The sequence below is a fragment of the Xanthomonas chitinilytica genome (assembly GCF_026107455.2).
GTDB lineage: Bacteria > Pseudomonadota > Gammaproteobacteria > Xanthomonadales > Xanthomonadaceae > Stenotrophomonas > Stenotrophomonas chitinilytica.
On the sequence record NZ_JAPCHY010000002.1, the window covers coordinates 340,846 to 398,516 of the forward strand.

Below are 57,671 nucleotides of genomic sequence, written 5' to 3' on the forward strand. Positions count from 1 at the left end.
CGCGGCTTCGGCCACATCTGCGTGTCGGTGCCGGACATCGAAGCGGCCTGCGCACGCTTCGAAGCCCTGGACGTGCCGTTCCAGAAGCGGCTGCAGGACGGGCGCATGAAGCACCTGGCCTTCATCAAGGACCCGGACGGCTACTGGGTGGAGATCATCTCCAACACCCCGCTGCGCTGAGGCTCCACCGCCATCGCCGCACGAAGCACGGAACGCCGGCACCCGCCGGCGTTTCCTTTTCCGGGACGCTTGCCTCTAGCGGTGCGCGTCATCGCTGGCCGCGCCCATCCCCAGGCCCATGCCGGCGCCCATGCCCATTCCGCCGCCGCCACCGCCCGCACCCCGGCCGCCACCCTGCTTCGCATCGCCCTTGCCGGCTCCTTCTCCCTTGCCCTTGCCGGTGGCCGGCCGCGCCGGCCCCTGCTTCGGGACCGGCAGGTCCGCCGGAATCGGCTCCAGGTCCAGCGCCTTGCGGATGAAATCGCGCAACGACACCACCAGCTCATCGGTATGGATCGGCCGGCCGGCGACAAGTTCGGTGGCCGCGCGGGTGGCCAGGCGCACCTGCTCTTCGGTGCCCAGCAGGATGATGTCCGACAGCGCCGCCTCGACCGTATCGCGGATGCGCCGGGCCCGGTCGCCGCCGGGGGTATCGCCGGCCACGTCCTGCTCGGCGGCCGCGGCGCGCTGCACCAGGTCGCGCAGGTGGGTGGGATCGACCGCAAGGTCGCCGGTGAACGATCCGCCCAGGGCCTTGTAGGCGGCGATGAGCGTGCGCAGGCGTTCGTTGATCTGGCGGTTCTCGCGTTCGCGCCGCTGCTGCAGCGTCTGCATCACCAGCAGGCGGATACCCACGCCGATCAGGGTGATCACCGCCAGGCCCACCAGCGTCGACAGCAGGGTTTGCCAGGAACTGAAATCCAGACCGCGCATCGAACGGCTCCCAGGAACGGACGCCGACGCTCCGGCGTACCTGTCCGCTCATCCTAGTGCCGGCCCCGGCATTTGTCGTGAGGCCGGCATGGCCGCGCCCCTCGTCGCGCGCCGGCCCCTTCCCGCCGGAAGCAGCGGCAACGTGGGAATGCGCGACATGCCGCTTCCTTCGCGCAACCGGACAGCCATCCGCCGGGGCGCTTCAGCAGATGCATGCGAGCGGGACGGTCGCGCGGTCGCACATCGCCGCGCGCGGATCAGCCGCCGCAACCGCCACAGCACTCGGAGGGAACCCGCTCCACCGCGTCCGCCGCGGCCGCCAAGCCGCCGCGTTCGAGCGATGCGACCAGATCGGGAACGTCCAGCAGGGTCGATACCCGCAGCACCCGGCCGCTTTCATCGACATCCAGCAGGCCGGCGGGATCGGCGTCGAGCAGCGCCTGCTCCAGCGCCGGCAGCGAGGGCGCCGTTTCCGGCAGGGGAATCCTGAATTGCATCTTCGATACGCTCCTGGAGCATCGCACCGGCCTCGGCGGCCTGCTCCCGGGCTGCCGCGGGGTACGGACCCATCCGTCCGTCGCGCCATGATGCGCACCCCGCGCCGCGGCCGCCCTGACCTGGGTCAAGCGCCGCCTGCCCGGCAACCCCCAATGCCCGGTGGACGGGCATCCCGGGCAATACCCTGGAACCCTGGCCGCAAGCGGAAGCTCAGTAGGCGAATTCGCGGAACACGCGATCGACGTCGCCGCGCCACTCGCCGTGGAACAGCGCCAGCTTGCGCTCGGCCGCGGTGACGCCGGAGTCGACGATTTCCTGCAGCACGTCCAGGAAGTGGCTCTCGTCCTGGCCGTCGACATTGCGCGCGGCGCGGCGCTGCAGGCCGGCCGTGGCGATCTTCAGCGCCTCGCGGGCCAGGTCGCGCACGCTGCCGCCGCGGAACGGCAGGTTCAGCGCCTGCTTCGGCACGCCGTCGCGCAGCGCGTGGCGCTCGGCCAGGCTGAAATCCTTGACCAGGTCCCAGGCCGCATCCAGCGCCGCGTCGTCGTACAGCAGGCCGACCCAGAACGCCGGCAGCGCGCAGATCCGGCTCCACGGGCCGCTGTCGGCACCGCGCATCTCCAGGTACTTCTTCAGCCGCACTTCCGGGAACGCGGTGGTCATGTGGTCGGACCAGTCGCGCAGGGTCGGCAACTGGCCGGGCAGGGCCGGCAGCCTGCCCTGCAGGAAATCGCGGAAGCTCTGCCCGCTGGCATCGACGTAGACGCCGTCGCGGTAGGAGAAGTACATCGGCACGTCGAGCAGGTAGTCGACGTAGCGCTCGTAGCCGAAGCCGTCCTCGAACACGAAGTCGAGCATGCCGGTGCGGTCGGCATCGGTGTCGGTCCAGATGTGCGAGCGGTAGCTGAGGTAGCCGTTGGGCTGCCCTTCGGTGAACGGCGAATCGGCGAACAACGCGGTGGCGATGGGCTGCAGCGCCAGCGACACGCGGAACTTCTTCGCCATGTCCGCCTCGGAGGCGTAGTCCAGGTTGACCTGCACCGTGCAGGTGCGGGTCATCATGTCCAGCCCGAGCGAGCCGACCCTGGGCATGTACTCGCGCATGATCCGGTAGCGGCCCTTGGGCATCCACGGCATCTCCTCGCGCTTCCACTTCGGCTGGAAGCCCATGCCGAGGAATCCCAGCTGCAGCTCGCCGGCCACCTGCGCCACCTCGTTGAGGTGGGTGCCGGTTTCCACGCAGGTCTGGTGGATGTCCTCCAGCGCCGCACCGGAAAGCTCCAGCTGCCCGGCCGGCTCCAGCGACACCGAGGCGCCGCCGCGCAGCAGCGCGATGGTGCGGCCCGGCCCCTGGTCGATGCTTTCCTGCACCGGCGCCCAGCCGAAACGGGTCAGGCCATCGAGCAGGGCCTCGATGCCGCGCTCGCCGTCGAAGGTCGGCGGACGCAGGTCGTCCAGGCGGAAGCCGAACTTCTCGTGTTCGGTACCGATGCGCCACTGCGACCGCGGCTTCTCGCCCGACGCCAGGGTTTCGACCAGTTGGGAACGCCCGGTGATCGGCGTATCGACAGCGTGGCTGGGGCTCGACAAGGGCAGGCTCGCAGGATTCTGGTCAGGGCGGGGGATGTGGGGCTGGGCCGTCCGCATCGCAAGTGCGCACTATATCGTGGCGCCCCCGGCCGTCATGCCACCGTGGCGGTTTTCAGCATCCCACCGACGCGGACTTGACCGCATCGCCCCGATTGCGGGTGCGAGTCATTTCCGCTTCGCCGCGGCGCGCGGCCTAGACTTCACGGCATGATCCGATCGCGCAATCCGGACGTCCATCGCGCCAACCGCGTCGGCTGGCTGCGCGCCGCGGTACTGGGCGCCAACGACGGCATCGTGTCCGTGGCCGGCCTGGTGGTCGGCGTCGCCGCCAGCGGCGCGCCCGCCGCGACCGTGCTGGCCACCGGGGTCGCCGGAACCGTCGCCGGGGCGATGTCGATGGCCGCCGGCGAGTACGTCTCGGTGCAATCGCAGGCCGATACCGAGCGGGCGGACCTGGCCGCGGAGAAGCGCGAGCTGCACGAGGATCCGCACAGCGAACTGGAGGAACTGGCCGCCATCTACCGCCAGCGCGGGCTCGACCCGGAACTGGCGCGGCAGGTGGCCGTGCAGTTGACCGCGCACGATGCCCTGGGCGCGCACGCACGCGACGAACTGGGCATCACCGACACCCTGCGCGCGCGGCCGCTGCAGGCGGCGATGGCGTCGGCCGGCGCATTCGTCGCCGGCGCGGCGCTGCCGGTGTCGACCGCGCTGCTGGCACCGCACGCGCAGGTCGTCCAGATCACGTCCGCGGTCACCCTGCTCGGATTGAGCGCGACCGGTGCGGCGGCAGCGCACGCCGGCGGCGCGCCACCCGTGCGCGGCGCATTGCGGGTGGCCTTCTGGGGGGCGCTGGCGATGGCGGCGGCGACGGCGATCGGACAGCTGTTCGATACCGCGATATGACGCCATGGACATCGCCCTTTCCCCTTGCTCCGCCCTGCCCGCCGAGCTGGCGACGTAGGCCGCAAGGGCGACGCCTGTGCGTGGGCAGCGGGCGCGTTCTCGCCGCGGCCGGCGGAACGCTAGACGCCTTCGGTCGGGACCTGCTGCGCCCGGGTCCCGGCGGCGTCCAGGCCCAGCCAGCCGCCGATCACCGCGCGCGCCTCGTCCACCCCCAGCCTGGACTCGCCGGAGAAGGTCTGCACGCTGACGGTGTCGCCGAATGCCGAGGACAGTTCCTTGCGCACCTTCTGCAGCGTCTGCATCTGCTGCCCGCGGCCGAGCTTGTCGGCCTTGGTCAGCAGCGCGTGCGCCGGCAGCCCGCGCTGGACCGCGTAGCCCAGCATCTGCCGGTCGTAGTCCTTGAGCGGATGGCGGATGTCCATCACCACCACCAGTCCCTTGAGCGCCTCGCGGCTGCGGAAATAGTGGTCGATGAAGGCCTGCCAGTGCGCCTGCAGTTCCTGCGGCACCTTGGCGTAGCCGTAGCCGGGCAGGTCGACCAGGTGGGTCTCGGGGGTGACCTGGAAGAACACCAGCTGCTGGGTGCGGCCGGGCGTCTTGGAGACCCGCGCCAGCGCGTTCTGGCGGGTCAGCGCGTTGAGGGCGCTGGACTTGCCGGCGTTGGAGCGCCCGGCGAAGGCGACTTCGCTGCCCACGTCGGGCGGCAATTGCCGGGCGTTGTGGGCGGAAAGCAGGTATTGGGCGCGTTCTAGGAGCTGTGACATGCGCCTAGGATCGCACGTCCGCGCCGCAGCGTCCGGCATGCGGCCGGTTTTGCTGCACTGTTCGTTGACCGCGGCGCGAAGGCGAAGGGATAATCCGTCGATCCGTCGCAGGCGCCTTCCGCTCCTGCCCGGCCAGGTCCACACGGAGCTTCAGCATGCGCCACGCTCGCGTTCTTGCCGTCACCGCTTTCGCAGTGCCCCTCCTGGCCGCGGTCGCCATCGCGCAGACCTCGGTGATCCCGATCCCGGACAACGCGCCGGTGCAGACCCTGCCGCTGGAGATCGACTTCTCCAAGACCCACTGGGGCGACGCCGAGGCCGGCCAGGCCAAGGCCGCCGCCTGCGCGGCCTGCCATTCGGCCGACGGCAACTCCACGGTGGAGATGTACCCGCGCATCGCCGGCCAGAGCGAACGCTACGCCGCCCGGCAGATGGCGCTGATCGCCAGCGGCCAGCGCAGCAGCGGCGCGGCGGCGGCGATGGTGCCGTTCGTGCAGAACCTCACCGCCCAGGACATGCGCGACATCGGCGCGTTCTTCGCCACCCAGAAGGCCGGCGCCGGCATCGCCGACGACAGCGTGGTGGCCGAAGGCCCCTACGAGGGCATGAAGTTCTACGAGATCGGGCAGAAGCTCTACCGCGGCGGCGACGCCAGCCGCGGCATACCGGCCTGCCTGGCCTGCCACGGCCCCACCGGCGCCGGCAACCCGGGTCCGGCCTACCCGCACATCGGCGGCCAGTACGCGGCCTACACCACCCAGCGGCTGCAGGAATACCAGGCCGGGACGACCCAGGAAGACGATCCGGCCCATTTCCAGATCATGGCGCAGGTGGCCAAGTCGCTGACCCCGGAAGAGATCCAGGCGCTGTCCAGCTACCTGCAGGGCCTGCACGACCGCGCCGACGACGTCGAAGCCGACACCGCCACGACCGCGACCGCCGCGATCGCGCCCAGCCGGTCCTAGTCCTGCCGGTCGCCGCGGCGACCCTGGCAGGCGCTGTTCCCGAGCACGCCGGCCCCCAGGCCGGCGTTGCTTTTCGCCCCACGGAGACTCCATGAAACTCGTTCACCGCCTGATGTTCCTGCTGCTGGCCCTGCTGCCGCTGACCGCCTGCGCCGCGGCCAATCCCTCCGCCCCGCCGGTGGCCGGGAAGGACTACGAAGAGATCGCCGATCCGCAGCCGTTCGCACCGCTCGACGGCAAGATCGAGGTGGTCGAGGTGTTCGGCTACACCTGCGGCCACTGCGCGCATTTCGAACCGATCCTGCAACCGTGGGTGACCAAGCTGCCCAGGGACGTGCGCTTCACCCTGGTGCCGGGCGCCTTCGGCGGCCACTGGGACGCCTTCGCCCGCGCCTACTACGCCGCCGAGCAACTGGGCGTGGCCCAGCGCAGCCACGCGGCGATGTTCGACGCCCTCCATGCGCGCGGCAGCCTGCCGATGCAGAACGTCTCGCCGCAGGAGCTGGCCACCTTCTATGCCGACTACGGCGTGGCGCCGGAGCGCTTCGTCCAGGCGCTGCGCGGCGAGCAGGTCGACCAGCGGCTCAAGGCCGCGCGCGAGTTCGCCCTGCGCAGCGGCGTGCGCGGGACGCCGACGCTGGTCGTCAATGGCAAGTACCTGGTCACCGGGCGCAGCTTCGAGGACACCCTGCGCATCGCCGATGCCCTGGTCGCCCGCGAGCGGGCGGCCGCCAAGCGCCGCTGAACCGGGGTCACGCCGTGTACCGGCGAGCCTCTCCATGATGTCATCATGAAACCCCGGCCCGGCGGCAGCACCGCCGGTCCCGCCTTTCGCCTTCCCGCTGGAGATCCGATCGATGAAGACCCGCTTCGCCCTGACCCTGATGGCCCTGCTGCCGATCCTGGTGGCCTGCAAGGCCCAGGACGGTTCCGCCGACACCACGGCGCCGGCCGCGCCGGCTCCGACCAGCGCCCCGGTCAGCGAAGCCCCGGCCGCCGACAGCGCACCGGCCACCGACGCCGACACCACCGAATCCGCCACTGAAACCGCCGGCGAAGACGCCGCCGCGGCGACCGAAGCCGCGCCGCAGGCCGCCGCGCCGGTCCCGGCACCGGCGCGTCCGGTCGGCCCCGAGCCGGTGGCCGGTACCGACTACGTGGTCATCGAAGGCGGCCAGCCGTTCCAGCCGGCTGCCGGCAAGATCGAAGTGGCCGAGATCTTCGGCTACGTCTGCCCGGCCTGCGCCCGCTTCCAGCCGCTGGTCGGTTCGTGGAAGGCCGGCCTGCCCTCGGACGTGAACTTCGTCTACGTGCCGGCGCTGTTCGGCGGCACCTGGGACGACTATGCCCGCGCGTTCTACGCCGCCGAGGCGCTGGGCCTGCAGGACAAGACCCACGACGCGCTGTACGCGGCCATCCACGTCGAGCAGACCCTGAAGGGCGAGCGCGGCCGCGACTCGGTACAGGACATCGCCGGCTTCTTCGCCAAGCATGGCGCCGACCCCAAGCAGTTCGCCGACACCATGGCCAGCTTCTCGGTCAGCGCCAAGACCAACCGCGCCAAGCAGTTCGCCACCCGCAGCAAAATCTCCGGCACCCCGTCGCTGATCGTCAACGGCAAGTACCTGGTCAAGGGCCGCAGCTTCGAGGACATGCTGCGCATCGCCGATCACCTGATCGCCAGCGAACGCGCCGCCAACGCGCGCTGATCCTGCAAGGCCACAACGGGCTGCCGTGAACTCCCCCACTTCCCGCACCCTGCGGCTGCTTACCGCGAACATCCAGGCAGGCTCCAGCACCCGCCGCTACAGCGACTATGTGACCCGCAGCTGGTCGCATGCGCTGCCGGCGGGCCGCAAGCGCTCCAGCCTGGATGCGATCGCCAAGCTGGCCAGCGGACACGACATCGTCGGCCTGCAGGAGGCCGACCCCGGCAGCCTGCGCTCGGGCTTCACCAACCAGACCCACTACCTGGCCCAGCGCGGCGGCTTCAACTACTGGAGCCACCAGCCGAACCGGCGCATGGGCGGGGTCGCCTCCAGCGCCAACGGCCTGCTCAGCCGGCTGGAGCCGGTGGAGGTGCAGGACCACGCCCTGCCCGGGCGCATCGGCGGCCGCGGCCTGCTGCTGGCCAAGTTCGGCGACGGCCGGGAGGGGCTGGCGGTGGCGGTGGCGCACCTGTCGCTGGGCGCCAACTCGCGCCAGTCGCAGCTGGCGTTCATCGCCGAGCTGCTGTCCGACCACCCCAACGCGATCCTGATGGGCGACTTCAACTGCGTGGCCGAGCGCCCGGAAATGCAGGTGCTGTACCGGCAGACCCGGCTGCAGCCGCCCGGCTGCCTGGTGCCCACTTTCCCCAGCTGGCGGCCGGAACGGGCGATCGACCACATCCTGATCAGCAGCGGCCTGAACATCCTCGACACCCGCGCGGTGGCCGCGGCGTATTCGGACCACCTGGCGGTGGCGATGAACGTGGAAGTGCCGCAGCAGACGCTGCGCTGACGTCCGCTCCGGCACGCAAGCACAAAAGCAAAGGCCGGCGCGATGCCGGCCTTTGCGTTGGTCGCGGCGGCGACGGTCAGAACTTCAGGTCCGCACGCAAGTACCAGAAACGGCCGCCGGGGATGTCGTAGGTGGAGGCGTCGTAGCCGTTCAACGAGCACGACAGGCAGATCGGCGGATCCTTGTCGAACACGTTGTTGAGCCCGGCGGTGAGCTGCAGCCCCTTGAGCCAGTCGATTTTGTAGCCCAGCTGCAGGTCGTGGTAGGTGATGGCATCCAGGGTGTTGGTGCCCGCGGCCTGGTTGCCGCACACCGGGAACGCCACCGCGTCGCCGCAGTCCTCGGTCAGTTCGGAGATGTGGCGCACGCTCCACGACGCATTCCAGTTGCCCAGCCGCCAGTCCAGCGTGGCGCTGCTGGTCCATTCCGGGATGGCGCTGTCCACCACTTCGCGCCCCGGTCCCTGCGGCTGGCGCTGGCCGGCCGCGCCGGTGGCCTCGTAGCGGCCGACGAAGGTGTTCTGCCAGGCCAGCTTGAAGCGGCCGGCGCTGGTTTCCGGGAAGGTCCAGAACAGGTCCACGTCCCAGCCGTCGGTCTTGATCGAGCCCAGGTTGGTCAGGCGGTTGTTGAAGCTGTTGATGCCGCCGGTGGAAGCGCGGGTGATGCCGTCGCAGTACAGCGGGTCCAGCGTGTCCACGCACAGGTCCAGCTGGGTCTGGGCGTTGATCGCCTGGATCGCGCCGTCGACGGTGTGGCGGTAGAAGGTGACTTCCACGTCGAACTTCTCCGCCCACTCGGCGTTGTTGCCGAACCACGGGCTCCAGACGAAGCCGGCGGTGAAGCTGCGCGCGCGCTCCGGATCCAGCGCCCGGTTGCCGCCGGTGGTCACCGAGATCTGCGAATTGGCCTGCTGGTAGCCGGTGGGCACGCCCAGCGCGGCGCAGTTGGCGGCGCTGCCGCGCGGCGGTGTCCCGCCCAGGCCGACCGAACAGGGGTCGGACAGCTGCAGGTCGGCACGTGCCGCCGAGCCGTACAGCTCGCCGATGGTCGGCGCACGGAAGCCCTCGGCATAGGTGGAACGCAGCACGAAGTCCTCGCTGACCTGCCAGCGCAGGCCGTACTTGGGCGTGAACTCGCCGCCGAAGGTGGAGTAGTCCGAGTAACGCCCGGCCAGGCTCAGGTCGAGCCTGTCGCCCAGCGCCGAGTCGGCGAAGATCGGCACGCTCAGCTCCAGGTACACCTCGTTGACGTCGTAGGAGCCGGAGGTGGGCAGCGACGGCACGCCGTTGTAGTGCCCGGCCACGGTCAGCGGATCGGGCTGGTAGGAGCCTTCGTACTTGCGGTACTCGTAGCCGGTGGCGAAGGACACCATGCCCGCCGGCAGCCGGAACAGGTCGCTGCTGAGGTTGGCGGTGAACAGGCTCAGCTCGTTCTGGCTGCGGTCGCGCACCACCGGCTGGATCCAGGCCAGCATCTCCGGGGTGATGGTGCCGGGACCGCCGAAGATGTTCAGCGGCACGCAGCCGGCGACGGCCGCGCAGGCCGCCGGGTCGCCCAGCGCCATCGCGATGTTGTAGATGTTGTAGCTGCCGTAGTTGGTCTGCTCGGCCTTGTTCTTGCTGTACATCGCGTTGACGTCCCAGAACCAGCTGCGCGCCGCGCTCTCGAACGAACCGACCAGGCCGGTGTTGAAGTACTGGGTGTCCACCTGCTGCTTGAACACGCGCGGCCCGCCCTCCACCGGCCGGCGCCCGATCATGATCAGGTTGTCGGACGAATCCAGGTCGAAGCCGAACGGGTTGTAGGGGTTGAGCGCGGAAATGAAGATGTTGTCGGCCAACGGATTGCCGGTGCCGGCCTCGGGACCGAGGAAGATCGGTTCCGGCGCGGCCTGGTTGGTGGAGTCGCGGCGGTTGCCCAGCACCTTCACGTACCACTGCACGTCGTCGTTGAAGAAGTAGCGGAACTGGCCGAACACGCCCTTGCGCTCGGACGGGGTCAGCAGCAGGTTGTACTCGGCGAAGTTGAAGCGATCGGCGGTACCGAAGCAGTGGTAGTCGTCGCTGCGGCTGCAGCCGGCGCTGCCGTCGTAGCCGGGCGTGGTGGCGCCGGCGTTCGGGGTCAGGTCCTGCTCGGCGCCAGTGTCCGGGTCGATGAAGATGAAGCGCCCGTGGGGCGTGGCCGAGCTGCCCAGCGCCACCCCGGTGCCCGGCACCGGGAAGCGCGACTGCGCGCGGCTGCGCGCGTAGATCGGGTCCTGCTTCACCCAGCTGGCACCCAGGAACAGGCTGGAGCGGTCGGTGTTCATGCCCCACGCCAGGTCGACGCCCTGGTTGGCACCGTCGCCCTTGCCGTACTGGCCGTAGTTCAGCGTCACCTGCGCGCCGTCGTACTCGCGCCGGGTGATGATGTTGACCACGCCGGCGATGGCGTCCGAACCGTACAGCGAGGACGCGCCGTCCTCCAGCACCTCGATGCGCTCGACGATGGCCAGCGGGATGGTGTTGAGGTCGGTCGCCGACCCCACGCCCGAGGCCGACGATTCGTTGACCCAGCGGATGCCGTCGACCAGCACCAGCACGCGCTTGGAGCCGAGGTGGCGCAGGTCCACCTGCGCCGAACCGGCGCCGACGCCGCCGCCGTCGGGCGGGAAGCCGAAGTTGCCGGACGAGTTGAACTTGGTATTGAGCGCCGAGCCGGAGGCCGTCAGCTCCTGCAGCACCTCGGCGACGGAGGTGAGGCCGGTGCGCTCGATGTCGTCGCGGCTGAGCGTGTGCACCGGCACCTGGCTCTCGAGTTCGGCCTTCTTGATGCGGGTACCGGTGACCTGGATGCTGTCCAGGGTGGTGGGCGCGCTGGACGGCGCGCCGCCCGGGTCCTGGGCAGCGGCGATGGCGGGAAGTGCGAGCAAGACGGACAGCTGGACAGCGACAGCCAAGGGACAGCGGTGCAGGCTCTTCATCCTTTCTCTCCAGAAGGAAACGGGTACGCCGAGGCTCCCCTGTCAGCACCACGGCTTGGAGAACTTGTAAACAAAACGTAAATCAGCCGCAAGTGCCGCGATCTTGATCCGATCTGCCGCCATTGCCTGCCGCGCGTGCAACCTCCCGGGGCAAACGACGGTTTTGCGCCATCACCGCCATTCACATGCCGCCGGTATTCTTTGGCGCATGAATCGCCTCGCCTTCGCCCTCGCCACCGCTTTCCTCGCCGTCGCCCTGCCCGCCCATGCGCAGAACGCCGAGGCGCAACGCGCCGCCATCCGCAGCGCCATCGACAGCGCCGAACGCGGCCAGTTCGATGCCTCCCGCGCCACCGCACTGCGCGACCATGCGCTGTACGGCTGGCTGGAATACGCCAGCCTGCGCCGCAGCATCGACACCGTTTCCACCGCCCAGGCGCAGGATTTCCTGAAGCGCTACGACGGCCAGCCGGTGGCCGAGGCGCTGCGCGGCGTGTGGCTGCCGGCGCTGGCCCGGCGCCAGGACTGGCCGACGTTGCTGGCGCACTGGAAGCCGAGCGGCAACGTTGGCCTGCGCTGCGCCGAACTCAACGCGCGCCAGGCCACCGGCAAGGCCGATGCGCAATGGACCAGCGATGCGCAGGCGCTGTGGCGCAGCAGCGGCAAGTCGCTGCCCGACGCCTGCGACCCGGTGTTCGCGGTGCTCGAGGCCCGCGGCGGGCTGACCCCGGCGTTGCGCTGGGAGCGCATCGAAGCGGCCGCCGACGAACAGCAGCCGGCGGTGATGCGCAACGCGGCGCGCGGCCTGCCGCCCGCCGAACTGGCGCTGGCCAACGACTACACCGCCTTCGTCGACAAGGTGCATCCGCGCGCGCTCGACTGGCCGAAGACCGAACGCAGCCGGCGCATCGCCACCGACGGCCTGGCGCGCCTGGCCAGGAACGACCCTGGCGCCGCGGAACGGCTGTTGCCGCAGTACACGGCCGCCCTGCAGCTGAGCGAGGCGCAGCGCGGCCAGGTGCTGTACCAGATCGCGCTGTGGACGGTGGCCTCCTACGAGCCGGATTCGGCGCGCCGGCTCGCCGCCGTGCCCGAGTCGGCCTACGACGAGCGCCTGCACGAATGGCGCACCCGCGAGGCGATGGCGCGCGGCGACTGGCCGGCGGCGCTGGCCGCGATCCGCCGGATGCCCGCCGCGCAGCGCAACGATTCGCGCTGGCGCTGGTTCGAGGCGCGGCTGCTGGAGAAGACCGGCAGGCCGGCCGAAGCCCAGCCGCTGTATCGCGAAGTGGCCGGCGCGGCCACGTTCCACGGCTTCCTCGCCGCCGACCGGCTCAAGCAACCCTACGCACTGTGTCCCTGGCGCCCGGACGACAGCGCGCAGGCGCGCGCGGCGGTCGCGCGCGATCCGGCGCTGGTGCGGGCGATGGAACTGTTCCGGATCGAACGCACTGGCTGGGCGGTGCTGGAATGGAACGACGCGCTGAGCCGCTTCGACGACACCCAGCGCCGGCTGGCGGTGGAAGTGGCGCGCGACAACGGCTGGTTCGACCGTGCAGTGTTCTCGCTGAAGGGCCCGGAGGAACTGCGCCTGTACGAACTGCGCTTCCCGCTGCACCACGACGACAGCATCCGCCGCGAGTCGGCGCGCAACGCCATCGACCCGGCCTGGGTCGCCGCCGAGATCCGCGCCGAAAGCACCTTCAACCCGAAGGCGCGCTCGCCGGCCAACGCCATGGGCCTGATGCAGGTGCTGCCGGCCACCGGCGCCGGCGTCGCCCGGTCGATCGGCCTGAGCGGTTACGGCGGCGCCGCCAGCCTGTACGACCCGGACACCAACATCGCCATCGGCACCGCCTACCTGCGCCAGCTGATGGACAAGTACGGCGGCCTGCCCTACGTCACCATCGCCGCCTACAACGCCGGTCCCACGCCGACCGCGCGCTGGCAATCGCAGCGGCCGAACTTCGATCCGGACTTCTGGATCGAGACCATCAGCTACAAGGAGACCCGCGAGTACGTCGCCCGCATCCTTGCCTTCAGCGTGATCTACGACTGGCGCCTCAACGGCGACGCGCTGCCGGTGACCGACCGCATGAACGGCCGCCTGCAGGCACCGCGCAAATCCTTCGCATGCCCCACCGACCCCGGCAAGGGCGGCGCGTAATCCCGCCCCTTGCAGGAGCGACGCCAGTCGCGACGGGGCTTGCGCGCAGGTCTTTCCGCAACAATCCGCATTCCATGTGCGGAGGTCCGGAGGTGAAGCCCCGTCGCGACTGGCGTCGCTCCTACAGATGCGGGCGGCACGCTAGGATGTCGGGCATGAAGACCTATCTCGTCGGCGGCGCGGTCCGCGATTCCCTGCTGGGCCTGGACCCGGGCGACCGCGACTGGGTGGTGGTCGGCGCCACCCAGGCGCAGATGGAAGCACTGGGCTACAAGCCGGTGGGACGCGATTTCCCGGTGTTCCTGCACCCGCAGACCGGCGAGGAATACGCGCTGGCGCGCACCGAGCGCAAGAGCGGGCGCGGCTATCGCGGCTTCGTGGTCGATGCCGATCCTTCGGTGACGCTGGAGGAGGACCTGCTGCGGCGCGACTTCACCCTCAACGCCATCGCCCGCGACGAGGACAGCGGCGAGCTGGTCGATCCCCATGGCGGCGTGCGCGACATCGAAGGCAAGGTGCTGCGCCACGTCGGTCCGGCCTTCGTCGAGGACCCGTTGCGGGTGCTGCGCGCGGCGCGCTTCATGGCCCGTTTCGCGCCGCTGGGCTTCCGCGTCGCGCCGGAGACGATGGAGCTGATGCGGCAGATCGCCGCCAGCGGCGAACTCGACGCGCTGGTGCCCGAGCGGGTGTGGCAGGAACTGCGCAAGGCGCTGGTCGCCAGGCAGCCCTCGGCCTTCCTGCGCACCCTGCACGAGGCCGGCGCGCTGGCCGCGGTACTGCCGGAAGTGGATGCGTTGTACGGCGTGCCGCAACGCGCCGAGTTCCATCCCGAGATCGACACCGGCCGCCACCAGGAACTGGTCAGCGACATGGCCGCGCAGCTGGCGCCGGGCGATGCGCAGATCGGCTTCGCCGCGCTCACCCACGACCTCGGCAAGGCACTGACCCCGCGTGAGGAATGGCCGCGCCACATCATGCATGAGCAGCGCGGGGTAAAGCCGCTGCTGCAGCTGTGCGAGCGGCTGAAGGTGCCGGTGGACTACCGGCAGCTGGCCGAAGCGGTCTGCCGCGAACACCTCAACGTGCATCGCATCGATGAACTGCGCGACGCCACCGTGCTGGAACTGCTGTCGCGCTGCGACGGCTTCCGCCGTCCCGAGCGCATCGCACAGATGGCGCTGGTGTGCGAATGCGACAAGCGTGGCCGGCTCGGCTTCGAAGATGCCGACTATCCGCAGGGCGCGACCCTGCAACGGCTGCATCAGGCCGCACTGGCCATCAATGCCCGCGACATAGCCACCACGGGCCTGACCGGCCCGGCCATCGGCGATGCATTGAAGCGGGCGCGCATCGCGGCCATCGGCGATGCGCGCCGCCATCCGTAGGAAGAGGCTTCTCCCACAACGGCCGCTCAGATCTTCAGGTAGATCCTGCGCCGGTCAAGCCACCACATCGGCAGCCACCACAACGCGACGAAGGCCAGCGCGAACGCCAGCGATGCCGCCTTGGCACCGGCCAACGGGGCGATGGCGGCGTCGAATACGTTGCCGTACAGCCATGCCCACAGGCCGCTGGCCATCATCGCCAGCACCATCGCCGAGGAGCCGGCGTAGGCGGTGATGGCATTGACGCCGAAGCGGCGGCCCCACGCCGGCCAGCCGCGGCGGTCGATCAGCAGGTGCGCCTGCCACAACACCGCCAGCGCCCAGCCTGCGCTCCACAGCACGTAGGACGGGGTCCACAGGTTCTTGTTGAACGGCAGCCAGTGCGACCAGATTGCCCCGGCCAGCAGCAATGCCAGCGCAGCGGCCAGCAGGCGCAGCGGCCGACCGCTGCGCAGCAGGGCGCCGGCGTGCAGGCCGAGCAGGGTCGAGGCCAGCGCGCCCATCGTCGAAAGCAGCCCTTCCGGATCGTGCCCCAAGCCGGTGGCCGGGTCGTACCGGTAGAGCAGCGGCCCGAACAACGCCGTGTCGAGGCGGCTGGCGAGGTTGTGCCACGGCTCCAGCGTGCCGCCGCCGTTCAACAGCGCCGAATAGCTGCCCAGCAACAACCCCAGGCACAGCCATTGCGTGCGCGGCCGCAACCAGATCGCCATGATCCCGACCGCGGCGAAGCACAGCCCGATGCGTTGCAGCACGCCCCATGGGCGGTAATGCGGCAGATCCAGCCACCACCACGCCAGCAGGTGCAGCAGCAGGCCCAGGCCGAGGATGCGCAGCGCCCGCACCAGCACGGTACGGGTGAGCGCGAGCCGATCGCCGCCCTGCTCCACCCGCGGCACCACGCCCAGCGCGATCGACACACCGACGATCACCAGGAAGAACGGGAAGATCAGGTCGGTCGGGGTGCAGCCATGCCAGTCGGCATGCAGCAACGGCGCGTACACGTGCCCCCAGTCGCCGGGATTGTTGACCAGCAGCATCGCCGCCACGGTGATGCCGCGCAGGGCATCGACCGAGGCGTAGCGTGTGGGCGTACTGCGAATGGATTGGGAAGCCGTCATTGCCATTGCCTGCGCAGTGAATGTCAGTGTTGCTGTTGCTGTTGCTGTTGCTGTTGCTGTTGCTGTTGCTGATGCTGATGCTGATGCTGATGCTGATGCCGGTGATTTTGTTTTTCGGCTTTTTGACTTTCCCGCCGTAAAGCGAGCCGAGCACCGCAGTGGAACGAGGGGCGAAGAGGCGCACGTGTCTGAGCGAAGCGAGTTGTGCGCCGCCCCCTCGTTCCGCGAGGAGCGCAGGGGACCGATGCGGCGCAGCCGCATCGGCTCGCGTCCGGCCGTGCTTTCTTTTGGTTACTTTTCTTTGCACGAGCAAAGAGGCGCTTTTCAACAGCCGAATGGCTGGTCAAAGTGACTCGCTCCTGCGAAGCAGGAGTGAAAGCTCTTGCCCTTGATCTTCCTTGAGGAAATCCAGGCAAAACTCTCATGCAATCCATGGATCGCGAGGCTTCGCTCTACCCTTCATCCCGGGAGAGGGACTTTTCAATCCCGCTGCCCAGCAATCCAGGTATCCCGCACCTGCAACGCCTCATCCAGCAATACGAAATCCGCCTGGTAACCCGTGGCGATCCGTCCATAACGGTCATCCAACCGCAGGAACTGCGCCGGATAGGTCGAGGCCATCCGCGCCGCCTCCGCCAGCGGCAGGCCCAGCAGGTTCACCGTGTTGCGCACCGCGGTGGCCATGTCCAGCGCCGAGCCGGCCAGTGCGCCGGCGGCGTTGCGCACCACGCCGTCGGTGGCGGTGATGATTTCGCCGTACAGCTCGAACGAGGGGTCGTCGGCGCCGACCATCGGCATCGCGTCGGTCACCAGCAGCACCTTGCCGCGCGGCTTGGCCGCCAGCGCCACGCGCAGGCTGGCCGGGTGCACGTGCACGCCGTCGACGATCACCCCGCACCAGCTGTCCGCATCCTCCAGCGCGGCGCCGACCACGCCGGGTTCGCGTCCCTGCAACGGCGTCATCGCGTTGTACAGGTGGGTGAAGCCGGTGATGCCGGCATCCAGTCCTGCGCGTGCTTCCTCGTAGCTGCCGGCGGTGTGGCCGGCGGCGACGATGGCGCCGTTGGCGACCATGCGCGCGATGGTCTCGGCCGGTACCTGCTCGGGCGCCAGCGTGATCAGGGTGACGCCGTTGTCCAGCGAGGTCGCCATCGCCACTTCGTCCGGCCCCGGCACGCGGAACTTGCCGGCATCGTGGGTGCCCTTGCGCGCCGGCGCGATGTACGGGCCTTCCAGGTGGATGCCGAGGATGCCGGGCACCCCGATGGCGATGGCCTGGCGCACGGCGGCGATGGCCTTTTCCATTACCGCCGCGTCGTCGCTTATCAATGTCGGCAGCATGCCGGTGGTGCCGAAGCGGCGGTGGCCGCGCATCATCGCGCGCAGCGCGTCCACGTCCTGGGCGTTGTTGAGCAGCGCACCGCCGCCGCCGTTGACCTGCACGTCGATGAAGCCGGGCAGCAGCCAGCCGCCGCCGAGGGCGTGGCGCGGCAGGCCCGCCGGCAGCGCCGACTCCGGCAACAGGCCGGCGATCCTGCCGTCCTGCACCCACACGGCGACGTCGGACTGGAAGTCGTCATCGGTCAGGACGCGGGCATTGGTCAATGCGTAACTGGTCATCTTTCCGGTTTCCCTAACGTCGGGGGCGCAACCCCGACCTGCCTGCTGTAGATACGGGGCTTGCCCCGTATCCATTTCCGCGAAGTCCCCGTGCCGGACAAGCCCGGCGCCCACGGGAAATTCCGTCCCTTCCCCCGGGAGAAGGGCAAAAGCATCACACCGTTTCGGTCACCTTGTTCAGATGCGGCGGCAGGTCCGGGTTGTAGCCGCGGCGCAGCGCCAGCGCATTGATCGCGCGGTAGAAGCTCTGGATGGTCAGCAGCGGCGCGCACACCGGATGCGGCGCGGCGGCGACCGGCAGGTCGCCATCGGCTCCGGCCAGCCAGACCCGCGCGCCGCGCGCGCGGAATTCCTCGACCATGCTGCGGGTGCCGGCGCCGGTTTCGTCCGGCTGCGCGAACGCCAGCACTGGGAAGCCGGCGCCCACCAACGCCATCGGCCCGTGCTTGACCTCGGCCGAGCTGTAGGCCTCGGCGTGCAGGCCGCAGGTTTCCTTGAACTTGAGCGCCGCTTCCTGCGCCGCGGCCAGGCCGAAGCCGCGGCCCAGCACGAACAGGTTGTGCGCCGGTTCCAGGCCGTCGGTCAGCGACGACCAGTCGCAGCCCCAGGCCTGGCGCAGCGCGTCGGGCAGCGCGTCGAGCGCATGCAGCAGTCGCGGGTCGTTCTTCCAACAGGCGCCCAGCTGCAGGATCGCGGCCAGCGAGGCCAGGTAGCTCTTGGTCGCCGCAACGCTGCGCTCGGGCCCGGCCCCCAGCGGAATGACGGTCTCGGCCAGCTGCGCCAGCGGCGAATCCTCGACGTTGACCAGCGCCACCACGCGCGCGCCGGCGGCCTTGGCCGCCTCGGCATTGCGCAGCAGGTCCGGGCTCTTGCCCGACTGCGAGATCACCACGTACAGCGCGCCGCGCAGCCGCTGCTGCGCCTCGTACACCGAACCCACCGACGGCGAGGCCGAGGCGGTGACCATGCCCAGCTGGGTCTCGAACAGGTACTTGGCATAGGTGGCCGCGTGGTCGGAACTGCCGCGCGCGCAGGTGACCACGAACGGCGGCGGCGCGCTGCGCAGGGTACCGGCCAGCGCCTCCACCACCGCGCGGTTGCGCGCGAACTGGGCGGCGACGACATCGGCGGTTTCCGCCGCCTCGCGGAACATCAGGGTTTCGGTCTCGCTGGGCAATGCCATGGTTTCGCTCACGCAGAATCGGGGGTGGGAGGTCGGGAAGAGTGGAGACGCATCGGTGCGGTCGAGCCGCGCACCACCAGCTGCGGCACGAAGCCCTGGTTCTGCAGCTGCACCGGCGCGTCGTCGTAGGCGTCGCTGCGCAGCTGGCTGATCAGCAGCCGCGCGGCGTGCCGGGCGATGTCCTCGGTGGCCTGCTTGGCGGTGGTCAGCGCCGGCCACGACTGGCGCGAGAACGGGCTGTCCTCGAAGCCGGCGATGGACAGGTCGTAGGGCACGTTCATGCCGGCCGAGCGCGCCGCGGCCAGCACCCCGGCGGCGATCTCATCGTTGGAGCCGAAGATCGCGGTGGGCGGCTCGCGCAGCGCCAGCAGCCGCCGCGCGCCGCGGAAGCCGTCGTCGAAGGTGTAGTCGCCGGGGATCACCAGGTGCTTGTCCAGGGTGATGCCGTAGTCCTTCAGCGCCGACTCGTAGCCGGCATAGCGCTCGCCGCTGGAGCGGTGCGAGGTGCCGCCCCACAGGAAGCCGATGCGCTGGTGGCCGAGCTGGATCAGGTGCTCGGTGATCTCGTAGGCGGCATCGCGGTCGTCGACGTAGACGCAGGCGCCGTCGCCCGGGTCCTCGGTGGCGGCGATGATGCGCACGGTCTTGATCCCGCGCGCGGTGAGCGCGGCGACCAGCTCGCCGCGCTCGGACATCGGCGCGGTCAGCACCAGCCCGGCCAGCCGCGAGCGCTGCACCCAGTCGGCCAGCTCGTCGGCCAGCAGCGGCGAGGTCGAGTCGCAGGGATGGATCTGCAGGCCGAAGCCGGTCTCGCGACAGGCCGAGAGCACGCCGTTCTGCACGCCGATGATGTGGTACGGGTTCGGGTTGTCGTACACCAGCCCGATCACGAAGGTGGTGTTGCTGCGCAGGTTGCGTGCGGACGGGTCCGGCTCGTAGTCGAGTTCGGCGACCGCGCGCAGCACCCGTGCGCGGGTCGCCTGCATCACCGACGGCTCGTTGTTGATCACCCGCGAGACGGTCTTCAGCGAGACCTTGGCCCGCTCGGCGACGTCCTTGATGGTGGGTCTGCGCATTACCGGTTCCTGCGTTGTCTGGGTGCCTGCCATGATGCGCGATTCAGCCGGCACGCGCCTTGCCGGCGCGGTGGCCGTACACGGCGAAGAACAGGATGTACAGGTAGCACGGCACCGTCAGCCCGGCGAACACCCACTGGAAGTCGTAGTGCTGCTTGAGCACCGCGAACAGCTGCGGAATGATCGCGCCACCGGCGATGCCCATGATCAGCAGCGCCGAGCCGGTCTCGGTGAAGCGGCCCAGGCCCTTGATCGCCAACGGGAAGATCGCCGGCCACATCATCGCGTTGGCGAAGCCGAGCGCGGCCACGAAGCCGACCGAGACATTGCCGCGGGTCAGCAGCGCGGCCAGCGCGAACACCAGCCCCAGCACTGCCGAAACGCTGAGGTAGCGCTCCTGCGAGATGAAGCGCGGGATCAGCGCCAGGCCGGCCAGGTAGCCCACCAGCATCGCCGTCAGGGTGAACGAGGTGAAGAACTTGGTCTGGTCCAGCGGCAGGCCGAAGCCGTTGCCGTAGGTGCCGATCGCATCGCCGGCCAGCACTTCCACGCCCACGTAGACGAACAGGCACACCACGCCCAGCAGCAGGTGCGGGAACTGCAGCACGCTGCGCTTGCCGTCGCCGCCGTTGCCGCGCTCGGCGTTGGCCTCGGCGGTCTTCAGCTCCGGCAGCGGCGAGAACAGGATGCCGACCGCCACCACCACCAGGATCGCCGCCATCACCAGGTAGAAACCGCGGATGCTGGCGGCGAATTCGCCCAACAGCTGCGCCTTGGTGGCGGCATCGGCATCGGCCACCGCCGCCGACAGGTCGCCGATGCCGTGCAGCACCAGCGTGCCCAGCAGCAATGGCGCCAGGATGCCGGCGACCTTGTTGCAGATGCCCACCATCGCGATGCGGCGGGCCGCGCTCTCGATCGGGCCGAGGATGCTGATGTAGGGGTTGACCGCAGTCTGCAGCAACGCCAGGCTGCCGCCGATCACGAACAGGCTGCCCAGCACGCCGGGGAACCAGCGGTGGGTGGCGAACTGGCCGAATGCCAGCGCGCCGGCGGCGCCGATCAGCAGGCTCAGCGCCAGTCCCTTCTTCATGCCGGTGCGCTTGAGGATCCACGACGACGGCAGCGCCAGGAAGAAGTACGACAGGTAGAACACCATCAGCACCAGGAAGGCGGAGATCTCGCTGACTTCGAACGCCACCTGCACGAAGGTGATCAGCGGCCCGTTGAGCCAGGTGAAGAAGCCGATGATGAAGAACAGCAGGCCGATGATGGCGATGGACGAGGCCATGCTGGCGCGCGGGGCGGGAACGGAAACGGCAGACATCGAAAAACCTCCTGCAGCTGCGGGAGACGGGTGGGGCCGTCTGTCGGTAACTTGGAACAACGTTGTCACATTTATTCGTTGACGCCGTCGTCTTTGTCAACCGGCAGATGCGCCCCACCCCCGAACCGGACGCTTGAGCGGGAACCGTGCAGCGCTTGTCCCGCCTCGGTTTTCCGTGAGCAGAACCATCCACGCCAAGCCTTCACCCGCTCCTTCCCGGAATCGCGGAGGTCGTGCCCGGATGCGCCATCGCCGTTGCGGCGCAGCATCGAAAGTTTCGGATATTCGTTGACATCGTTGTCAGGACGATTACAGACTCGGCCGGAACAGGCGCCCGTTCCGGCCCCATCCATCCAAGGGAATCCGAGTGACCGCTGTCGTCCCCCATCTCCAGATGCCCGACCAGGCCACGCCGCTGCCGACGTTCCTGGCCGCCGACGTGGGCGGCACGCACGTGCGCGTGGGCCTGATCCAGGCCAACACCGGCACGGCTTCGCCGATCCAGATACTGGCCTACCGCAAGTACCGTTGCGCCGACCACCCCAGCCTCGGCGCCATCCTGGCCGACTTCTGCGCGCAGGCGCCGGCGGTGCGCGAGTGCGTGATCGCCAGCGCCGGCTACCCGCTGGCCGACGGCACCGTCATCACCGCCAACCTGCCCTGGCCGCTGGCCCCGACGCGCATCCGCGACGAACTCGGCCTGCACGCCGTGCACCTGGTCAACGACTTCGAGGCCGTCGCCCACGCCGCCGCCCATGTCGATGCCAGCCAGGTGCTGCAGCTCACCGGGCCGGCCCAGGCGCCGCGCGGCCCCACCCTGGTGGTCGGACCCGGCACCGGACTGGGCGCCGCCGTCTGGATCCCCGATGGCCCGCGCGCCGTCGTCCTGGCCACCGAGGCCGGACAGGCATCGCTCGCCGCCGGCACCGAACTGGAAATGGCCGTCCTGCAGCAGATGCTGCGCGGCCGCAGCCACGTCTCCATCGAGCACGGCGCGCTGTCCGGCCCCGGCCTGCTCAACCTCTACAACGCCCTGTGCGCCGTCCGCGGCGCCACCCCCGTGCATGCCACCCCCGATGCCGTCAGCGCCGCCGCCTGCGACGGCAGCGATCCGCTCGCCGTCGAAACCCTGCAGCTGTTCTGCGGCTTCCTCGGCTCCACCATCGGCGACATGGCCCTGCTCTACGGCATCCAGGGCGGCATCTACCTGGCCGGCGGCATCCTCCCCAGGATCCATCCGTTCCTCACCCACAGCAGCTTCGTCCAGCGCTTCCTCAACAAGGGGCCCATGCGCGAGGCGCTGCAACGCATTCCCGTGAAGGTGGTCGAGCACGGGCAGCTCGGCGTCATCGGCGCCGCCAGCTGGTACCTGCAGAAGATGGCCGACGAGGCCGCGACGATACCGGCAACAGATCCACCCGCAGCAGCTCCGTACGCAACAACCAACAGCGCAATCAAGTAGCAGTCAGAGCAATCACACCCAAGTGTTGAGGAGAGACAACATGCATCGCAAGACCCTGCTTTCCGCTGCCATCATCAGCTGCCTGGCTTTCACCGCACAGGCCCAGGAGCCGACCGCCGCGCCACAGGCCACCGACCTGGATACCGTGCAGGTCGTCGGCATCCGCGGCAGCATGGAGAAATCGCTGGACACCAAGCGCGATGCCAACTCGCGCGTGGAAGTGGTCACCGCCGAAGACGTCGGCAAGCTGCCGGCGCACAACGTGGCCGATACCCTGCAGCGCCTGCCCGGCGTCAACATCAGCTCCTCCTCCGCCGACGAAGGCGGCTTCGACGAGGCCGACCGCGTCAGCCTGCGCGGCACCAGCCCGAGCCTGACCCAGACCCTGATCAACGGCCACAGCGTCGGCTCGGCCGACTGGTTCGTGCTCAGCCAGGGCGGCAACGTCGGCCGCAGCGTCAGCTACACCCTGCTGCCGTCCGAGCTGGTCAGCTCGGTGGAAGTGCACAAGTCCTCGCAGGCCAGGCTGCAGGACGGCGGCACCACCGGTACGGTCAACATCATCACCCGCAAGCCGCTGGAGTTCGCCAACCCGATCACCGCCGAGGCCTCGGTCGGCGTGGTGCGCTCGGACCAGGCCAAGTCCAACGACCCGCAACTGTCGGGCCTGTTCAACTACCGGAACGACGAAGGCACCTTCGGCGTGATGGTGCAGGCGTTCAAGCAGAAGCGCGAGCTGCGCCGCGAAGCGCAGGAACTGCCGGCCGGCTTCTTCCAGCTCGGCCGCAATACGGATGGTTCGATCAACGCGCTGGGCCAGTCCAATCCGGACCTGGTCGACGTCTATGCCCCGAGCCTGCTCGGCTCGACCCTGTTCGAACAGACCCGCGACCGCAAGGGCGGCCTGGTCGAGCTGCAGTTCAAGCCCAGCGACGACCTGAGCCTGGGCCTGAGCGCCTTCTCCTCGAAGATGCAGGCCAACAACTACAACCGCAACTTCATGCTGTGGGGCGGCGCCTTCGCCAACTCCCAGGCGCCCGACGCCGGCTACGTGGTCAGGGACGGCGTGCTGACCGACGCCACCTACAGCGGCGACCCGGACACCTACTACGCGGTGTACGACATGATCTACCGCGAAGCCACCGCCAAGTCGAACTACGTCACCTTCGACGCCGACTGGAACATCAACGACAGTCTGAGCGCGAAGTTCCAGGCCGGCACCACCAAGGGCGAAGGCTCGACCCCGCGCCAGTTCATCGCCGAAGTGGTTTCGGCCCAGGGCGGCGGCGCAAGCTGGACCACCCACGGCAAGGGTTCGCCGATCGACTGGAACGTCGGCGGCGACATCTCGCCGAGCGGCTCGGACTGGGGCGGCACCTGGGGCAACCAGGAAGTGACCGCCAAGGACAAGGAGAACTGGGGCAAGGTCGACTTCACCCAGTACTTCGACACCGGCACCCTGAGCTCGATCGACTTCGGCGCCCGCTACGCCGACCACAAGCGCGAAGCCCTGTCGCCGGAAGGCGCCACCCCGGGCGCCGGCATCTGGGACGCGCTGCAGGGCGGCGCCACCGGCAACTACCCCGGCGGCTTCGCCAGCGGCATCGGCGGCAACTTCCCGCGCGACATCTGGTACTTCACCCCGGGCGCGCTGAAGGAAGCGATCCTCGGCAACTCCGAGTGGCTGTCCAACAACCACGGCCCGGACGGCCGCCACAACTACGGCGCCGAGTGGAAGGTGCAGGAGAAGAACTTCGCCGCCTACGTGCAGGCCAACTTCGTCGGCGACCGCTGGAGCGGCAACGTCGGCCTGCGCTACGTCAACATCGACCAGGACATCGACACCTACCAGGCGGTCAGCGACCCGGCCAATGCCGACGTGTCCAGCCTGTTCGGTGCGTGGAAGGCGCTGTCCTACAACAACAAGCACAGCCGCGTGCTGCCCAGCGCGAACCTGAAGTTCGACCTGGCCGAGGACCTGGTGTTCCGCTTCGCCGCGTCCCAGACCCAGACCCTGCCGGACTTCTCGGCGCTGGGCGCTTCGTCCTGGGGTTCGGACCTGAGCCGCACCGGCGGCGGCGGCAACCCGAAGCTCGACCCGGTGGTGTCCACCAACTTCGACGCCAACCTGGAGTGGTACTTCATGCCGCGCGGCCTGCTGTCGCTGGGCGTGTACTCGATGAACCTGAAGGACTACGTGGCCTTCGGCACCGAGACCCAGATGCTGTTCAGCGAGCTGACCAACCAGCTCGAGGCCTACCAGGTCGCAGTGCCGGTCAATTCCAACGGCAAGGTCACCGGCGTCGAGTTCGCCTACGAGCAGCCGATCGGCGACAACTTCGGCGTCAACGCCAACTACACCTATGCCGACGGCAGCACCTCGCACACCTGGGCAGACGGCAGCAACAACCTGCTGGGCACCTCGAAGAACACCTACAACGTGGGCGCCTACTTCGAGAACGACAGCTTCGGCGCGCGCGTGGGCTACACCTACCGTTCGGCGTTCCTGATCGGCCTGAAGGGCGCCAACCCGTACTACCAAGACGATTTCGGCACCCTGTCGGTGGCGCTGAGCTACAAGGTCAACGACCACCTGAGCTTCTCGCTGGACGCGCTGAACCTCAACGACCCGACCTACAAGTACTACCAGAGCGCCAACATCCCGACCGCGTTCTACACCAACGGTCGCCAGTACTACTTCAACGTCCGCCTGAAGTACTGATCCACCGGCAGCGACGCCTGCCGATCCCGTTCCACCGCGATGGGCCTGGGCTTTCCGGGCCCATCGCGTTTCCACCGCGGCCCGGTCGCCGCCAGGAGCCCCAGCATGAAGACCCTGTTTTCCCGAACGCTCGCCGCACCGCTGCTCGCGGCCGGCCTGTCGCTCGGCCTTGCGGCCTGCGGCGACGCCCCGTCCGATGCCCCCGCGCCCGTGGCCTCCGCCCCGGCGCTGATCCCGGCGCCGGCCATGCTGCAGGCCGGCGAAGGCCAGTTCGTGCTGCATCGCGGCCTGAAACTGCACGCCGATGGCGACGCCGCGCGCACGGTCGCCGGCCAGTTCGGTGCGCTGCTGGCACGCAGCAACGGCCTCGACCTGGCGCTGGAGGAAGGCGACCCGGGCAACACCGGCATCGCCTTCGTCCTCGAACCCGGCGACGGCGCGGCCGAGGCCTATGCGCTGGAGGTCACGCCGTCGCGCGTCGAGGTGAAGGCCGGCGACGCGCGCGGCCTGTTCTACGGCGCCATGACCCTGTGGCAGCTGGCCAGCGGCCAGGGCGACGGCAGCGTGGCGATCCCGGCGCTGCGCATCGAGGATGCGCCGCGCTTTTCCTGGCGCGGCTTCATGCTCGACTCGGCGCGCCATTTCCAGAGCGTGGACGAGATCAAGCAGCTGCTCGACGCGATGGCGCAGCACAAGCTCAACACCTTCCACTGGCACCTGACCGACGACCAGGGCTGGCGCATCGAGATCAAGCGCTACCCGAAGCTGACCCAGGTCGGCGGCTGCCGCATCCCCGCCGGCGACGGCGGCCGCGACCCGGTCAGCGGCCAGCCGCGCGATTACTGCGGCTACTACACCCAGGCGCAGATCCGCGACGTGGTGGCCTACGCCGCCGCGCGCCACATCGCGGTGGTGCCGGAAATCAACGTGCCCGGCCATTCCACCGCCGCCATCGCCGCCTACCCGGAACTGGGCGTGCTGGACACGCCGCTGCAGCCGCTGCCCGAATGGGGCGTGTTCCCCAACCTGCTCAACGCCGAGGAAAGCACCTTCGAGTTCGTCGAGAACGTGCTGGCCGAAGTGGTGGAACTGTTCCCCGGCCGCTACGTGCACGTCGGCGGCGACGAGGCGGTCAAGGACCAGTGGATCGCCTCGGCGCGGGTACAGCAGCGCATGCGCGAACTGGGGGCGAAGGACGAGGCGGAGATGCAGAGCCACCTCATCAAGCGCCTGGAGCGCTTCCTGGCCGGACACGACCGGCGCCTGATCGGCTGGGACGAGATCCTCGAGGGCGGCCTGCCGCCGGAGGCGACGGTGATGTCCTGGCGCGGCACCGACGGCGGGCTGAAGGCCGCCGGCGAAGGCCACGACGTGGTGATGGCGCCGTCCTCGGAACTGTACCTGGACTACCTGCAGACCGCCTCGCGCAACGAGCCGCCGGGCCGGCCGGCGACGATCCCGCTGCAGCAGGTATATGCATTCGAGCCGGTGCCGGCGCAGCTCGATCCGGCCTACCACCACCACATCCTCGGCCTGCAGGCCAACGCCTGGACCGAGCACATGCGCAGCTTCGCCCGCGTGCAGCACGCCTTCTTCCCGCGCATCGCCGCGGTGGCCGAGACCGGCTGGTCGCCGGCCGCGCGCAAGGACTACGCCGACTTCCTGCAACGGCTGCCGGTGCAGCTGCAACGCTATCGCGCACTGGGCATCGCCTGGGCGCAGACGCCGTTCCAGGCGGAGTACGACGTTGCGCCCACGGCCGACGGCGTGCAGGTGACGCTGTCCAACCCGCTGGGCTACGACATCCGCTACAGCACCGACGGCAGCGCGCCGACCGCCGCCTCCCCCCTCTACCGCGAACCGCTGCAACTGCCGCTGCCGGCGCAGCTGCACGCCGCGGTGTTCGCCGAGGGCCGGGCGCTGGCCGAGCCGACCGCGCTGGCGCTGGACGCCCCCTCGCTGCGCAACCGCGACAACGCCGCACTGCAGATGTGCAGCAGCGGCCTGATGCTGCGCCTGGAGGACGACGGCCCGGCCGATGGCGAACGCGCGATCTTCAACGTCGACATCTTCAACCCCTGCTGGCTGTGGGAAGCGGCGGCGCTGGACGGCATCGACCGCATCCGCGTGCGCGCCGGGCAGATCCCCTACTACTTCCAGCTGGCGCACGACGAGCCAGCCCGCCGATTCGTCCCGGCCCGCAGCGCCCACGGCGAACTGGAGATCCTCGCCGGCTGCGATGGCCCGCTGCTGGCGCAGGTCCCGCTGCCGGCCACGGCCGGGCCGGACGGCTTCATCGAACTGGACGCGGACATCCCGGCACAGGCATCGCCCCGGGACCTGTGCGTGCGCTTCACCGGCGATACCCGGCCAACCATGTGGGTGGTGGACCGGATGACCCTGGTCCCGGCCGGCACCCACTGAAACCTCCCGCTTCCCGGAAGGCCACCGCCCACGGTGGCCTTCCGCGTTTCCGGCCCCCGGCCGGCGTCGATGCCATCGGCCGCCACCCTATCCCGCCCCCTTCGGGCGGGCAGCGATCCCCATGGATCGATGGACGAAGGACATGCAGCCATGCCGGAAACTTCCGATCATTTTTTTTGCAAAGCCCCTTCCTCACCACTTATCGCCCACCGATTCCTGATCATCCGCCTGAAAAACAAGGTTGGCCATCTTTAAAATATCCATTCAATTCATATGGATAACAATGAAAAAGGCGGCATGAAGGATGTTGAAAATTTTTTGCAACCACTGTTGACATCGTTGTCACATTGAGCCGACACTGCGACTCACGACGGGCTGCATGCGCCCCGTTGCCGCAACTACCGGGGGACATGTGGTCGCACGGCTCAATCCAGCTCCTGTCCAAGCCGCCCTGGAGGGGACCGATGCCTTCCTGGCTGCCGATGTCGGCGGCACCCATGTCCGCGTGGCGCTGGTGCGCGAGGACCGCAACGGCGCCCCCCAGGTCCAGGCCTATCGCAAGTACCTGTGCGCCGACCACCCCGGCCTCGGCGCCATCCTGGCCGACTTCTGCGCACAGGCGCCGGCGGTGCGCGAGTGCGTGATCGCCAGCGCCGGCTACCCGCTGGCCGACGGCACCGTCATCACCGCCAACCTGCCCTGGCCGCTGGCCCCGGCGCGCATCCGCGACGAACTCGGCCTGCACGCCGTGCACCTGGTCAACGACTTCGAGGCCGTCGCCCACGCCGCCGCCCATGTCGATGCCAGCCAGGTGCTGCAGCTCACCGGGCCGGCCCAGGCGCCGCGCGGCCCCACCCTGGTGGTCGGACCCGGCACCGGACTGGGCGCCGCCGTCTGGATCCCCGATGGCCCGCGCGCCGTCGTCCTGGCCACCGAGGCCGGACAGGCATCGCTCGCCGCCGGCACCGAGCTGGAAATGGCCGTCCTGCAGCAGATGCTGCGCGGCCGCAGCCACGTCTCCATCGAGCACGGCGCGCTGTCCGGCCCCGGCCTGCTCAACCTCTACAACGCCCTGTGCGCCGTCCGCGGCGCCACCCCCGTGCATGCCACCCCCGATGCCGTCAGCGCCGCCGCCTGCGACGGCAGCGACCCGCTCGCCGTCGAAACCCTGCAGCTGTTCTGCGGCTTCCTCGGCTCCACCATCGGCGACATGGCCCTGCTCTATGGCATCCAGGGCGGCATCTACCTGGCCGGCGGCATCCTCCCCAGGATCCATCCGTTCCTCACCCACAGCAGCTTCGTCCAGCGCTTCCTCAACAAGGGGCCCATGCGCGAGGCGCTGCAACGCATTCCCGTGAAGGTGGTCGAGCACGGGCAGCTCGGCGTCATCGGCGCCGCCAGCTGGTACCTGGGGCACAGGGAGGCGTGGACCCAGTGAACCGGTAGCAGCAATGGATGGCGCGTCCGCGGCCGGGGGGCCGATGGCGCGATTGCATACCGGCAGCCCTTCCGCGGCGGCCGGAGAACGATTCCAACAATGATGAGGAGAGACATCATGAGGTACCGCAAGTCCGTATTGTCCGCCGCGATCGTCGCCTGTCTCAGCTTCCCGGCCGTCGCCCAGGAAACCGGGGCCGATGCGACCGAACTGGACCGGGTGGTCGTCACCGGCATCCGCGCCAGCCTGCAGCAGTCGCTGGAGACCAAGCGCAACGCCGACGCCATCGTCGACGTGATCACCGCCGAGGACGTGGGCAAGTTCCCCGCCACCAACGTCGCCGAGGCGATGACCATCATCCCCGGCGTGACCATCGACCGCGCCTACGGCCAGGGCGAGAAGGTATCGATCCTGGGCACCGACCCGGCGCTCAACCGCACCCTGCTCAACGGCCAGTCCATCGCCTCGGGCGACTGGAACATGTCCGACTTTCCGACCCGCACCTTCAACTACTCGCTGCTGGCGCCGCAGCTGGTGGGCAAGGTGGAGGTGTTCAAGTCGCCCGAGGCGCGGCTGGAGGAAGGTTCGATCGGCGGCACCGTCATCATCTCCACCCGCAAGCCGCTGGACATGCCGGAAAAGATCAGCATCACCGGCCAGGTCAGCTATTCCCGCAACGACCGCGTCGAGAAGACCGACCCGCAGGCTTCGGCCGCGTTCGGCTGGAAGAACGATGCGGAAACCTTCGGCGTGATGCTTTCGGCGCAGTCCGCGCACGAAAGCATCCGCCGCGACGGCATCGAGGCCTACGGCACGGTGCTCGGCCGCGACTACTACTACGGCCAGGGCGGCGGCGGCTCGGTGGCCAACCCGCCGATGGACTGGTCGATCGGCGCGCCTAAGGACCCGACCTGCGTCGGCAGCTGCGCCGACACCCTGGGCGCCAACCTGGATGCGGTCGGCCCCAACTCGATCAGCGCCCATTTCTTCGAGCAGGAGCGCAAGCGCAACACCTACTCGGCCACGCTGCAGTTCAAGCCGGTCGACAAGCTCAGCATCGAATTGAACGCGCTGAAGATCGACGCCAACTTCGACCACATGGCGCAGTCGATGTTCGTCATGCCGGGCAACGCCTGGAACAGCCTGTTCACCCTGACCGACCTCACCGTCGACAACGGCATCATCACCAGCGGCACGCACAAGAACGGCCTGGCCATCTTCGACCTGCAGAACCGCCGCGCCAAGGTCGAGTCGGAAACCTACGACGTCAAGATCGACTGGAACGACGAGCGCTGGTTCGCCTCCACCCACATCGGCCACACCAAGGCCGAGGGCGGCCCGGAACAGGTGTTCGGCGAGTTCCTCGCGCGCACCGACTACACCTGGTCGATCGCCGGCGCGCCCAAGCACCCGGGCAGCGTGACGTTCAACGGCGCCAACCCGTTCACCAACCCGGACATGTTCCAGATGGATGGCGGCTGGGGCGACGACCCCGACTCGCCGACCTGGAATACCGGCTGGGGCGGCAACCTGGTGGAAAAGCCCACCGTGGACAAGGAAACCTACGGCCAGGTCGACTTCGGCCTGAAGCTGGATTCGCCGGTCTACCTGCTGCGCTTCGGCTACAAGCAGCGCGCGCACGAAACCAGCCAGATCCAGCGCGGCGTGGCGCTGGCCTCGGTCGCCGGCTATGGCGATGCCAAGGCCTCGGACTTCAACCCGCGCAAGCTGCCGGGCAACTACCTGGACGGTTTCGGCGGCTACGGCGATCTCGGCGACCGTTTCACCATCGACGGCTGGGCGCTGGCCGACTTCATCAGCAGCGGCGCCTGGCTGGCGCCGTGGCAGACCATGCCGGCGGTGTCGACCTTCAACGCCGCCGAGTTCGTGCGCAACACCTGGACCATCGAGGAAGACACCAAGGCCGCCTACCTGCAGGCCGACTTCAGCTTCGACCGCCTGCGCGGCAACATCGGCGTGCGCTACGTGCAGACCGAAGTGGGCAGCGGTGCATGGAACTGCTCGGTCAACACCAGCGACTGCCCGGCCGACAGCTACGTGTGGGGCGTGCAGAAGAACAAGTACAACAACACCCTGCCGAACCTGAACCTGGTATTCGACGCCAGCGACGACGTCGTGCTGCGCTTCTCGGCGGCCAAGACCATCGCCCGCCCGAGCTATGCCGACGTGTCCAGCTACCTGTGGCTGGCCGACCAGACCCTGACCGGCGGCGGCGGCAACCCGAACCTGAAGCCCTACCGCTCGACCAACCTGGACTTCTCGGCCGAGTGGTACTTCTCGCAGGACGCCATCCTCGCCGGCTCGGTGTTCTACCGCGACATCGCCGACTACATCCTGATGGCCTCCACCACCGAGACCCACTGGAACCAGAACCAGAACCAGGACACCCAGTACCAGGTGGATCGCCCGCAGAACGCCGGCGACGCCAGGGTCAAGGGCGCCTCGCTGGCGTGGCAGCAGAACTTCGGCGCCGGCTTCGGCATCGTCGCCAACTACACCTACTCCGATGGCGAGGCCACCGGCGGCCGTCCGCTGCCGTTCAACTCGAAGAACCAGTTCAACATCGCCCCGTTCTTCGAGAACGACCGCTGGGCCGCGCGCGTGACCTACAACTGGCGCGACAAGTACTTCACCCAGGTCAGCGGCGGCCGCGACCTGTGGACCATGGACTACACCTCGGTCGACGCTTCGATCGCCTACAAGGTCAACGACCACCTGACCCTGGCGCTGGAAGGCATGAACCTGCTCGACGAGAAGTACCACAGCTACTCCGGCGTGGAGCAGCTCACCCGTGGCGCCTACCTCAGCGGTCGCCGCTACATGGCGTCGCTGCGCTTCGCGTTCTGATGCCGCCGTAACCGGCAAACGTTCGACCGCTGTCTTCTCCTCCAGCGGGCCTGGGGTTCCAGGCCCGCTTTTTTTTGGGGGAAGATGCGTTGCCCGCTTCCGTGGAGAGACCATGATCCGTTACCGCCCGAATTCTCCCCTCCGCACGCTGCTGAGCGGCGGCCTGCTGCTCGCGCTTTCCGGCGCCGCTGTCGCCGGAGGCGCCGCGCCGGCGCATCCGGTCGCATCGGTGATCCCGCTGCCTGCCCATGTCGAGTCCACTGCCGCCGGCTTCGTCGTCGACCGCGACACCGCCGTGTACGGCAACGGCGATGCCGCGCGCACCGTGGCCGGCCAGTTCTCGGCACTGCTGGCCCGCACCACTGCGCTCGAGCTGGCGGTCGCCAGCGGCGATGCCCCGCCCGCGGCCGGCGCCATCCGTTTCGAGCTCGACCCGGCACGCCACGGCGATCCGGCCGAGGGCTACCGCTTGAGCGTCGGCGCCGACGGCATCGTCGTCAGCGCCGGCCACGCCCCCGGGCTGTTCTATGGCGCCGTCACCCTGCTGCAGCTGATGACGCCGGGCGACACCGCGCCGATCGCGGTCCCGGCGGTGCGCATCGACGATGCGCCGCGCTTCGCCTGGCGCGGGCTGATGCTGGATTCGGCGCGGCACTTCTGGAGCGTGGAGCAGGTCAAGTCGTTGCTCGACGCGATGGCCGTGCACAAGCTCAACACCTTCCACTGGCACCTGACCGACGACCAGGGCTGGCGCATCGAGATCAAGCGCTACCCGAAGCTCACCGAAATCGGCGGCTGCCGCGTGCCGCAGGGCGATGCCGGCCGCAAGGCCGATGGCTCGTCCAACCTGTATTGCGGCCACTACACGCAGCAACAGATCCGCGACGTGGTGGCCTATGCCGCCGCCCGCCACATCACCGTCGTCCCCGAGATCGACGTGCCCGGCCACGCGCAGGCGGCGGTGGCGGCATACCCGGAGCACGGCGTGGTCGACGGCCCGACCGAGCCCTCGCACAACTGGGGCGTGAACCCTTACCTGTTCAACCCGCGCGAGGAGACGCTGCAGTTCCTCGAAGGCATCCTGGCCGAGGTGCTCGAACTGTTCCCCGGCCCGTACGTGCACATCGGCGGCGACGAGGCGGTGAAGTACCAGTGGCAGGCCTCGCCGCAGGTGCAGGCGCACATCCGCGAGCTGGGCCTGAAGGACGAGGAAGCGCTGCAGTCGTACATGCTCAAGCGGCTGGAAACATTCCTCGAGGACCGCGGCCGCAAGCTGATCGGCTGGGACGAGATCATCGAGGGCGGACTGCCGCCGCAGGCCACGGTGATGTCCTGGCGCGGCACCGAGGGCGGCATCGAGGCCGCCACCCACGGCCACGACGTGGTGATGGCGCCCGGCCACACGCTGTACCTGGACTTCCTGCAGACCGACCTGCCGGACGAACCGCCGGGCCGGCCCAAGTTCACCCCGATGCAGAAGATCTACGCCTTCGACCCGGTGCCGGAAGCGCTGACCCAGGCGCAGAGGAAACACGTGCTCGGCGTGCAGGCCAACGTCTGGACCGAGCACATGCGGCTGTTCGAGCGCGTCCAGCACAACATCTTCCCGCGCATGGCGGCACTGGCGGAAATCGCCTGGTCGCCGCTGGAGCGCAAGGACTACGACGACTTCCTGGCACGCCTGCCGGCGCAGCTGCAGCGCTACCGCGCACTCGGCATCCCGTATGCGCAGACCGCGCTGTCGGTGGCGATGCAGCGCCACGACGACCGCATCGGCAACACCGTCGGCATCGAACTGTCCAACCCGCTCGGCTATGCCGACATCCGCTACACCACCGACGGCAGCGCGCCCACCGCGCAGTCGCCGGCCTATCGCGCGCCGCTGACGCTGCAGGTGCCGACCGAGCTGAAGGCCGCCGCGTTCTTCGACGGCAAGCCGCTGGCCGACCGCGCCAGCGCCTGGACGCTGGATGCGGCCTCGCTGCTCACCCGCAGCGACAAGACCTTGTCGCAATGCCCGGACTCCGGACGCCTGGTGCTGCGGCTGGAGGACGACAACCCGCTGGAAGGCCCGCGCGAGAGCTTCGACGTGAGCATCTTCTATCCGTGCTGGCTGTGGGAAGGCGCGCAATTGGAGGGCATCGCCTCGGTCAAGGTGCGCGCCGGCCGCCTGCCCTACAACTTCGGCCTGCTGCGCGACGAGGAAGCCGCGCGCCGCTACCGCAAGCCGGTCGCCGAACACGGCGAGTTCGAAGTACGCGCCGGCTGCGAAGGCCCGGTGTTGGCCTCGGTACCGCTGCCCGCACAGCCCGGCGCGGACGGCTTCGTCGAACTGGAAGCGCCGCTATCGGCCACCGCCGCGGAGCGCACCGACCTGTGCATGACCTTCAGCGGCGATACCCGCCCGCAGATGTGGGTGCTCAACCGGGTGACGCTGCAGCCGGAATAAGCGCCGCCAGCGACACCGCTGTCGCCCCCGCACTGGCGGGGGCGCAGCGACTTCCATTCGGGAAAAGAAGGCTTCGGGCCGCCGGGGCAGTCATGTGGCCGTTGAACGGCGTCTCATGGGAACAGCGGGCCTCATCGGCGTCGGGGCCGACGCGTCGAACCGCCGCCATCGACCGGAAAGGCCGCCTGCACGATCCACTCGACGCGATACCCGGGCCCGGCGCGCCCCCCCCCTGTCGCGGCGACACCTCGCGCAGCAAGCATCGCGACGACGGCGACGGCGACACATCCGGCCACCGGCGCAGCGCCGCCACCTTCGGCGGTCTCAGCGCTGCGGCTGCAGCCGCAGCAGCAGGTCGCGCAGCGGCGTCGCCGCGGTGGCCATGCCGGCGACCACGCCCAACGTGTTGGCCAGCGCGTCCACCGGATCGGCCAGGCGGGCCTCGGTCAGCGCGCCCTGGGCCCATTCGATGCCCACGCCCATCGCCACCAGTCCGAGCGCGACCCGGGCCAGCGACCGCCAGCCCCGCCACAGCTGCACGGCGCTGGCGGCGAGCACGAAGTACGCCAGGAAATGTTCGACCTTGTCGCTGTTGCGCGGCAGCTCGGGCATCGGCGGTGGCGGCAACAGGCACACCGCGATCACCACCAGCACCGCGCACCACCACAGCCCGGCCCACAGCCATGGCCGCCGCAGCGGCTTGAGCGCCATGCTCACAACCGCCAGGTCAGGTCGCCGAGCAGGAACGCCGCGGCGAAATCGACATCGCGGGCGAAGCCCATCACCTGGAAGCGCTCGCCCATCTCGGTCGGCAGCGTCAGCCGCTTCACCTGTTCGCGCAGGCGCATCCGCCCCACTTCGTCGGTGCGGGTCTCGGCGGTTTCCAGCAATCCGGTCAAGCCGTTGCCGAGCAGGAAGTTGGCCTGCGTGCAGTACCCGGCCAGTTCGAAACCGGCACCGGTGCCGGCCTCGGCCAGCGCGGTGAAGTCCACCGAGGCGGTCAGATCCTGCAGGCCGGGCCAGCGGTACACGTCGTTGTGCACGCGGTGGCGATAGAACGCGCGCAGCGTGCCGTCGTCGCGCCCGGCCTGGTAGTACTCGCTGCGCGGATAGCCGTAATCGACGAACAGCATCGCCCCGCGCTGCATGCCGCCGGCCACCGCCTGCACCCAGTACGGCAGCTGCGGCAGCACCTCGGAACGGTAGCCCTCGGCGAACGGCGTCTCCAGGTAATGCTCGATGTGCCGCACCGCGGCCGCCAGCATCGCATCGGCCGGCTGCGCGCCGCGGACGAACTGCCCGTCGCCGTCCAGCTCCACCGTTTCCTCGTAGACCTGGCCGTCGCGGCACAGGAAGCGCGGCGTCGGCAGCGCGTCGATCACCTCGTTGGCGAACAGCACGCCGTCCCATTCGTCCGCGAACGGCCGGTCCAGCCATTCCACCAGCGCGAACACCGGCGGGATCAGCGACTTGCCCAGCCGCTCGCGCTGGCGCTCGCGCAGGTCGGCGCTGGGCTCCAGGATCGCGTAGCGCTCGGGCAGCGCGTCCAGCTCCAGCAGCCGCTTGAGCAGGACCTCGGCGAACGCACCGCTGCCGCCGCCCAGTTCCAGGATCCGCGTCTGCGGACCCAGCTGCTGCATCACCGGCGCCAGCGCATTGGCGGTGGTCGCGGCGAACAGCGGCCCCAACTCCGGCGCGGTGACGAAGTCGCCCGCGGCGCCGAACTTGCTGGCGCCGGCGCTGTAGTAGCCCCAGCCGGGCGCATACAGCGACAGCTCCATGAAGCGCGAAAACGGCATCGCGCCGCCGTTGGCGAGGATGTCGGCGCGCAGGTGCGCGGCCAGTTGCTCGCTGTGGGCAAGCGCCTCGGGATCGGGCGTGGGCAGGTCGGAATGCATGGCGCGGCGGAATCTGTGGACAATGCACAGCATAGCCGAGCGAGGAAACAGCAGATGACCGATACCTCACCCGTGGCCCTGGTCACCGGCAGCGCGCGCCGCATCGGCGCCGCCATCGCGCGCCACCTGCACGCCCACGGCTACCGGCTGGCGCTGCACGCGCACACCTCCGGCGGCGAGCTGCAGGCGCTGGCGTTCGAACTGGAAGCCGCGCGCCCGGGCAGCGTGCTGGCGCTGGAAGCCGACCTGCGCGACAGCGACGCGCTGCCCGACCTGGTCGAGCAGTGCGTCGGCCATTTCGAGCGGCTCGACGCGCTGGTCAACAATGCCTCCAACTTCTATCCCACGCCGCTGGGACAGGCGACGCCGGCGCAGTGGGACGACCTGTTCGCGGTCAACGCGCGCGCGCCGTTCTTCCTGGCCCAGGCCGCCGCCCCGCACCTGCGCCGGCAGCGCGGCGCCATCGTCAACCTGACCGACCTGCACGGCAGCCAGCCGCTGCGCAACCATCCGGCCTACAGCGCGGCCAAGGCGGCGCTGGAGATGCTCACCCGCTCGCTGGCGCTGGAACTGGCGCCACGGGTACGGGTCAACGCCGTCGCCCCCGGCGCGATCCTGTGGCCGGAACAGGGCAAGGACGACAGCGCCAAGCAGTCGCTGCTGGAACGCACGCCGCTGGCGCGGACCGGGACGGTGGAGGAAATCGCCGAGGCGGTGCGCTGGCTGCTGGCCGACGCCGGCTACGTCACCGGCCACACCCTGCGCCTGGACGGCGGTCGCACGCTGAGCTGAAACAGCGCACCTACACGGCTCAGGGCAGCAGCTCCAGCGTCTCGAAGGTTTCGTCGTACTGCGGATGCGCCCGCCACAGCGCGCTCAACGGCAGCCTGCGCACCGGGTCGACGAAATCCGGGGCGATGTCGGCCAGCGGCTTGAGCACGAACGCATGCTTGAGCTCCGGCCGCGGAATGCGCAGGTGGCCAGGCCCTTCCACCACCAGGTCGCCGTAATACACCACGTCGATGTCCAGGGTGCGGTCGCTGAAGCGCGGCCCGCTGCGGTCGCGGCCGTGCGCGTCTTCCAGCGCATGCAGCCAGTCGTCCAGCTCCCGCAGCGGCAGCGTGGTTTCCAGCGCCACCGCGTTGTTGAGGAAATCCGGCCCGTCGAAGCCGACCGCGGCGGTGCGGTAGGCCGGCGATACCCGGATCGGGCCGAAACGTTCGCGCAGCGCCGCCATCGCGGCATGCAGGTGCTGTTGCGGTCTCAGGTTGCTGCCCAGGCTCAGGAGCACGGTCGTCATCGGGTTTTCGCTTGCCGCGGCGTTGCGGCACGCCGGGTGGCATCGCCGTGGGGGGCCGCATAGAATCGGGACGCACATCATATGGCACCGACATGACCTATTGCGTCGGCATCGAGGTGGACGAAGGCCTGGTCTTCGCCGCGGATACGCGGACCAATGCATCGCTGGACGACGTCCGCGTGCACCGCAAGCTGCACGTCTTCGAATATCCCGGCCAGGCGGCATTCGTGCTGATGGCCGCCGGCAACCTCGCCACCACCCAGCTGCTGGTCGCGCGGCTGCGGCGCGATGCCGACGATGGCGGCGGCCTGCGCGGCTTCCGCCACCTGTTCGAAGCGGCCGGGCATGTCGGCCAGATGCTGGTCGACAGCCAGGTCAAGGCGACGAAGAAGGACGGGGACAGCGGCATCAACACCCAGGCCTCGCTGATCCTCGGCGGCCAGATCGCCGGCGAGCAACCGGGTCTGTACATGATCTACCCGCTGGGCAACGCCATCTCCGCCTCGCCGGAAACGCCCTACCTGCAGATCGGCGAATCCAAGTACGGCAAGCCGATCCTGGACCGCATCATCCGTCCGCACACCCGGCTCGACGATGCCGCCCGCACCGCGGTGGTGTCGCTGGACTCGACCATCCGCTCCAACCTGTCGGTCGGCCTGCCGCTGGACCTGGCGCTGGTGCGCAACGGCGACCTGCGCATCAGCCAGCAGATGCGGCTGGCGGCCGACACCCCGCTGTACGCGGACATCCACGCCAACTGGTCGCGCCGGCTGGAACAGGCGGTGGCCAGCCTGCCGCGGTTCCCATGGGAGGAGCGGGCGGCAGACGACCGCTGAGCGGCGACCGGCGCCGCTGCCGGCTCAAGCCGGCGCCAGCGCCTCGGCCACCACCTGGAACACCCGCTGCATCTCCAGCGGCTTGCGCAGCACGTGCACCTCGATGCTGGCCGGGAAGCGCGCGCGTTGCAGCGGCGCGGCCGCATCCTCCAGCATCACCGCCGGGCCGCGGTATCCCAGCGCGGCCATTTCCCCGAGCAGGCGCGGCGCCGACAGCAACTTGATGCCGCTGTCCACGATCACCAGCGCCGGCGTGCCGGCTTCCTGCAGGTGCCGCAGCGCGCGTGCGCCGTCGGATGCCAGCTGCAACCGGTAGCCCTGGCTGGACAGGGCATTGCCCAGCAGCGACAGGCGCGTCGCTTCGCCATCGACCACCAGCACCGACTGGCCCGCTCCCAGCGGCACCGCCGGCGCACGTTCCGGTGCCGGTGCGGCACGCCCGCGCATCGGCAGCACCAGGTCGAAACGGCTGCCCGCGCCGGGTTGGCTGTCCACGTGGATGCTGCCGTGGCAGCCCTCGACGATGCGCTTGCAGGAGATCAGTCCCAGGCCGGTGCCATCGGCCTTGGTGGTGAAGAACGGGCTGAACAACCGCGACAGCGTGGCCGCATCCATGCCGATGCCCTCGTCGGCCACGCGGATGCGCAGCAGCTCGTCGCCGTCCACGCCCTCGGCGCGCGCCGCCGACAGGGTCAGGCGGCCGCCGTCGGGCATGGCCTGGATCGCGTTGAGCGCGAGGTTGAGCAGCACCTGCTGCAGCTCGGTGTAGTTGGCCTCCACCGCCAGCGCCGGATCGTCCACTTCCAGGTGCAGGTTCACGTTCGCCGGCAGGTTGCCCTTGAGCAGCATCTCCACCGTCTGGAACAGCCGCCGCACCTCGATGCGCTCGCTCGGCTGGCGCGAACCGCGCACGAACGAGAACATGGATTCGGCCATCTCGTGGCCACGCCGGCCGCACTCGGCGATCACGTCGGCCAGCCGCATCAGTTGCGGATCGTCGCTGCGGCTCTTCATCAGCTCCGGCACGATCAGCAGCGGCTGCAGGATGTTGCGCAGGTCGTGGCTCAGGCCTGCCGCCAACAGCGCCAGGCTTTCCAGCCGCTGCGCGCGCATCAGCTCGCTTTCCACCTGCTGGCGCTCGATCTGGCCGCGCGCCTCGCGCACCGCACGCGCCACCGCCGACGGCAGGCGCGCGGGGTGATGCTTGATGATGTAGTCCTGCGCACCCTGGTGCAGCGCCTCGACCGCGTTCTCCTCGCCCATGGTGCCGGAGACGAAGATGAAGGGCGTGCCCGGGTTCGATTCGCGCAGGATGCGCAGCGCCTCGTAGCCGGAGAAGCCCGGCATGCTCAGGTCCGACAGCACGATGTCGGGGGCGAAGTCCTGCAGCGCCGCGCGCAACCCGGATTCGCTGTCGACGCGCTGGAAGCTGGCCTCCAGGCCCGCCTCCAGCATCTGGTCGCACATCAGTTCGGCATCTTCCGGCGAATCCTCGACCAGCAGGATGCGCAGGAGGCCCAGCGGAGCGCCTTTGTTCGGCATGTCGCCTTACTCGAGTTCGGGAGCCTGGTTGATCACCGCCCAGAACGTGCCAAGCGTCTTGACCGCGCTGAAGAACTGGTCCACGTCCACCGGCTTGACCACATAGGCGTTCACTCCCAGGTCCCAGCTGCGCGCCAGGTCGCTCTCCTCGCGCGAGGACGACAGGATCACCACCGGCAGCCGCTTGAGCTCCTCCTCGGCGCGGATGCGCTGCAGCACTTCCAGCCCGTCCATGCGCGGCATCTTGATGTCCAGCAGCAGTACCGCCGGCAGCCCGTCCTCGCGATCGGCGAAGGCGCCGCGGCGCAGCAGGAAGTCCAGCGCCTCGACGCCGTCCTCCACGTGCACGATGGGATTGGCCAGGCGGGCGTCGCGCAGGGCATCGATCGCCATCTCGGCGTCGGCGGGACTGTCTTCGGCAAGCAGGATGGTACGGAGCGACGTCATGCGGCGGACCCTTTGTTGAGCGCGTCGAGCGCAGGCGGAAGTATGAAATGGAAGGTGGCGCCCTGGTCAACCGTGGCCTCGGCCCAGATGCGGCCACCGTGGCGCATCAGCACCCGCCGCACGCTGGCCAGGCCGATGCCGGTGCCGGGGTATTCGCTGGCCTTGTGCAGTCGCTGGAACACGCCGAACAGCTTGCCGGCGTAAGCCATGTCGAAGCCGGCGCCGTTGTCGCGGACGCTGAACTGGTGGCTGCCGTCGGGCAGCTGGCGGTAGGCCACCTCGATCCGTGCCGGATCGCGCGCGGCGGTGTACTTGACCGCGTTGCCCAGCAGGTTGAGCCACAGCTGCCGCATCATGTTCTCGTCGGCCACCAGGATCGGCAGCGGCGCGATGCTCCATTCGACCCGGCGCGGCGGCGCGTCCGGCCCGGCCTCGGCCAGCAGGTTGGCGTCGAGCAGGGCGCGGGTGTCGGCCACCAGCGATTGCATGTCCACCGCCTGCATGCGCATCGCGCCGCGGCCCAGGCGCGAGTACACCAGCAGGTCGTCGATCAGCGCGGCCATGCGCCGGGCCGAGCTGCCGATCACCTGCAGGTAGTGGCGGGTCTTCTCGTCGGCGTCGTCGCCGAGGTGGTTGGCCAGCTTGTCGGAGAAGCCGGCGACATGCCGCAGCGGCGCGCGCAGGTCGTGCGAGACCGAGTAGCTGAAGGCTTCCAGCTCGCGGTTGACCTCCGACAGCTGGTCCACCTTGCCCTCGAGCTGGCGGTTGAGCTCCTCCACCCGCTGCTGCACCGCACGCTGCACGGTGATGTCGCTGACCGTCATCAGCACCACCTCGTCGTCGCTGTCGGGCAGCGGCATGCGCCGGGCGTTGATCAGCATCGTGCGCGCCACCTCGTCGGCGCCGCGCTGCTCGTGCTCGTAGTCCCACAGCTCGCGGCCGCGCAGCAGCACGTCGGCCAGCCGCTGGTGGATCATCGGATCGCTCCAGGCGCCGTCGCCGATCTCCTGCAGCGGCCGCCGCTGGGCGTCCGGCTCCAGCCCGTACATTTCCGAGAACGCGGCGTTGTGCAGCAGTATCCGCTGCTCGTTGTCGAGCAGCACGATCGGCTCGCGCACGGTCTGCAGTATCGAGGTGGCGCGGGCGCTGGCCCGCAGCGAGAAGCGTTCGGCCGCCAGCCGGTGTCCGATCTGCCGCTTCAGCAGCCACAGCACCAGCCCCAGCAGCAACAGCTGTACCGCCAGCGAGGTCCACGACACCAGGCTGGCCTGCTGCCGCTGGTGGGCGGACGCTGCGCTGCGCTGCTCGAGCATTGCCTCCTCCTCAGCCTGCAGTTCCTCCACCAGCCCGCGGATCGGATAGCGCAGCGTCATTTCCGCGACCAGCTGGCGCTGCTCCGGCGAATCCTCGGTGGCGGCGATTTCCCTGGCCAGCGCCATGCGCCGCTCGAGCACCGATTCGATGCGGCCGATGCGGATCAGCTGTTCCGGGTTGTCCTGCAGCAGCCCGGTGAGTTCGCGCAGGATCGGCTTGATGCCGTCGGCCTGATTCAGGCGCTCGCGCAGCTCCGGCGTGTCCACGCCCTTGGACAGGGTCAACGCCGCCGATTCAACGTCGCGTACGTCGGCCTGCAGCCGGTACAGGCTCGCGCCCACTGCCTGGGTATGGGCCACCCAGTTGGCCGCATCCAGGCTGTTGCGCGACAGCCGCTGCAATGTCAGCGACGGCACCACGATGATCAGCGCCGCGGCCGCCGCCAGGATCAGCAGCCGCCAGCGATCCCAGCCGTCGTCGGTGAAAGATGTCCGCATGCTCCCCCTCGTCTCTCCACAACAATACGCGTGCGGTCCGCGGGCCGGTTGGCGTCACCCTGAATCGTTCAGAGGCCCACGGCCGCGCCGGACACATAGCTGAACACAATGGGCCAGACAGTGTCCCATTGTCGTGAAGGCGGGTATAGCGCGGGTGGCCCCACACGTGCGATCCCGTTGGTGCCCGGGGTCGCGACGGCGTGGTCTCAAGCCATCGGTCGCGAGCTTTCCGAGTTGTAGGGCAAACAAAAAAACGCGCCCCGAAGGGCGCGCCTGCCTGCGACCGGCATTCCGCCTGCCGCCTCATCTCCCGCCATCGTGCACTAGCGCGTCGGGACCACCCTCAACCCCGAGGCGTCCACCCGCTGCACGCCTTCGATGCCCGTGGCCACCGCGACCGCGCGGTCGCGCTCGGCCTGGCTGTCGACGTCGCCGCTCAGGGTGACGACACCATTGACCGTTTCCACCTTCACTTCGGTGCCGGATACGTCCCGCGTGGTCAGCAGGTCGGCCTTGACCTTGGTGGTGATCCAGCTGTCGCTCACCGGCTCCCGCGACTCGCCTGCGGTGCGGTCCGTGGGCGGGTCGTTGGCCAGCGCCGGGCCGGCGCCCAGCACCAGTCCCAACGCCAGCGCGGAAGCCAGCAGGTTGCGGGAAGAGTAGCGCTTGCTCATGGTGTGTTCTCCTTTCCGTGTGTGTGACGCCAGTGTCCGGGGCCACGCATACAGGCCGCGTCGGCACGGCATCACCACACCGTGAAAGGTTCAGGTGCTGGCGCAGACATGGGCGAGTTCCGATACTGGCCACTGAACCGCCTCGGAGACCGGCATGCCGCCGCCCCTGAACCTGGCCCTGGTGGGCTACGGCTTCGCCGGACGCACTTTCCATGCGCCCCTGATCGCGCAGACGCCGGGACTGCGGCTGCACGGCATCGTGACCGGCCAGCAGGCGCTGGCGGGCGCCGACTTCCCCGACGCCCGCATCGTCGACGACGCCGACCGCATGCTGGCCGACGCGGACGTGGACGGCGTGGTGATCGCCACGCCCAACCGCACCCATGCCGCGCTCGCACTGGCGGCGCTGGCCGCCGGCAAGCACGTGCTGGTGGACAAGCCGTTCACGGTCACCTCGGCGGAGGCGCGGGCCGTGATCGAGGCCGCGCGCCGCGCCGGACGCATCGCCAGCGTGTTCCACAACCGGCGCTGGGACGCCGACTTCCTGACCCTGCAACGGCTGCTCGCCGAAGGCACGCTGGGCCGGATCGGCGAGTTCCACTCGCACTTCGACCGGATGCGGCCGCAGCCGCGCGACCGCTGGCGCGAGAGCGGCGAGCCCGGCGCCGGGCTGTGGTTCGACCTGGGTCCGCACCTGCTGGACCAGGCATTGCAGCTGTTCGGCCCGCCGCTGGCGATCCAGGCCGACCTGATGGCGCAGCGTCCGGGCGCGCGCTCCGACGACTGGTTCCACGCGGTGCTGCACTACCCCGCCCACCGCGCCTTCCTGCATGCCGGCTCGCTGGTGGCCGACCACCGGCTGCGCTTCGCCGTGCACGGCAGCGCCGGCAGCTACCTCAAGCACGGGCTGGACGTGCAGGAAGCGCAACTGCGCGACGGCCGCCTGCCCGGCAGCGACGGCTGGGGCGTGGACCCGCTGCCGGGCCGCCTGACCACGCTCGATGCCGACGGCCGCATGCACCAGCGCGACATCGCCAACGAACGCGGCGACTACCGTTGCTGCTACGCGGCCCTGCGCGATGCGATGCGCGGCGAGGCGCCACCGCCGGTATCGGCGGCACAGGCGCTGGCGGTCATGCAGCTGCTGGAAGCCGGCCGGCGCAGCGCCGACAGCGGGCAGCGGGTCCGCCTGGACTGAGCGCCGCGGCCGCTCATCCGCCCGGATCGCTGCTGCGCACCGCGTGGCCGCCGAAGCCGTTGCGCATTTCCGCCAGCAGGCGGTCGGCGAAGGAGTTGCCTTCGCGCGAACGCAGCCGTTCCAGCAACGACAGGGTGATGACCGGCGCCGATACCTCCAGGTCGATGGCCTCGCGCACGGTCCAGCGGCCCTCGCCGGAATCCTCGACATAGGGCGCGATGCCTTCCAGCCGCGGATTGCGCTGCAGGGCATCGGCGCTGAGGTCCAGCAGCCAGGAACGCACCACGCTGCCGTGCCGCCACACTTCGGCCACCTGGCCCAGGTCCAGTGCGAACTCCTGCTTGCGCGCCATCAGCGCGAAGCCCTCGGCATAGGCCTGCATCATTCCGTACTCGATGCCGTTGTGGACCATCTTGCAGAAATGGCCGGCGCCGGGCGGCCCGACGTGCGCCCAGCCGCGGTCGGGCGCGGGCGCCAGCGCCGCGAACAGCGGATGCAGCGGCTGCACCGTCGCCGCGTCGCCGCCGACCATCAGGCTGTAGCCCTCGGTCAGTCCCCATACCCCGCCGCTGGTGCCGCAATCGACGTAGCCGATGCCCGGCTCGGCCAACCGCGCGGCACGCCGCAGCGAATCGCGGTACCAGGAGTTGCCGCCGTCGATGACGGTATCGCCTTCGTCCAGCAGCGTCAGCAGTGCGTCCAGGGTCGCATCCACCGCCGCGGCCGGCACCATCAGCCACAGCGTGCGCGGCCGCGGCAACGACTCCGCCAACGCCTCCAGCGTCGTCGCCGTGCCGATGCCGCGCACCTGCGCCTGCGTCCGCGCCTGCTCGCCGGGATCGAACCCGAGCACCCGATGGCCGCCGCGTTGCAGGCGTTCGGCCATGTTGGCGCCCATGCGCCCGAGCCCGATCATGCCTATCTCCATGCCTCACCTCGTTCCGTGGAAAGTCGAATGTCGCCGACGCGGATCCTCGCCCCGCCGCCGGCCATGCAGTCGCGCAACTGCGCCTGCAACCAGCGCCGGTACAGCGTCGTATGCAGGTTGTGCAGCGCCAGGTTCAGCGAGTATGGCGTGCGCGGGTTGCGATCGAGCAGGCGCGCGATGTGGTAGCCCACCGGGCGGACGCCGCGGGGGTGCACGTAGACCATGAACCCGCGATAGAACGGATCGGCCAGCAGGCCGTCCATTTCCTCCAGCAGCGGCCGTTGCGCCTCCGGCAGCGCCGCGCGCAGCGCCGCGTCCCGCTCGTACAGCAGCCGTTCGAAACGGCGCGACCCGCTGCCCGGCATCCGCCGCGAGAGCTCCCAGATACGGCGGTTGATCCGGTCGTAATGCGCGAAGCCACCATGCCGCGCGAGGGCGGCGGCAGCGGCCTCGCCGACATCGGTGACCACGAAGTTCTCGGCCTGGTTGTGGATGTCGTCCAGATGGCCGCGGTCGAACACGTGCTCGATGAAGCCCGGCACGCCGACGAACGCCTGCCGCCCGCGGCGGGCGCTGAGTTCGGCCTTGCCGTCGGCGAAGAGCTCGCCGGCACGGCGGCCGAGCAGGATGCTGTCGGTGCGGTGCAGGGTCAGGAAGGTGCCGATCGACAGCTCGCCGGCGTCGAATTCGCGGTCGAACGCGTCGTCGCCATACAGCTCGCGCTGGGTGGCCAGCTGCGCGAGCTGCCGCCCCACGCCGCATTCGGAACGCACCCGCCCGGAATAGAACGCCTCGATCGCCCGGGCATTGCCGCCGTCGGGCCGGTAGCCGCGGCCGAAGCTGCGGAAGCGCTGCCAGCCCTGCGCCCGCGCGCCGCCCGGGCCGAAGCCGATCCACCCCAGCTGCAGCGCGGAGAAGCGATAGCCGCGATTGGCCTGCAGCCGCTCCGTCGCCCGGCGCGTGGCTTCGCCCAGTTCGAAGGCGTAGCCGCACAGCGTCGCCGGGTGTTCCAGCAATGCCTGCAGCAACGCCTGGCGCCGGTCGTCGTCGAACCCTTGCGGGATCGCGAGCCGCAGGTCGCCGGCCGCCCGCGCGGCGGCGGCCGAAGCGCGCCGGCACGGCTCGCCGGGGACGATCGACGGTTCGGCCGCGGTCGTGGCCGCGACCTGCCAGCCCAGGCGTTCCAGCACGCCCTGCATGCAGGCGGTGTCCGCCTGTGCCGGCCCGGCGGTCGTCGCCACCGCCAGCAGCAACAGGCGCGCGAGGCGCGGCCACCGACACTGCCGGGCCGGGTTCATCGCTCCGGCCCCGCGGCCTCCCGCGGCAGGGTGGCCGGCGCCAGGTACTGCGCCAGCCGATCGAAGAAATGCCGGTAGAAGCCCGGATCCTGCACGGTGCTGCTGGCGACCCGCACCAGCGAATCGTCGTTGCCGCCGAACGGCAGCGAGACCGAACCGAGCGCGCCGACCCCGACGCTGGCCGAGGTCGGGCTCTTCTTCAGCGCATAGCGGTCCTGCACCGCGCTGACGAACACCAGCGCGCGCCCCTCGTCGGCCACGCAGGACACCCGCAGCACCAGTTGCTCGTGGCTCTCCTCGCGCGGCTGGAAGTTCTTGCTGCCCTCCACCGCGTCGGCGCCGGCGCGGGCGATGGCGTAGCCCTGGCTCAGCAGCGCGCGGCGGCCGGCCTCGCAGGCGCGGTCGGCCGCGGCATCGAACGTGCGCGAATAGGTATCGACCGAGCCGAAGGACTCGCGCAGCAGCGTGCTGTCGCCGGAACGGCCGCCACAGCCGGCCGCTGCCGCCATCGCGATGGTTGCCGCCAGGAACGCCGCAGGGCGCAGGATCATGGTTCCTCCCGCCATGTCGAAGGAGCCGGCAGCATAACGCCGCCAATGTCGGCGGACATTGACGGCGTCGGGCGGGTCCGCCGCGGTCGGCGACGGATCAGTTGGCCCAGCGGCCGGGAGCGGTGGATTGCGGCAGCACCTGCGCCGACAGCGGACGGTCGTGCTCGAGCAGGTTCACCGCATCGGCCAGGATCGAGGCCGACTCGCGCAGCAGCGGGTCCGGGCGCTTCTCGGCGGCCTTCTCGCGCGCGGCATCCTTGACGATGTCGCGCTCGTTGCCGGTCAGGCCGTCGTCGTTGCCGTCGTCGGCCAGCGGGTCCAGCGCCAGCCCCAGTTCCTTGCGGATCTCCTGGCGCTGCTTGCGCTGGTTCTCCTGCCGCTCGCGCTCGGCGCGGCGCTCGGTCTCGTTCAGCGACACGTACTTCTTCGCCGCCTCGGCGCGGAACTGCTCCACGTCCTCGTTCCACCAGCGGAACTCGCGGTCGCTGGCGACGCGCTCGTTGTGCAGCGTTTCGAGCTTGGGCAGCAGCGGCGCGAAGTTGCCGTACTGGGTGTGCGGCACCGCGGCGATGCGGGTCCACGGCAGCGCGTTGTCGTAGGTGCTCTCGCCGTACTCGCTGGCGTCGACGCTGGCCGGGAACGCCAGGTCCGGCACCACGCCCTTGTGCTGGGTGCTGGAGCCGCTGACGCGGAAGAACTGGGCGATGGTCAGCTTGACCTGGCCGAAGCGCTGGTTCTCGGTCGCCGGCCAGCGGTCCAGGTCGACGATGTTCTGCACCGTGCCCTTGCCGAAGCTGGTCTCGCCGATCACCAGGCCGCGGCCGTAGTCCTGGATGGCGCCGGCGAAGATCTCCGAGGCCGAGGCCGAGCCGCGGTTGATCAGCACCGCCAGCGGGCCGTCCCAGGCCACGTCCTGGCTGCGGTCGCTGTTGACGGTGACGCGGCCGCCGGATTCGCGCACCTGCACCACCGGGCCCTGCTCGATGAACAGCCCGGTGAGCTCAATCGCCTCGTCCAGCGAGCCGCCGCCGTTGTTGCGCAGGTCCAGCACCACGCCGTCGAGCTTATCGGCCTTGAACCCGGCCAGCAGCTTGGCCACGTCGCGGGTGGCCGAGGCGTAGTCGGCGGCGTTGCGGCGGCGGCCCTCGAAATCCTGGTAGAAGGTCGGCAGCTTGATCACGCCGATGCGGCGCTCCGGCTCCTCGCCGGTGCCGGGGATGGTCATGGTCTCGCCCTTGGCCGCCTGTTCGGCCAGACGCACCTTCTGCCGGGTCAGGGTGACGTGGTGGTGCTTGCCGTCCAGGCCTTCCTCGGCGGGGATGAATTCCAGCCGCACCTGGGTGTCCTTCTTGCCGCGGATCTTGGCCACCACGTCGTCGATGCGCCAGCCGATCACGTCGTCCACCGGCCCGGACTTGCCCTGGCCGACGCCGACGATGCGGTCGCCCGGCTTGAGCGTGCCGTCCAGCGCCGCCGGGCCGCCGGCGATGATCTCGCGGATCACCACCACGTCGTCCTGCCGCTGCAGCTGCGCGCCGATGCCCTCCAGCGACAGCGACATGGCCTGGTTGAAGTTCTCGGCGGTGCGCGGGGTGAAGTAGTCGGTGTGCGGGTCGACCGCGCTGGTGTAGGCGTTGAGGAAGAACGAGAACACGTCCTCGCCCTTCAGTTCGCCCACCGACTTGAGCAGGTTGGCGTAGCGCTTGTCCAGGGTCTTGCGGATTTCCGCCTGCGGCTTGCCCGCCAGCTTCAGCCGCAGCCAGTCGTTCTTCACCGACTTGCGCCACAGCTCGTCCAGCTCGGCGCTGTCGCTGGCCCACGGCACGTCCTTGCGGTCGTACTCGAAGCGCTCGTCGGCGCTGAAGTCGAAATCCTGCTTGAGCAGCTGGCGGGCGTAGCCGACGCGCTCCTCGACCCGCTGCTTGTAGACCGCGAACACCTCGAACGCCGGCTCCAGCTGGCCGCCGCGCAGGGCACCGGAAATGCCCGCCTCGAACGGCGCGAAGCGCTCGATGTCGGCCTGGGTGAAGAACTGCTTGCCGCCGTCGAGCGTCTCCAGGTAACGCTTGAACACGTCGCGCGAGGTTTCCGCATCCAGTGCGCGCGGACGGTAGGCGTAGCGGCTGTCGGACAGCAGCCCGTACACCAGCTTGGAAGTCGTCGCCTGGTCCACGGTCGCCGCCGACGGCAGCAACGGTGTATCGGCGCGCGCCAGCAGCGCCATCGGCACTGTCAGGGCGAAGGCCAGCAGGAAGGCGGGGACTCTGTAATTCATCTACGTACTCTTGGCACCGGGCCGGAAGGGGGAGACTGCGGGTAGGTCGGACAAGCCGACAGTGCCGAAAGTTTCAGCACTTGTCATCTGTCACGGATGCAGCGTAGCGGGCCGGCCGTAGCGAATTGTGAATCGCGGCCGGCACGGCAGGCCTCCATGCTTCCGGGTACGGCGCCCGCCCGCACCGGCGAAGACCGGCGGCGGCTACCGGCGGCCGCCGGCATGCGGCGGCCGGACGGGAATCCGCTCAGGAAGCGACGCCGGCGCCGGCGGCCTGGCGGTCGGCGTGGTACGACGAGCGCACCATCGGCCCGGAGGCGACATGGCTGAAGCCCAGCGCGTTGCCGTAGTCCTCGAACGCCTTGTATTCCTCCGGCGTCCAGTAGCGCAGCACCGGGTGGTGGTGCGGCGTGGGCTGCAGGTACTGGCCGATGGTGACCATGTCCACGTCGTGTTCGCGCAGGTCGCGCAAGGTGGCCTGCACCTGTTCGAGGGTTTCGCCCAGGCCGAGCATGATGCCGGACTTGGTGGCGATGGCCGGGTGCTGGGCCTTGAACTTCTTCAGCAGGGTCAGCGACCACTGGTAATCGGCGCCCGGGCGCACGTTGCGGTACAGGTCCGGCACGGTCTCGATGTTGTGATTGAACACGTCCGGCGGATTGGTCGCCAGGATCTCCAGCGCGCGCTCCATGCGGCCCTTGCCGCGGAAATCCGGGGTCAGCACCTCGATGCGGGTGTGCGGGGCCTTGTCGCGGATCGCGGCGATGCAGTCGACGAAGTGCTGGGCGCCGCCGTCGCGCAGGTCGTCGCGGTCGACGCTGGTCACCACCACGTACTTCAGGCCCATGTCGGCCACGGTCTGCGCCAGGCTGGCCGGCTCGTTCGGGTCCGGCGGCTTGGGCCGGCCGTGGGCGACGTCGCAGAACGAGCAGCGGCGGGTGCAGACCTCGCCCAGGATCATGAAGGTGGCGGTGCCGTGGCCGAAGCACTCGTGGATGTTCGGGCAGCTGGCTTCCTCGCACACCGTCACCAGCCGGTTCTCGCGCAGCTTGGCCTTGAGCTGCTGCACGGCGTTGCCGGAGGGAATGCGCACGCGGATCCAGGACGGCTTGCGCAGCACCGGGGCGTCGGCGAACTGCACCGGCGAACGCGCGATCTTGTCGCCACCCAGCTGTTTGATTCCTTCCTGCAGCGGCGCCGCGGCGGACGGGACTTCGCCCTGCACGACCTGCAGGGGAATGGAGCGGGTGGTCGATTGGGTCATGGCGTTTTCGGCGGCCTCAGGCCGCGGGATTGAGATCGGGAAGTCCGGCGCCGGGCTGCAGCTGCAGGCCGAACTGGCGGGCCAGCTGGGCCAGCAGTACCGGCTTGGCGGCCTCGATGCCCGAAGGACCGCCCAAGTCTAGCACCGAGGTCACCCGCAGCCCCTGGTAGCCGCAGGGATTGATGCGGTGGAACGGTTCCAGGTCCATGGCCACGTTGAACGCCAGGCCGTGGAAGGTGCAGCCGCGGCGCACGCGGATGCCGAGCGCGGCGATCTTGGCGCCGGCCACGTACACGCCGGGGGCGCCCTCGCGGCGCTCGGCGCCGATGTTCCACTCGTCCAGGGTGTCGATGATGGCCTGCTCGATCCGGCACACGTACTCGCGCACGCCGATGCCGAGCCGGCGCAGGTCCAGCAGCGGGTACACCACGATCTGGCCGGGGCCGTGGTAGGTCACCTGGCCGCCGCGGTCGACGTGCAGCACCGGGATGTCGCCCGGCGCCAGCACGTGTTCGTCCTTGCCGGCCTGGCCCAGGGTGAACACCGGGTCGTGCTCGACCACCCACAGCTCGTCGGCGGCGGCCTCGGTACGGGCATCGGTGAAACGCTGCATTGCATGCCAGACCGGCTCGTAGGCCTGGCGCCCCAGGTCGCGGACCAGCGCCGGGTACGTGCGCGCCGTTGCCGCCGGCGCCGTCCCGCAGCTGCCTACAGCGTCCACTTCACTTCCGGATGGCTGCGCAGCACGGTGTGCGCGGCGTCGTACAGCTCGCGGCTGGCGGCCTTGAACGCGATCCGCACCGAGACGTACTTGCCGTTGCTCGAGTGCTTCCAGCTGATGCGCTCGCTCAGCACTTCCACGCCCGCCTTTTCCAGCAGGCGCGGCAGCTCGCTTTCCAGCCCCCGGCCGGCCGCGCCCATGGCGCTGAGTTCGAAGGTGCCGGGAAACTGGAAGCCGTGTTCAGGATTGTCGGACTTGATTTCCATCGCGCCATTATCGGGGCGCAGGCCGGCAAACCCAAGTGCGGCGCCGGCGGCCGGGCCGGCGGAAATGGCCGGCGGCACGACGGGTTCCGGCCCGCCGCGGCCCCAACCCGGAAGTTCCGGCAACGTCGCGAAAACCCCATCGCCGTGGCCGGATTCGTCTTCCGGTTCACGCATCGCACCGTTCCGGCCGCCGTTGCACACCGGCGCGGTCCCGGCCCCCGCAAGGCCGGCATCACGCCGCGCGCGCTACCATCGACGGAGCAACGCAACGCAGTGATGCAGCCATGCGTCCATCGACGCGGCCTGCAACCACTATGCTGCGCCGCTCCGGTATGCGGCCCCGGGCTGCGCGTCGGTCCCGTCCCGTCCCAGCCTCCCTCCGCTTTCCAGGAGCCTCTATGCTGCTGCGCACCCCGTTGTTCATCGTCCTGGCCGGACTCGCCACGCTGGCGGCAACGCCGGCCCACGCTGCGGAACAGTGCGCGCAGAGCAAGTTGCGCAATACCCCGCCGGCGGTGAACTTCCGTATCGACAACGACCTGTTCGGCGGCGAGCAGCAGGACCAGGGCTACAGCAACGGCGCGATGCTGACGCTGGTATCGCCCAACCTGGTCGACTACACCCGCGATCCCTGCCTGCCGCGCCTGGCGCGCTGGGTGAACGGCTATCTCGAGCGCCTGCATCCGGGCGAGTTCGAGCAGCAGAACATGGTGTTCAGCATCGGCCAGGGGCTGTTCACGCCGACCGACAACACCCGTTCGGACCTGATCGAGGACGACCGCCCGTATGCCGGCGTGCTGCTGGTGGCCTTCGGCTACAACGCGCGCAACCACGACCACCTGCGCACCACGCAGCTGGCGCTGGGCATGGTCGGTCCCTCGGCGCAGGGCAAGCAGGTGCAGCGCGCGGTGCACAAGCTGATCGATGGCGACGACTTCAACGGCTGGGACCACCAGCTGCGCGACGAGCCGGTGTTCAAGCTGGTGCACGAGCGCATGCGCCGCTGGCCGGGCGATGGCCAGGCCAATGCCGCCGGCTGGGGCTGGGATGCGATCAGCCACTGGGGTGGCGCGATCGGCAACCTGGCCACCTACGCCAACACCGGCGGCGAAGTCCGCTTCGGCTGGAAGCTGCCCGACGACTTCGGCAGCACCCCGCTGCGCCCGGCCGGCGAGAACACCGCCCCGGCCCGGGCCGGACGCGTGCCGGGATGGTCCTGGCACCTGTTCGCCACCGCCGACGGGCGCTGGGTGCTGCGCGACATCACCCTGGACGGCAACACCTTCCGCAACAGCCACAGCGTGGACAAGCGCCCGCTGGTGGCCGACCTCGGCTACGGGCTGGCGATCATGCGCGGACAGTGGAAGTTCGCGCTGGCCCGCTACCACCGCACCCGCGAATTCGACCTGCAGAAGGAAACGCCGGTGTTCGGCAGCTTCACCATCAGCCGCAGCCTCTGACGGCGGCGGCCGGCCGGTCGCGACTGACGTCGCTCCTACGGGCAGGAGCGGCGTCAGTCGCGGGCTTTTCGGGCGGATCCCGCGATGCACGCCTTCCATGGATGGGCGAAGGGCCACGAAAAAGCCGGCGCGAGGCCGGCTTTTTCGTGGCGGACCGGGGCGATGCCCACTCCGGTGGAAGCTGCGGCGGGGCCGCTTACTCCGATTCCCACCACATCCAGAAGCTGTCCCACAGCCGCTTGAAGAAGCCGGCCTGCTCCACCGCCGCCACCGCCACCAGCGGCGCCTGGGCCACCACCTTGCCGTCCAGCGAGACCTTCACCGTGCCGACCTGCTGGCCGGCGGCGATCGGCGCTTCCAGCACCTTGGGCACTTCCATGCTCGGCTTGAGGTCGTTGTAGCGGCCGCGCGGCACGCTCACCAGCAACGGCTGCGCCACGCCCAGCTGCACCTGGTCGGCCTTGCCCTTCCAGATCTTCTGCGTGGTGACCGCGCCGCCCGGCTCGTACAGGCGATGGGTCTCGAAGAAGCGGAAGCCCCAGTTGAGCAGCGCCAGGCTGTCGTCGGCGCGCTGCTTCTCCGAGCTGCCGCCCATCACCACCGCGATCAGGCGCTGGTCGCCGCGCTGGGCCGAGCTCATCAGGCAGTAGCCGGCCGCCGAGGTGTGCCCGGTCTTGATGCCGTCCACGCTCTGGTCGCGCCACAGCAGCAGGTTGCGGTTGGGCTGGGTGATGCGGCCGACGGTGAATTCCTTGATCTTGTTGTAGGCGTAGGTCTCGGGATAGTCGCGGACCAGCGCGCGGCCCAGCAGCGCCAGGTCGTAGGCGCTGGAGTAGTGGCCTTCGGCGGTCAGGCCGTGGGCGTTGACGAAGTGCGAGTTCTTCATGCCGAGCTTGTCGGCATAGCTGTTCATCAGCGCGGCGAAGGCCTCCTGGCTGCCGGCCACGTGCTCGGCCAGGGCGATGGCGGCATCGTTGCCGGACTGCACCGCCATGCCCTTTTCCATGTCCTCCAGGCGCGCGGTCTGGTTGACCGCAAAACCGCTGTAGCTGCCGTCGGTGCCGGCGCCGCCCTCGCGCCAGGCGCGCTCGCTGAGCATCACCTGGTCGTCCGGGCTGACCTTGCCGTTCTTGATCTCCGCGGCCACCACGTAGGAGGTCATCACCTTGGTGATGCTCGCCGGCGCCACCTGGTCGTGGATGTTCTCGCCCGCCAGCACCTGGCCGGTGGCGTAGTCCATCAGGACCCAGGACTTGGAGACGCTGGGGGCCGGGGCCGGCGGCGTGGCCACCACGGCCGGTGCGGCAGCCGGGGCCGGGGCCGGCGTGGGCGTCTGGGCGGAAACCAGGCCGAAGGCGAGCGTGGCCACGGCGGCGGCGGCAAAACGGAATTTCATCGGACAGCAACTCCTGAGGGGCGCGGAGGTCGGGAAGACGGGCATTGTAGGCCCATGGCGGCGGCACGCAGGCCGCCCGCGAAGACGACGACGGGAGTCAGTCCCGGACGATCTGCGGGCGCCCGAAGCCAAGACCGGCGATGCGGCCGGCAAGTTCCGCGGCGCTGGCATGGTCGCTGGCCGGCACCCGCAGCCGCCACAGGGTGCGGCCGCCGCTGACGATGTCGCTGAGGCTGGCACCGGCGATGCCGGCCGCCGACAGCTGGGTGAGGGCACGGTTGGCGTTGTCGCGGTTGGAGAAACTGGCCACCTGCAGCAGCACATTGCCCAGCGTGGCGGCGGCGAGATCGCGTGCTGGCGCCTCGCGGGTGGCCACGGTCGCAGTCCGGGCCGGAGCTGGAGCCGAAGCCGGGGTCGTGGCCGTCGGCGCGGCGGCCGGCCGGCCGGTGGCCACGCGCACGCCGTTGTCCTTCATCCAGGCATCGAAATTGTCGGCCGAACCGGGCCGGGCGGAATCGGCGACGCGGTAGCGCCACTGTTCGCCGGCATCGGCCAGCGCCTGGCGCGCCGCCGGTACCGCGGCGGGCGCGGCCGGGGTCGCCGGCAGGCTGCCGACGAGCCGGTCCATGTCGCTGGCGGCCGCGGCCGCAACCGCTGTCGTGGCCGCGGCGGCCTCGGCCCTGCGCTCGCGGCGCGTGGACTTGCCGGCGCCTGCCAGCAGGTTGTCGCTGCCCGGGGTCAGCGCCTCCACCTCCACCCGCCCGGTGCCGCGCTGGGTGATGCCCAGCTTGACCGCCGCGGCGTAGCTCAGGTCGATCACCCGGCCGTCGTGGAACGGGCCGCGGTCGTTGACCCGGACCACCACCGATTCGCCGTTGTCCAGATTGGTGACGCGGGCGAAGCTGGGCAGCGGCAGCGTCTTGTGCGCCGCGGTGAAGGCGTACATGTCGTAGACCTCGCGGTTGGAGGTCAGCCGGCCATGGAACTTGCTGCCGTAGTAGGAGGCGATGCCCTTCTCGGAATAGCCCTCCACCTTGTCCATCACCCGGTACTGCTTGCCGAGCACGGTGTAGGGCGACTTGTTGCCCACCGGCGAGCGCGGCTCGTCGCTGACCACCGGCTCGGGAATGCAGGCGACATTGGGGACGTAGGCCGGCGTGCTGTCGGACACGCCCGGCTTGTACAGGCCGCCGGCGGTGTAGTTGCCGCGGGTGGCCGGGTCCTCGCTGGCCGGCGCGTAGGGCGAGCCTTCCGGACACCCGGCGGACTTGCCGCCTGGTGCCGGGGCACCGACCTTGGCGGTGGCGCCGGACGCGGCCGGTGCGGATTTCTTCGGCGCACTGCTGCAGGCGGCAAGCCCAAGCACGATCAACGCGGGGACCAGCAGCCTGATGTTCATGCCGGTGGCAGCTCCTTGCCGGCGATGGCCTGCGACAGCTGGAACACCGCCATCGCGTACATCTTGGAAATGTTGTAGCGGGTGATCGCGTAGTAGTTCTGGAAGCCCAGCCAGTACTGCTTGCCGTCGCTGGCCTCCAGCGTCACCGGGGTGGCGGTGGCCTCCGCCGGTACCGGCACCCGCGGCTGGTAGCCGCGCGCGGCCAGCTCGGCCAGGCTGTGGTTGGGGGTCCAGTCGGTGGGGTTGAACTCCTCGTGGCCGGCGGCCAGCGTCGCCGGCACCGCCACCTCGCCGCCGCGCACCCAGCCGCCCTTCTTCACGAAATAGTTGGCGATGGAGGCGAACACGTCGTCGAAGTTGCCGAACAGGTCGCGGCGGCCGTCGCCGTCGCCGTCCACGGCGAAATCCAGGTAGCTGGACGGCATGAACTGGCCCATGCCCATCGCCCCGGCATAGCTGCCCTTGAGCGCGGTGATGTCCAGCTTTTCCAGGCGCGCCAGCTCGAACAGCTTGGCCAGTTCGTCGCGGAAGAACAGCTCGCGGCGCACCTCGCGCTCGAGCTTGTCCGGATCGCCGCTGCGCGGGTAGTTGAAGGCCAGCGTGTACAGCGCATCGAGCACGCGATGGTTGCCGGTGTTGCCGCCGTAGCTGGTCTCCACGCCGATGATCGCCACGATCACCTCGGCCGGCACGCCGGTGCGCTGCTGCACGCGCTCCAGTTCGGCGCGGTGCTGGGCGAGGAACTTCCTGCCGCCGTCGATGCGCGCCTGGCTGATGAACATCGGCCGGTATTCGTTCCACGGCTTGACCCGCTCGGCCGGGCGCGCCATCGCCGCGATGATCGGCTGCCGCACCTGCGCCTGGTCGAGCACGCCGGCGATATAGGCCGCATCGATCCCGTAGCGGGCGGCGGTGTCGCGGATGAAGTTGGCGCGGGCCACCTCGAACGGCACCGGGGTCAGGTCCACCGGCGGCGCGGTCGGCGCGGCCGCCTCGGGCACCGCCTCGGCCGGGGTATCGCCGCCCGCCGCGGGTGCGCGCGGGGTGTCCACGGCCGGCGGCGCCGCGGGTGGGGACGGCGGCTGGGTCGCACAGGCGACCAGGCCGAAGGTAATGAAGCACACCAGTACGCGTCGAATCATCGGGCGAGATTAGCAGGTCGAGGATGAATTTCCAGCAATAAGACCATGAATCACAAGAAGATTAAACGCCAATTCCCGCACATCCGGCCGGCCCGGCACGATCGCCGGCCGGTATCGGCGCGGACAGGCGGGCACCGACCGCCGGCAACGGGCAGCCAGGACATGGCAGGGCAAGGAAAGGTCAGAAGGACCGCCGGTTGCGCCCCCATCCCCGCGGGCGCAACCGGCCGTCCGGCCGGATCCAGTGCGGGCGCGACCCGCGTCTCCCCACGCGGATCCCGTCCCGAATTCGGCGATGGCCGAGCGATGGCGCGGCGGCCGTCCCCGCCCTCGGCACGGTGCCGCGAGGCATCCGGCAACCGGGACGGGGGCGCTATTGTGCAGTCTGAATGGGGGCAATGGTTTGATCGCGATCAAAACTCGGCACAGCCGATCGGGCGAGCCCCCGGGAAAAGGAGCGCCGGGCCGCCAGCGGATGCGACCGGGCTGCTGCATGTTTTTGCTGCCGCGCAGGCAGTTCAGGAAAGGCAGGTCATCTGCGAAGAGGCGGCATAGCCGTTCGCTGCCGCCTGGGCAGCCAGGAAAAGACTGGAGTGGAACCAGAACCAGCCGAGCGGGTTTGCTGCCGCGCAGGCAGCTCGGGAATGTGACCCCAGAAGGCTCTCTTCCCTTCCGCGGGAGCGCGCGTTGCCGGGCCACCTGGCTGCTGACCGAAAAGCCCGCGACTGACGTCGCTCCTACAACGTTTCCCTGCCGTTGGCTGGAGCGACGCCGGGGGGCCGCGGGCCGTCAGTCGCGATCGAGGCCCGTCGAACGCCCTTCCGGGCCGGGGCAGGTGAGGACGGAAGGAGGCCCGCCGCACCGGCGGGCGCGGTCAATGCCCGTGCACCGGGCGGTGCGCCTTGA

The 57,671-nt window shown here is 69.7% G+C and carries 47 protein-coding genes (2 of these 47 only partly in view); 19 read left to right on the top strand and 28 right to left on the bottom strand.

What is annotated here, in order from left to right; all coding sequences use genetic code 11:
* Window positions 1-180: the 3' end of a lactoylglutathione lyase gene (gene gloA, locus OK345_RS03585; protein WP_265126535.1), read on the top strand. It extends 348 nt beyond the left edge of the window; only the last 180 of its 528 coding nucleotides appear in the window; the start codon falls outside the window, past its left edge; it ends in the stop codon at window positions 178-180.
* Between the two features lie 75 nt (window positions 181-255).
* Here the strand turns inward: gloA and OK345_RS03590 are convergent, their stop codons facing one another.
* The 3 genes from OK345_RS03590 to OK345_RS03600 form a co-directional block, all read right to left on the bottom strand.
* The gene (locus OK345_RS03590; RefSeq protein ID WP_265126536.1) at window positions 256-933 is read right to left on the bottom strand and encodes a hypothetical protein; all 678 of its coding nucleotides are present in this window, start codon (window positions 931-933) and stop codon (window positions 256-258) included.
* Between the two features lie 257 nt (window positions 934-1,190).
* A complete protein-coding gene (locus OK345_RS03595) occupies window positions 1,191-1,430 on the bottom strand; it encodes a hypothetical protein (RefSeq protein WP_265126537.1) in 240 nt (79 codons plus the stop codon).
* 211 nt (window positions 1,431-1,641) lie between these two features.
* Entirely contained in the window at window positions 1,642-3,021 is a 1,380-nt protein-coding gene (locus tag OK345_RS03600) for a glutamate--cysteine ligase (protein WP_265126538.1), read from the bottom strand.
* 207 nt (window positions 3,022-3,228) lie between these two features.
* Between OK345_RS03600 and OK345_RS03605 the strand changes: the two genes are divergently transcribed.
* Entirely contained in the window at window positions 3,229-3,927 is a 699-nt protein-coding gene (locus OK345_RS03605; RefSeq protein ID WP_265126539.1) for a VIT1/CCC1 transporter family protein, read from the top strand.
* A gap of 119 nt (window positions 3,928-4,046) precedes the next feature.
* Here OK345_RS03605 and yihA read toward each other — a convergent pair whose 3' ends face one another.
* Complete coding sequence (gene yihA, locus OK345_RS03610) at window positions 4,047-4,691, bottom strand: ribosome biogenesis GTP-binding protein YihA/YsxC (protein ID WP_265126540.1); 645 nt, start codon at window positions 4,689-4,691, stop codon at window positions 4,047-4,049.
* Window positions 4,692-4,846: 155 nt separating this feature from the next.
* On the opposite strand from yihA, the gene OK345_RS03615 reads away from it, so the two are divergent.
* The 4 genes from OK345_RS03615 to OK345_RS03630 all read left to right on the top strand — a co-directional run bounded on the left by OK345_RS03615 (window position 4,847) and on the right by OK345_RS03630 (window position 8,158).
* Window positions 4,847-5,656: a c-type cytochrome gene (locus OK345_RS03615; RefSeq protein WP_265126541.1), complete on the top strand. Its 810-nt coding sequence runs from the start codon at window positions 4,847-4,849 to the stop codon at window positions 5,654-5,656.
* 91 nt (window positions 5,657-5,747) lie between these two features.
* Complete coding sequence (locus tag OK345_RS03620; RefSeq protein WP_265126542.1) at window positions 5,748-6,401, top strand: thiol:disulfide interchange protein DsbA/DsbL; 654 nt, start codon at window positions 5,748-5,750, stop codon at window positions 6,399-6,401.
* Between the two features lie 112 nt (window positions 6,402-6,513).
* Window positions 6,514-7,365 (top strand): thiol:disulfide interchange protein DsbA/DsbL, encoded by an 852-nt coding sequence (locus OK345_RS03625; RefSeq protein WP_265126543.1) that lies wholly within the window; start codon window positions 6,514-6,516, stop codon window positions 7,363-7,365.
* 55 nt (window positions 7,366-7,420) lie between these two features.
* On the top strand, window positions 7,421-8,158 hold the full coding sequence (locus tag OK345_RS03630; protein WP_265126612.1) for an endonuclease/exonuclease/phosphatase family protein: 738 nt from the start codon (window positions 7,421-7,423) through the stop codon (window positions 8,156-8,158).
* Window positions 8,159-8,234: 76 nt separating this feature from the next.
* On the opposite strand, the gene OK345_RS03635 is transcribed toward OK345_RS03630, so the two are convergent.
* Entirely contained in the window at window positions 8,235-11,120 is a 2,886-nt protein-coding gene (locus tag OK345_RS03635; protein ID WP_265126544.1) for a TonB-dependent receptor, read from the bottom strand.
* Between the two features lie 208 nt (window positions 11,121-11,328).
* Here OK345_RS03635 and OK345_RS03640 point away from each other — a divergent pair, with 208 nt between their 5' ends.
* Complete coding sequence (locus OK345_RS03640) at window positions 11,329-13,287, top strand: transglycosylase SLT domain-containing protein (protein WP_265126545.1); 1,959 nt, start codon at window positions 11,329-11,331, stop codon at window positions 13,285-13,287.
* A 155-nt stretch (window positions 13,288-13,442) separates the two neighbouring features.
* Window positions 13,443-14,672: a multifunctional CCA addition/repair protein gene (locus OK345_RS03645; RefSeq protein WP_265126546.1), complete on the top strand. Its 1,230-nt coding sequence runs from the start codon at window positions 13,443-13,445 to the stop codon at window positions 14,670-14,672.
* A gap of 26 nt (window positions 14,673-14,698) precedes the next feature.
* Here the strand turns inward: OK345_RS03645 and OK345_RS03650 are convergent, their stop codons facing one another.
* On the bottom strand, window positions 14,699-15,790 hold the full coding sequence (locus OK345_RS03650) for an acyltransferase family protein (protein WP_265126547.1): 1,092 nt from the start codon (window positions 15,788-15,790) through the stop codon (window positions 14,699-14,701).
* Here OK345_RS03650 and OK345_RS03655 point away from each other — a divergent pair.
* Complete coding sequence (locus OK345_RS03655) at window positions 15,771-16,142, top strand: hypothetical protein (protein WP_265126548.1); 372 nt, start codon at window positions 15,771-15,773, stop codon at window positions 16,140-16,142. The genes OK345_RS03650 and OK345_RS03655 overlap by 20 nt on opposite strands.
* Before the next feature lie 128 nt (window positions 16,143-16,270).
* Here OK345_RS03655 and nagA read toward each other — a convergent pair whose 3' ends face one another.
* From nagA to OK345_RS03675, 4 genes are all read right to left on the bottom strand, one after another.
* Complete coding sequence (gene nagA / locus OK345_RS03660; RefSeq protein ID WP_265126549.1) at window positions 16,271-17,410, bottom strand: N-acetylglucosamine-6-phosphate deacetylase; 1,140 nt, start codon at window positions 17,408-17,410, stop codon at window positions 16,271-16,273.
* Between the two features lie 154 nt (window positions 17,411-17,564).
* The gene (locus OK345_RS03665) at window positions 17,565-18,593 is read right to left on the bottom strand and encodes an SIS domain-containing protein (protein ID WP_265126613.1); all 1,029 of its coding nucleotides are present in this window, start codon (window positions 18,591-18,593) and stop codon (window positions 17,565-17,567) included.
* Between the two features lie 8 nt (window positions 18,594-18,601).
* Window positions 18,602-19,669 (bottom strand): LacI family DNA-binding transcriptional regulator, encoded by a 1,068-nt coding sequence (locus tag OK345_RS03670; RefSeq protein ID WP_265126550.1) that lies wholly within the window; start codon window positions 19,667-19,669, stop codon window positions 18,602-18,604.
* 43 nt (window positions 19,670-19,712) lie between these two features.
* Window positions 19,713-20,996, bottom strand: coding sequence for a sugar MFS transporter (locus OK345_RS03675; RefSeq protein WP_265126551.1), 1,284 nt, complete (start codon window positions 20,994-20,996; stop codon window positions 19,713-19,715).
* Between the two features lie 394 nt (window positions 20,997-21,390).
* On the opposite strand from OK345_RS03675, the gene OK345_RS03680 reads away from it, so the two are divergent.
* From OK345_RS03680 to OK345_RS03705, 6 genes are all read left to right on the top strand, one after another.
* Window positions 21,391-22,458 (top strand): glucokinase family protein, encoded by a 1,068-nt coding sequence (locus OK345_RS03680; protein WP_265126614.1) that lies wholly within the window; start codon window positions 21,391-21,393, stop codon window positions 22,456-22,458.
* Between the two features lie 40 nt (window positions 22,459-22,498).
* Window positions 22,499-25,180 (top strand): TonB-dependent receptor, encoded by a 2,682-nt coding sequence (locus OK345_RS03685; RefSeq protein WP_265126552.1) that lies wholly within the window; start codon window positions 22,499-22,501, stop codon window positions 25,178-25,180.
* 105 nt (window positions 25,181-25,285) lie between these two features.
* The gene (locus OK345_RS03690) at window positions 25,286-27,604 is read left to right on the top strand and encodes a family 20 glycosylhydrolase (protein WP_265126553.1); all 2,319 of its coding nucleotides are present in this window, start codon (window positions 25,286-25,288) and stop codon (window positions 27,602-27,604) included.
* 379 nt (window positions 27,605-27,983) lie between these two features.
* A complete protein-coding gene (locus OK345_RS03695) occupies window positions 27,984-29,042 on the top strand; it encodes a glucokinase family protein (RefSeq protein WP_265126554.1) in 1,059 nt (352 codons plus the stop codon).
* Window positions 29,043-29,159: 117 nt separating this feature from the next.
* Complete coding sequence (locus OK345_RS03700) at window positions 29,160-31,910, top strand: TonB-dependent receptor (protein WP_265126555.1); 2,751 nt, start codon at window positions 29,160-29,162, stop codon at window positions 31,908-31,910.
* 112 nt (window positions 31,911-32,022) lie between these two features.
* Window positions 32,023-34,359, top strand: coding sequence for a beta-N-acetylhexosaminidase (locus tag OK345_RS03705; protein ID WP_265126556.1), 2,337 nt, complete (start codon window positions 32,023-32,025; stop codon window positions 34,357-34,359).
* Window positions 34,360-34,683: 324 nt separating this feature from the next.
* On the opposite strand, the gene OK345_RS03710 is transcribed toward OK345_RS03705, so the two are convergent.
* Both OK345_RS03710 and OK345_RS03715 read right to left on the bottom strand, forming a co-directional pair.
* Entirely contained in the window at window positions 34,684-35,070 is a 387-nt protein-coding gene (locus tag OK345_RS03710; protein WP_265126557.1) for a VanZ family protein, read from the bottom strand.
* A gap of 2 nt (window positions 35,071-35,072) precedes the next feature.
* The gene (locus OK345_RS03715; protein ID WP_265126558.1) at window positions 35,073-36,257 is read right to left on the bottom strand and encodes a class I SAM-dependent methyltransferase; all 1,185 of its coding nucleotides are present in this window, start codon (window positions 36,255-36,257) and stop codon (window positions 35,073-35,075) included.
* A 54-nt stretch (window positions 36,258-36,311) separates the two neighbouring features.
* Here OK345_RS03715 and OK345_RS03720 point away from each other — a divergent pair, with 54 nt between their 5' ends.
* On the top strand, window positions 36,312-37,049 hold the full coding sequence (locus OK345_RS03720; RefSeq protein WP_265126559.1) for a pteridine reductase: 738 nt from the start codon (window positions 36,312-36,314) through the stop codon (window positions 37,047-37,049).
* Between the two features lie 19 nt (window positions 37,050-37,068).
* Here the strand turns inward: OK345_RS03720 and folK are convergent, their stop codons facing one another.
* Window positions 37,069-37,557, bottom strand: a complete 489-nt coding sequence (gene folK, locus OK345_RS03725; RefSeq protein WP_265126560.1) for a 2-amino-4-hydroxy-6-hydroxymethyldihydropteridine diphosphokinase — start codon at window positions 37,555-37,557, stop codon at window positions 37,069-37,071.
* A 92-nt stretch (window positions 37,558-37,649) separates the two neighbouring features.
* On the opposite strand from folK, the gene OK345_RS03730 reads away from it, so the two are divergent.
* Complete coding sequence (locus tag OK345_RS03730) at window positions 37,650-38,393, top strand: proteasome-type protease (protein ID WP_265126561.1); 744 nt, start codon at window positions 37,650-37,652, stop codon at window positions 38,391-38,393.
* Between the two features lie 24 nt (window positions 38,394-38,417).
* Here the strand turns inward: OK345_RS03730 and OK345_RS03735 are convergent, their stop codons facing one another.
* The 4 genes from OK345_RS03735 to OK345_RS03750 all read right to left on the bottom strand — a co-directional run bounded on the left by OK345_RS03735 (window position 38,418) and on the right by OK345_RS03750 (window position 42,867).
* Complete coding sequence (locus OK345_RS03735) at window positions 38,418-39,935, bottom strand: response regulator (RefSeq protein WP_265126562.1); 1,518 nt, start codon at window positions 39,933-39,935, stop codon at window positions 38,418-38,420.
* 6 nt (window positions 39,936-39,941) lie between these two features.
* The gene (locus tag OK345_RS03740) at window positions 39,942-40,382 is read right to left on the bottom strand and encodes a response regulator (protein WP_265126564.1); all 441 of its coding nucleotides are present in this window, start codon (window positions 40,380-40,382) and stop codon (window positions 39,942-39,944) included.
* Window positions 40,379-42,193, bottom strand: coding sequence for a sensor histidine kinase (locus tag OK345_RS03745; protein WP_265126565.1), 1,815 nt, complete (start codon window positions 42,191-42,193; stop codon window positions 40,379-40,381). The genes OK345_RS03740 and OK345_RS03745 overlap by 4 nt, the downstream gene beginning before the upstream one ends.
* A 323-nt stretch (window positions 42,194-42,516) precedes the next feature.
* Entirely contained in the window at window positions 42,517-42,867 is a 351-nt protein-coding gene (locus tag OK345_RS03750) for a BON domain-containing protein (RefSeq protein WP_265126566.1), read from the bottom strand.
* A 154-nt stretch (window positions 42,868-43,021) separates the two neighbouring features.
* On the opposite strand from OK345_RS03750, the gene OK345_RS03755 reads away from it, so the two are divergent.
* A complete protein-coding gene (locus OK345_RS03755) occupies window positions 43,022-44,065 on the top strand; it encodes an oxidoreductase (RefSeq protein ID WP_265126567.1) in 1,044 nt (347 codons plus the stop codon).
* 13 nt (window positions 44,066-44,078) lie between these two features.
* On the opposite strand, the gene gnd is transcribed toward OK345_RS03755, so the two are convergent.
* The 7 genes from gnd to OK345_RS03790 form a co-directional block, all read right to left on the bottom strand.
* The gene (gene gnd, locus OK345_RS03760; RefSeq protein ID WP_265126568.1) at window positions 44,079-44,993 is read right to left on the bottom strand and encodes a phosphogluconate dehydrogenase (NAD(+)-dependent, decarboxylating); all 915 of its coding nucleotides are present in this window, start codon (window positions 44,991-44,993) and stop codon (window positions 44,079-44,081) included.
* The gene (locus tag OK345_RS03765) at window positions 44,984-46,291 is read right to left on the bottom strand and encodes a hypothetical protein (RefSeq protein ID WP_265126569.1); all 1,308 of its coding nucleotides are present in this window, start codon (window positions 46,289-46,291) and stop codon (window positions 44,984-44,986) included. The genes gnd and OK345_RS03765 overlap by 10 nt, the downstream gene beginning before the upstream one ends.
* Window positions 46,288-46,836 carry a DUF2242 domain-containing protein gene (locus OK345_RS03770; protein ID WP_425510949.1) on the bottom strand — a complete coding sequence of 183 codons (549 nt, stop codon included), beginning with the start codon at window positions 46,834-46,836 and terminating at the stop codon, window positions 46,288-46,290. The genes OK345_RS03765 and OK345_RS03770 overlap by 4 nt, the downstream gene beginning before the upstream one ends.
* Window positions 46,837-46,939: 103 nt before the next feature.
* Window positions 46,940-49,117, bottom strand: coding sequence for a carboxy terminal-processing peptidase (locus OK345_RS03775; RefSeq protein ID WP_265126571.1), 2,178 nt, complete (start codon window positions 49,115-49,117; stop codon window positions 46,940-46,942).
* 247 nt (window positions 49,118-49,364) lie between these two features.
* Window positions 49,365-50,381 (bottom strand): lipoyl synthase, encoded by a 1,017-nt coding sequence (lipA, locus tag OK345_RS03780; protein WP_265126572.1) that lies wholly within the window; start codon window positions 50,379-50,381, stop codon window positions 49,365-49,367.
* Between the two features lie 16 nt (window positions 50,382-50,397).
* Window positions 50,398-51,102 carry a lipoyl(octanoyl) transferase LipB gene (lipB, locus tag OK345_RS03785; protein ID WP_265126573.1) on the bottom strand — a complete coding sequence of 235 codons (705 nt, stop codon included), beginning with the start codon at window positions 51,100-51,102 and terminating at the stop codon, window positions 50,398-50,400.
* The gene (locus OK345_RS03790) at window positions 51,090-51,368 is read right to left on the bottom strand and encodes a DUF493 family protein (RefSeq protein ID WP_265126574.1); all 279 of its coding nucleotides are present in this window, start codon (window positions 51,366-51,368) and stop codon (window positions 51,090-51,092) included. The genes lipB and OK345_RS03790 overlap by 13 nt, the downstream gene beginning before the upstream one ends.
* Window positions 51,369-51,766: 398 nt before the next feature.
* Here OK345_RS03790 and OK345_RS03795 point away from each other — a divergent pair, with 398 nt between their 5' ends.
* On the top strand, window positions 51,767-52,828 hold the full coding sequence (locus OK345_RS03795; protein WP_265126575.1) for a lipid A deacylase LpxR family protein: 1,062 nt from the start codon (window positions 51,767-51,769) through the stop codon (window positions 52,826-52,828).
* Window positions 52,829-53,024: 196 nt separating this feature from the next.
* On the opposite strand, the gene OK345_RS03800 is transcribed toward OK345_RS03795, so the two are convergent.
* From OK345_RS03800 to rodA, 4 genes are all read right to left on the bottom strand, one after another.
* Window positions 53,025-54,224 (bottom strand): D-alanyl-D-alanine carboxypeptidase family protein, encoded by a 1,200-nt coding sequence (locus OK345_RS03800; RefSeq protein ID WP_265126576.1) that lies wholly within the window; start codon window positions 54,222-54,224, stop codon window positions 53,025-53,027.
* 97 nt (window positions 54,225-54,321) lie between these two features.
* Entirely contained in the window at window positions 54,322-55,623 is a 1,302-nt protein-coding gene (locus OK345_RS03805; RefSeq protein ID WP_265126577.1) for a septal ring lytic transglycosylase RlpA family protein, read from the bottom strand.
* Window positions 55,620-56,765 carry a lytic murein transglycosylase B gene (mltB, locus tag OK345_RS03810; protein ID WP_265126578.1) on the bottom strand — a complete coding sequence of 382 codons (1,146 nt, stop codon included), beginning with the start codon at window positions 56,763-56,765 and terminating at the stop codon, window positions 55,620-55,622. Before mltB ends, OK345_RS03805 begins: the two co-directional genes overlap by 4 nt.
* An 874-nt stretch (window positions 56,766-57,639) precedes the next feature.
* Window positions 57,640-57,671 carry the 3' end of a rod shape-determining protein RodA gene (gene rodA / locus OK345_RS03815; RefSeq protein WP_265126579.1) on the bottom strand. 1,075 nt of this gene lie beyond the right edge of the window, so only the last 32 of its 1,107 coding nucleotides appear in the window; its start codon lies beyond the right edge, outside the window; its stop codon occupies window positions 57,640-57,642.

Coding starts and splice junctions, on each gene's coding strand:
- OK345_RS03640 (WP_265126545.1), top strand. CDS start 11,329: ATGAATCGCCTCGCCTTCGCCCTCGCCACCGCTTTCCTCGCCGTCGCC.
- OK345_RS03755 (WP_265126567.1), top strand. CDS start 43,022: ATGCCGCCGCCCCTGAACCTGGCCCTGGTGGGCTACGGCTTCGCCGGA.
- OK345_RS03800 (WP_265126576.1), bottom strand. CDS start 54,224: ATGAAATTCCGTTTTGCCGCCGCCGCCGTGGCCACGCTCGCCTTCGGC.
- mltB (WP_265126578.1), bottom strand. CDS start 56,765: ATGATTCGACGCGTACTGGTGTGCTTCATTACCTTCGGCCTGGTCGCC.
- OK345_RS03805 (WP_265126577.1), bottom strand. CDS start 55,623: ATGAACATCAGGCTGCTGGTCCCCGCGTTGATCGTGCTTGGGCTTGCC.
- OK345_RS03690 (WP_265126553.1), top strand. CDS start 25,286: ATGAAGACCCTGTTTTCCCGAACGCTCGCCGCACCGCTGCTCGCGGCC.
- OK345_RS03765 (WP_265126569.1), bottom strand. CDS start 46,291: ATGAACCCGGCCCGGCAGTGTCGGTGGCCGCGCCTCGCGCGCCTGTTG.
- OK345_RS03695 (WP_265126554.1), top strand. CDS start 27,984: ATGCGCCCCGTTGCCGCAACTACCGGGGGACATGTGGTCGCACGGCTC.
- OK345_RS03675 (WP_265126551.1), bottom strand. CDS start 20,996: ATGTCTGCCGTTTCCGTTCCCGCCCCGCGCGCCAGCATGGCCTCGTCC.
- OK345_RS03605 (WP_265126539.1), top strand. CDS start 3,229: ATGATCCGATCGCGCAATCCGGACGTCCATCGCGCCAACCGCGTCGGC.
- lipA (WP_265126572.1), bottom strand. CDS start 50,381: ATGACCCAATCGACCACCCGCTCCATTCCCCTGCAGGTCGTGCAGGGC.
- OK345_RS03790 (WP_265126574.1), bottom strand. CDS start 51,368: ATGGAAATCAAGTCCGACAATCCTGAACACGGCTTCCAGTTTCCCGGC.
- nagA (WP_265126549.1), bottom strand. CDS start 17,410: ATGACCAGTTACGCATTGACCAATGCCCGCGTCCTGACCGATGACGAC.
- OK345_RS03655 (WP_265126548.1), top strand. CDS start 15,771: ATGGATTGGGAAGCCGTCATTGCCATTGCCTGCGCAGTGAATGTCAGT.
- OK345_RS03710 (WP_265126557.1), bottom strand. CDS start 35,070: ATGGCGCTCAAGCCGCTGCGGCGGCCATGGCTGTGGGCCGGGCTGTGG.
- OK345_RS03670 (WP_265126550.1), bottom strand. CDS start 19,669: ATGCGCAGACCCACCATCAAGGACGTCGCCGAGCGGGCCAAGGTCTCG.
- OK345_RS03645 (WP_265126546.1), top strand. CDS start 13,443: ATGAAGACCTATCTCGTCGGCGGCGCGGTCCGCGATTCCCTGCTGGGC.
- OK345_RS03700 (WP_265126555.1), top strand. CDS start 29,160: ATGAGGTACCGCAAGTCCGTATTGTCCGCCGCGATCGTCGCCTGTCTC.
- OK345_RS03745 (WP_265126565.1), bottom strand. CDS start 42,193: ATGCGGACATCTTTCACCGACGACGGCTGGGATCGCTGGCGGCTGCTG.
- OK345_RS03620 (WP_265126542.1), top strand. CDS start 5,748: ATGAAACTCGTTCACCGCCTGATGTTCCTGCTGCTGGCCCTGCTGCCG.
- OK345_RS03735 (WP_265126562.1), bottom strand. CDS start 39,935: ATGCCGAACAAAGGCGCTCCGCTGGGCCTCCTGCGCATCCTGCTGGTC.
- OK345_RS03740 (WP_265126564.1), bottom strand. CDS start 40,382: ATGACGTCGCTCCGTACCATCCTGCTTGCCGAAGACAGTCCCGCCGAC.
- OK345_RS03625 (WP_265126543.1), top strand. CDS start 6,514: ATGAAGACCCGCTTCGCCCTGACCCTGATGGCCCTGCTGCCGATCCTG.
- OK345_RS03720 (WP_265126559.1), top strand. CDS start 36,312: ATGACCGATACCTCACCCGTGGCCCTGGTCACCGGCAGCGCGCGCCGC.
- OK345_RS03730 (WP_265126561.1), top strand. CDS start 37,650: ATGACCTATTGCGTCGGCATCGAGGTGGACGAAGGCCTGGTCTTCGCC.
- OK345_RS03715 (WP_265126558.1), bottom strand. CDS start 36,257: ATGCATTCCGACCTGCCCACGCCCGATCCCGAGGCGCTTGCCCACAGC.
- OK345_RS03590 (WP_265126536.1), bottom strand. CDS start 933: ATGCGCGGTCTGGATTTCAGTTCCTGGCAAACCCTGCTGTCGACGCTG.
- gnd (WP_265126568.1), bottom strand. CDS start 44,993: ATGGAGATAGGCATGATCGGGCTCGGGCGCATGGGCGCCAACATGGCC.
- OK345_RS03775 (WP_265126571.1), bottom strand. CDS start 49,117: ATGAATTACAGAGTCCCCGCCTTCCTGCTGGCCTTCGCCCTGACAGTG.
- OK345_RS03615 (WP_265126541.1), top strand. CDS start 4,847: ATGCGCCACGCTCGCGTTCTTGCCGTCACCGCTTTCGCAGTGCCCCTC.
- OK345_RS03665 (WP_265126613.1), bottom strand. CDS start 18,593: ATGGCATTGCCCAGCGAGACCGAAACCCTGATGTTCCGCGAGGCGGCG.
- OK345_RS03750 (WP_265126566.1), bottom strand. CDS start 42,867: ATGAGCAAGCGCTACTCTTCCCGCAACCTGCTGGCTTCCGCGCTGGCG.
- OK345_RS03705 (WP_265126556.1), top strand. CDS start 32,023: ATGATCCGTTACCGCCCGAATTCTCCCCTCCGCACGCTGCTGAGCGGC.
- OK345_RS03650 (WP_265126547.1), bottom strand. CDS start 15,790: ATGACGGCTTCCCAATCCATTCGCAGTACGCCCACACGCTACGCCTCG.
- yihA (WP_265126540.1), bottom strand. CDS start 4,691: ATGTCACAGCTCCTAGAACGCGCCCAATACCTGCTTTCCGCCCACAAC.
- OK345_RS03680 (WP_265126614.1), top strand. CDS start 21,391: ATGCCCGACCAGGCCACGCCGCTGCCGACGTTCCTGGCCGCCGACGTG.
- OK345_RS03685 (WP_265126552.1), top strand. CDS start 22,499: ATGCATCGCAAGACCCTGCTTTCCGCTGCCATCATCAGCTGCCTGGCT.
- folK (WP_265126560.1), bottom strand. CDS start 37,557: ATGACGACCGTGCTCCTGAGCCTGGGCAGCAACCTGAGACCGCAACAG.
- OK345_RS03795 (WP_265126575.1), top strand. CDS start 51,767: ATGCTGCTGCGCACCCCGTTGTTCATCGTCCTGGCCGGACTCGCCACG.
- OK345_RS03595 (WP_265126537.1), bottom strand. CDS start 1,430: ATGCAATTCAGGATTCCCCTGCCGGAAACGGCGCCCTCGCTGCCGGCG.
- OK345_RS03635 (WP_265126544.1), bottom strand. CDS start 11,120: ATGAAGAGCCTGCACCGCTGTCCCTTGGCTGTCGCTGTCCAGCTGTCC.